The following is a 56,908-nucleotide window of genomic DNA, read 5'->3' on the forward strand; positions in this document are numbered from 1 at the left end:
CGTGACCGTCACCGTCTCCCGGCCGTACCGGCCCGCGGACGCGCCGGACGAGCCGGTGGTCGCGATCGAGGTCGCGGACGACGGCCCGGGGCTGTCCGAGGCCGACCTCGCCGTCGCCGTACAGCGGTTCTGGCGGGCTCCGGCGCATCAGAACGTCGACGGCACCGGCCTCGGCCTGGCCATCGCGAGCGCGCTGGCCGAGGCGTCCGGCGGCGGGCTGCTGCTCCTTCCCGTACGCCCGCACGGGCTGCGCGCGCGGGTGGTGCTGCCGGCGGCGGTCAGCTCTGCTTGGCCGTCCGGTAGTAGCGGACCGCCCCCGGGTGCAGCGGCAGCGGACTCGTCGATATCGCCGCGCGGAGGTTGAGGTGCAGGGCCTCCGGGTGCGCGACGGCCAGGGCGTCCTTCTGCTCGAACAGCATGCGGGTCAGCGCGTACGCGCGGTCGGCCGGCATCGCGGCGTTGACCACCAGGTAGTTGGGGACGCCGACCGTACGCACCGGCCCGGTCAGCCCGTACGCCGAGGCGGGGATGGAGCGCTCCTCGTAGAAGGCCTGGTAGTGCTCGCCGAGCCGCTCGGCGTAGTCGCCGAGGTCGATCAGCCGGATCGGCGTCGTACGGGCCAGCTCGGCGATCGTGCCGGTCGGCAGGCCGCCGGAGAAGAAGAAGGCGTCGACGCTTCCGTCTCTCAGCGCGGTCGCCGAGTCCTCGAGCTGCAGCCGCCGTACGCGGACGTCCCGGCCGGCTCCGGCGGCGGTGAGGAGGCGGGTCGCGATCAGCTCGGTCCCCGAACCGGCCGCCCCGATCGCGACCACCCGCCCGCGCAGGTCGGCCGGCCTGCGGATGCCACTGCCCGCGGGAACCACGAGGTGGGTGTAATTCTCGTACAGGCGGGCCAGCGCGACGACGGGCTCACGCCGGTCGAACGGCGGTTTTCCCGCGAAGGCGAGGGCGGCGGAGTCGGCGAGGGCGAAGGCGACGTCGGCCTTGCCGTCCGCGACGAGGCGGAGGTTCTCGACGGAGGCGGCGGTGGAGAGCACGGTGGGCTCGGCACCGGGAAGATGCCCGCGCGCGGCACGGGCGAGCCCCTGGCCGTAGGCGTAGTAGACGGCGCCCTGCCCACCGGTGGCGATGACGAGCCGCCAGGGGCGCACCACCCGCTCGCCGCACGCCGCCACGGTTAACAACGCGACGACGAGGACTGTGACCCACCTCACAGCGTCAGCTTACGGGAGCGGCCGGACCCGCGTTCGGCGATGGCGCCGTCCAGGCGGACGTCGCGCCACTGACGCGGTCCTCGCGTCTCCTACGGCCCCCCGTCGTCCCGTCGACGGGACGACGGGGCCTTTGGCGAGCCGGGTGCGCCGGCCGGGGCGTGAAGCATGTGACTCGGCTCACTGCTCGCAGGTCACGAGGCCGTCAGTTGTCAGCACACTACGATTTTTCATGAATCGGCGTGATTTTTGCATTGGCTGGGTGCACGCTTCCTGAGCGTGCCGGCGCCGGCCCCTCCCTCCGCCGCACGGACCCATCATGGATCTCCATAAGGAGTGAGAGTGGCGAAGTCATTCATGGCCGCGCTCGGCGCGGCCGGACTCGCGGGGGCGTTCGTTCTCTTCGCCGGTGAGCCGGGCAGTGCCGCGGCTCGCGCGGCCTGTTCCACCAGTGCGGTCTCCGATTTCAACGGGGATGGATACTCCGACGCGGCCGTCGGCGAGCCGGGCCGTTCGGTCGCCGGCGCCGCCCAGGCCGGCGTCGTCCACGTCCGGTACGGCGCGTCCGGGGGACGCGTCGGCTCGGGCACGGAGGCGACGCTCAGCCAGAACGACACCGGGGAGACGGCCGAGAGCGGGGACCGGTTCGGCAGCGTCCTCAAGGTCGGGTACGTCGACTCCGACAGCTGCGCCGACCTCGTCGTCGGCGTTCCCGGGGAGGACGTCGGCGCGCTGACCGACGCGGGCGTCGTCCAGGTGATCTACGGATCGGCGGACGGGCTCGGCCAGGGGCAGCCGACGCGCGTCATCCGGCCCGGCGCGGACGGCGTGCCCGGGACCTCGGCGGCGCAGGACGGCTTCGGCTCCGCGGTCGACGTGTCCGGCAGCAGCGCGGTGATCCACGCGCTGGTCGTGGGCAGCCCGGGTACGGACGTGGGCGCGGCCTCCGACGCCGGGCAGGTCACGTACGTGCCGGCGACGGGCCAGGCGGTCGCCCTGACCCAGGACACCGCGGGCGTGCCCGGCACGGCCGAGTCCGGTGACCGCTTCGGCGCGGCCGTGACGCTGGGCTCGCTCCACGGCGCGGACTCCGCCGTCGCGGCCGGCGCCCCGGGCGAGGCCATCGGCACGCTCGCGAACGCCGGCTCGGTCACGGCGATCACCGGCCTGTCGGACGTCACCGTGACCGGCTACGCCATCAGCCAGGACAGCGACGGCATCGCCGGCGCCGCCGAGGCCGGCGACCGGTTCGGCGCGAGCCTGTCGTGGACGCGTCCGTCCACGGGCATCCCGACGCTGGCCGTCGGCGTGCCGGGCGAGGACCTCGGCACGGTCGCCGACGCGGGGATGGTGCACGTTCTCGACGGCAACGCCCTCACCGACCTGACCTCGATCACACAGGACACCGCCGGGGTGGCCGACACCGCCGAGGCGGGAGACGGCTTCGGCAGCGTCGTCGCGCTGGCCCGCGACAGCGGATCGGGCGTACGGCTCGCGGTCGGGGTCCCGGCCGAGGACCACGGCACGGACGCGGGCGCCGTCCAGGAGTTCGCGATCAGCGGCCAGACCGTCACCGCGAACGCCCTCGTCGACCGCGAGAGCCTCGGCGGCACGTCGACGGCGAACGGCCGCTTCGGCGCGTCGGTCTCCTACGCCGGCCCGTCCCTGCGCCCGACGTGGCTGATCGGCGCACCCGGTGAGGCCGTGGTCTACGCGGACTACACCCGCCTCGGCCCGGCGGACGTCCCGCCGCCCACCCCGACGCTGCAGACGTGGACGTCGACCGAGTCGGGCGCGGGCTTCGGCACCGCCGTCGCCGGAGCGGTCTCCTAGGCACACCGCACCCCTGGCAAGCGGCGGCCAGGCGAACCCCGCGAGGGGCGCGCCTGGCCGCCGCACGTCACCTATGGACGGCGCCGGCCCGTGTTCCCCCGCAGGCCGGCGCCGTCCGCCTTGACGTCCACCCTCGCCATCTCATATCAAATATTCAACAACCGAAAGAGGGCGGGCCTGATGGCGGACACGCTACGGATCGACGACGAGGACCGCGTACGGACGCTGACGTTCGACCGGCCCGAGGCGGCCAACGCCTTCGACGAGTCCCTCTACCTCGCGGTCGCGACCGCCCTGGCGGACTCCGCCGCCGACGACCGGGTCTCGGTGGTCCTGCTGACCGGCGCGGGCCGTACCTTCACCGCCGGCACCGACCTGAAGGAGATGGCCGACCTCGCCCGCCGGTACGCCGGCGGCGCTCCCATGGGCGCGTCCGGTACCGGTTTCTCCGCCCTCATGGACGTGCTGATCACTTTCCCCAAGCCGCTCCTGGCCGCCGTCAACGGCCCCGGCGTCGGCCTCGGGCTGACCCTGCTGGCGCACTGCGACCTGGTGATCATGGCCGAGCACGCCCGGCTGCTGGCCCCGTTCGCCTCGATGGGGGTGCCGCCGGAGGCCGCGAGCAGCTATCTGCTCCCGCTGCGCATGGGCTACCAGCGCGCCGCGCTCGCGCTGTTCAGCGGCCGGTGGATCACGGCCGGGGAGGCGGTCGCGTCCGGCCTGGCTCTCCAGGCGTGCCCCGCCGCCGACCTGATGGCGACCGCCCACGGCCTGGCACGCGAGATCGCCGCCCAATCGCCGGCGGCGCTCACGGCCGCCAAACGCCTGCTCACCGAGGCCCACCGGGACGGCGTACGCGCGGCGCGCGAACGCGAGAGCGCCGCCTTCGCCGACCTGCTCCGGCAGGACGGCACGCCGGACGCCATCCTGTCCCGGCTGGACTGACCGCCTACGAGCCGCCGTCCTCCAGCAGGCGTTTGATCACCTTGCCGGTCTCGTTGTACGGCAGTGACGACCGGAACTCCACGTACGCGGGGACCTTGAACGCGGCCAGGGCCGCCGCGACCCAGGCGCGTACGTCCTCCTCGGACGGCCGGGCGCCGTCTCTCGGCACGACGACCGCCTTGACCTCCTGGCCGAGGACCGTGTGCGGCACGCCGATGACGCACGCGTCGGCGATGTCAGGGTGTTCGACCAGGCGGTACTCGATCTCGATGGGGTAGACGTTCTCCCCGCCACGAATGATGAGGTCGCGCATGCGGCTCTCCAGATAGAGCACTCCGTCCACGATCCGGCCGTAGTCGCCGGTGCGGTACCAGCGGTCCCCGGTCAGGACCCGCGCGGTCGCCTCCGGGTCGCGCCAGTAGCCGCGGAACACCCCGGCGCCGCTGATGTGGATCTCGCCGACCTCGTCTTCGGGCAGCGGGCGGCCGTCGGCGTCGCGTACCTGCACCTGGACCGTGGGCGCCGCGGCGCCGACCGAGGCGGGGTGGACGTCGGCGTGGACGCCGTTGAGGAACGTCCCGGTGCCGGTCGTCTCGGTCGCGCCGTACCCGTTGGTGACCTGGGTGCCGGGCATCTTCTCCTCGATCAGCCGCAGCAGTTCGGGGGCGAAGGTGGCGCCGCCGCTGCCGATCGTGGTCACCTGCTCCGTCGCGTATGACGTGAAGCGCGGGTGGGCGAGCATGCGCCAGAAGTGGGCCGGCACGCCGCTCCACTGGGTGAGCCGGTGCTCGTCCGTCAGGCGCAGCGCCCGCTCCTCGTCCCAGCGCCCCGCGGGCGGGAAGACGATCTTGAGCCCGTACGTGGGGCCGTTGGCGAGGACGACGCAGGCGCCGGAGACGTGGAACAGCGGGTTGGCGCACATCGTCGCGCGCTGTACGCCCGGCGGCGCCTGGCGCCGGTCCGGGCCGCCGGTGAGGGTGACGGCCGCGCCGCCGAGGCCGCCGAACAGGCCGAAGTGCACGAAGTTGCGATGCGTCAGCGTCGCGCCCTTCGGACGGCCGGTCGTACCGCTGGTGAACATGATGGCCGCCGGGTCGTCCTCGTCGATCGCGACGTCCGGCAGCTCGGCGGGAGACGTCCGCGCGGCGGCGGCGCTCAGGTCGCCGAAGTCCGTCACCGTGGCCGACGTCTCCCGAAGCCGCTCCAGGGGCCGGCCCGCGCCGAACACCACCCGGGGTTCGGTCAGGGCGATGCCGTACTCCAGCTCGGCAGGGGCCCACCAGCCGTTGAGTCCGACCATGACGGCGCCCAGCGCGAGGGTCGCCCAGAAGGTCAGGACGTAGTCGACGCCGTTGGGCGCCGCGACCGCCACCCGATCGCCCTTCCCGACTCCGTACCGCTCACCGAGCACCTCGGCGCACGCGGCGACGCGGCGGAGCGTCCCGGCGAAGGTGAGCGTTTCGGCCGGGTCGCCGGCGAAGACGAGGTACGGGGCGTCGGGCATGTCCCGCGCGGCCTTCCGCAGCAGGCCGGGTACGTGCGGCGCCCGCTGGACGAAGACCTCGGCGGGCGCCCCGAGCACCGGCTCGACCCGGCGCTCGAACGGTGCGCCCGGTCCGGTGAGCACCGCGCGCAGCTCCTCGCTCAACGACGCGTCCCCGCTCCAGCGGAGCGTCGGGACCTCCGCGGTCTCCTCGATCACCACGACCTCCTGAGAGTGGGTCCGTACGGGAGAGCGAGCACATCCTCGATCACCACGACCCCCCGAAGGCGGGTCCGTACCGGAGAGCGGGACTCACTCCCGCCGCCGGGCCAGGAGTTCGCGGAACGGCACGTCGCGGTCGGCGGACCGTTCGCGCGGCAGGCCGAGGATCCGTTCGGCGATGGCGTTGCGCTGGATCGCGTCCGTGCCGCCCCCGATCCGCAGGCCCTGCGCGCTCAGCAGGAGCTGCTGCCACTCCCCGCCGGCCGGGGCCTCGTCGCCGAGCAGCGCGCCGTCCGCTCCCTCGATGGCCAGGCCCAGCTCCGCCGCCTCGTGGGCCCGGCGGGCGGCCAGCAGCTTCATGATCGACGCCTCCGGGCCCGGCGGCGTGCCCCGGCCGAGGGCGGCGCGCATCCGCAGGCCCAGGAACCCCAGGATCCCGTCCAGCGTGATCACCTGCGCCAGCCGCTGCCGGATCACCGGGTCCTCCAGCCGCCCGCGCGACCGCGCCAGCTCGGCCAGCGCCGCGCCCCTCGCCCCGCCGCCGCTGCCTCCGATCATCGCGCGCTCGGTGGCCAGTGTCGTGTGCGCGACCGCCCATCCCGCGTCCGGCTCGCCGACCACGTTCGCGCCGGGGACGCGGACCCCGTCGAGGAACACCTCGTTGAAGTGGTACGAGCCGTTCATCTGCCGCAGCGGCCGTACCTCGATCCCCGGCGTCCGCATGTCGAGCAGGAAGAAGGTGATGCCGCGGTGCTTGGGCACGTCCGGGTCGGTGCGGGCCAGCAGGATCGCCCAGTCGGCCACCCGCGCGCTGGAGGTCCACACCTTCTGCCCGTCGACGACCCAGCCGTCGCCGTCGCGCACCGCGCGGGTGCGCAGGGCCGCGAGATCGGAACCGGCCTCCGGCTCGCTGTAGAGCTGGCACCAGACGTGCTCGCCGCGCAGCAGCGGCGGCAGGTGCTCGCGGCGCTGCTCCGGGGTGCCGTGCCGCATCAGGGTGGGGGCGACCATCGACAGGCCGATCAGCAGCGGCCCGGAGGAGGCGCCGGACGCCGCCGCCTCTCCGGCGAAGATCGCCTCCTCGGCGGGGGTGCCGCCCAGGCCGCCGTACGCCACGGGCCAGGAGATCCCGGCCCAGCCGCCCTCGCAGAGCCGCGCCTGCCAGGCCTGCGCCGCGCGTACGTTGGCGAGCTCGGTCTTCTCGTACTCCTCCGCCGAGGCCGCCGCCTCGAAGTGCGGCCGCGGCCGCACCGTCCCGGCGAACCCCGGAGCGTTGTCCGCGAGCCAGGCCCGCGCCCGGGCGCGGAACGCCGCCTGCTCGGCGGTGTCCTGGATTTCCACCGTGACTCCTTAAGAGGTTCTCAGCGCAGTCCGGGCGCCCGGGTGCCGAAGAGATCGGTGCCGATCCGTACGCCGAGCGTCGTCGCGTCCCAGCGCCGCTGCCCGCTGGAGATGGTGGCGGCCTCGTGCCAGCCCTTCATCAGGTGGATCTCGTCGTGGATCGCCCGGATGACCTGGCCGGTGACGTGCTGCGACTGGTCACTGGCCAGCCAGGCGACCAGCGGCGAGCTGCCCGCCGGGTCCATCGGGTGGTACTCGTCCTCGCCCAGGTCGTCCGGCTCGAACGCCGTGAGGTCCGGGCCCATCGTCGCGGTGAGGCGGGTCAGGCCGCCCGGGCCGATCGCGTTGACCGTCACGCCGAGCCGGTGGAGTTCGAGGCTGGTGGTGAGGGTCAGCCCGACGATCGCGGCCTTGGCGGTGGCGTAGTTGCTCTGCCCGAAGTTGCCGGCGAGCCCGGCGCCGGACGTGGTGTTGATGACCCGGCCGGTGAACCGCTCGCCCGCCTTGGCGCGGCCGCGCCAGTGCCGGGCCGCCAGGTGCGTCATCAGCCAGGTGCCCCGTACGTGCACCCGCATCACCAGGTCGAAGTCCTCCGGGGTCATGTTCCAGATGACCTTGTCGCGGGCGATGCCGGCGTTGTTGACCACGACGTCGAGCCGCCCGAACGTCCCGACCGTACGGTCGACCAGCGCCTGTGCCTGTTCCTCGTCGGCGACGTCGCCGTGGTCGGCGATCGCGGTGCCACCACGCTTGGCGATGAGGCCGGCGACCTCGTCGGCGTCCCGACCGGCGCCCTCTCCCCGTACCGTCGTCCCGAGATCGTTGACGACGACCTTCGCGCCGTGGCCGGCCAGCTCGAGCGCGTGTCCCCGCCCGATCCCGTGACCGGCGCCGGTCACGATGACGACCTTGTCCTCGAGCAGAAGGGTCACGGCTGCCTCCTCGGGTCGAGCTTGAGCACCCGGCGGGCGTTCTCGTGCAGGAACCGGGGCCACACGTGGTCGCGGAACGGGACGCCCGGCAGCTCGGCGAAGATGCGCTCCAGCGACAGGCCCATCGGGAAGTAGCCCCCGTAGATGATCCTGTCGGCGCCCCGGGTGTTCGCGTAGTCGACGATGGCCTTCGGGTAGTGCTTGGGCGCGAAGGCGCTGGTGGAGTAGTACAGGTTGGGCCACTTGACCATCAGCGCGACGGCCAGGTCGACCCACGGCCGGCAGCCGTGGCGGGTGACGAAGACGAGCTCGGGAAAGTCGTACATCACCTCGTCGATGCGCTCGACGCGCTGCGGGTCCATCTTCAGCCGCGGTCCGGGGACTCCGGCGCACACGAAGATCGGGAGGTCCAGCTCCACGCACTTGGCGTAGATCGGGTACATCTTCCTGTCATCGATCGGGACCTGCGGGAACGTTCCCGCCGGGAACGCGGTGACCGCGCGGATGCCGAGCTCCTCGTAGTCCCGGACGATCTTGCGTACGCCGTCCATGCCCGTGTTGGGATCCACGGCGCAGGCGCCGGCGAACCGTTCGGGGAACTTCGCGAGCGCCCGCCGGGAGACCTCGTCGTCGACCCCGATGAGGCCGATCTCGACGTGGTGGCGGTCCATCTCCCGCAGCGTGACGCCGATCGGGTCGTCTCCCGGCGGTTCCTTCGGCGCGTCCGTGAACACGTGCTCCGCCGGAAACGCCATTGCACGCGAGGCCGCGTCCTTCGTCTGCCGCCGGATGAAGTCGTACTGCTCCGAACCCTCACGAGGGAAGGCGATCATCGTGTCGATGACGGGCGTACCGGCCGTGAACGTCATGCGCTCCCTCACTCACGGGCGTTGTCGTACCATGACTTTCATAATATATATAATCTCATTCGCTTCCTGACGCATCCCCGGAGGTGCGCGGTGCCCGCCGAACCCCCGGACGCCCAGGCCCGGTCCGACGACCCGCGAGCCGACCTCCGCTGGGGGACGACCGGGGCCCTGCTCGCCGAGGTCGCCGCGCGGATCCCCGGCGCCGAGGCGGTCGTCGACGGCGACCTGCGCCTGACGTACGCGGAGCTGAACGCCCGGGTGACCGACGCGGCGCGCGCGTTCCTGGCGGCCGGGCTGGTCACGGGCGAGCGCGTCGCGATCTGGGCGCCCAACTCCGCCCAGTGGATCGTCGCCGCGCTCGGCCTGCAGCGCGCCGGCGGCGTGCTCGTGCCGCTCAACACCCGCTTCAAGGGCGCCGAGGCGGCGTTCGTCCTGCGCAAGAGCCGCGCCCGCGTCCTGTGCACGGTGACCGGATTCCTCGGCCGCGACTATCCCGCGGAACTCGCCGCCGCCGGAGAGCTGCCGGGCCTGCGGAGCGTCGTCGTGCTCACCGGCGCGTCCCGCGACGGCCTGACCTCCTGGGACGACTTCGTCGGCGACGGCCGCGCGGTCACCGACGCCGAGGTCGAGCGGCGTGCCGCCGAGGTCGGGCCCGAGGACCTGTCCGACATGCTGTTCACCTCGGGGACGACGGGTGATCCCAAGGGCGCGATGTGCGCACACGGGCAGACGCTGCGGGCGTACGCCGTGTGGGGACGGGTCGTCGGGCTGCGCCAGGGCGACCGCTACCTGATCGTCAACCCGTTCTTCCACGGCTTCGGCTACAAGGCGGGCTGGCTCGTCTCGATCATGGTGGGAGCGACGATCCTCCCGGCGCGGACGCTGGACGTGCCGTACGTCCTCGACCTGGTGCGCCGCGAGCGGGTGACGGTGCTGCCCGGGACGCCGGCCCTGTACCAGACCATGCTCGAACACCCGGACTTTCGCGCGGAGGGCGTCGCCAGCCTGCGGCTGGCGGTCACCGGTGCGGCGAACGTGCCGCCGACGCTGCTCTACCGGATCCGCGACGAACTCGGCTTCGAGCACATCGTGACCGGCTACGGCCTGACCGAGTCGTGCGCCATCGTGTCGATGTGCCGCTACGACGATCCGCTGGAGATCGTGGCGACCACCGCCGGGCGCCCGCTGCCCGGCCTGGAGGTGACCATCGTGGGCAGGGACGGCCGTCCCGTGCCCGCCGGGAGCGAGGGCGAGGTGCTCGTCCGCGGGTACACGGTCATGAGGGGCTACTTCGGCGAGGAGTACGCCACCGCGGCCACGATCGACGCCGGCGGCCGGCTGCACACCGGCGACATCGGCGTGATCGATGAGTCCGGGCGGCTCAGGATCACCGACCGGATCAAGGACATGTACATCGTCGGCGGGTTCAACGCCTATCCCGCCGAGATCGAGAGCATCATGAGCCGGCATCCGGCCGTGGCCCAGTGCGCCGTGGTCGGGGTGCCGGACGAGCGGCTGGGCGAGGTCGGGGCCGCGTTCGTCGTGCCTCGTACGGGCGAGCGGCTTGACGGGGCCGACCTCATCGTCTGGAGTCGGGAGAACATGGCCAACTACAAGGTCCCGCGCCAGGTGCACGTCGTCTCCGCGCTGCCGGTCAACGCGGCCGGCAAGGTGCTCAAGACGGTGCTGCGCGAGCGGCTCGCCGCCGTGGAGGAGATGCCGTGAGCTCCCTGTCCGGCCCGATCGAGGGCGACCCGAAGCTGATCTCCACGTTCTTCGACCTGGGCGCCCTCGGCTACGTCGCCGAGGAGTACTTCCTGTCCGGCGACGCCCGCTCGTACGAGACCGCCGGAGAGACCGGCGACGACGGCCGCTGGCAGGCACGCGAGAGCGGACGCGCGCCGTTCACGACGCGGATGGTGGTGTACCGGCCGGCCGATCCGGCGGCGTTCAACGGCTCGGTCGTGCTGGAGTGGCTCAACGTCACCGCCGGCGCCGACGCGCCGGCCGGCTGGCTGACGACGCACCGGCACCTGCTCCGCGCGGGCTTCGCCTGGATCGGCGTGTCGGTACAGCGCGTGAGCGTCGAGGGCGGCGGCATCCTCACCACCGGCTCCGCGCGCGACGACGCCCATCCTCCGATCGTGCTCCCGGCGCTCAAGCAGAGCGACGCCGGCAGGTACGCCGCCCTCGCCCACCCCGGCGACGCCTTCGCCCTCGACATCTTCACCCAGGCCGGAGCGGCCGCGCGGCGGCCGGGCGGGTCCGGGGTGCTGGGCCCGCTGACGGCCTCGCGCGTGCTGGCCATGGGGCAGTCTCAGTCGGCCGCGTACCTCGTGACCTACGTGAACGCGATCGCACCGATCGCGGACGGCTTCGACGGCTATCTGATCCACGGCCGGCCCGGACGGCCCGCGCACCTGGCGGGGTGGCGCCACGAGGCACTCGCGGGCGGGGTCAGGGTCCGTACGGACGGCGCGGCCCCGATCCTCGTCCTGCAGAGCGAGACCGACGTGTTCGGCGTCCTCGCCTCGCTCGGCTCACGGCAGCCCGACGACGACCGGCTGAGGCTGTGGGAGGTCGCGGGCGCGGCGCACGCGGACACCTACACGATGGCCGGCGCCTTCTCCGACTCCGGCGGGCTCTCCGCCGGGGAACTCGCGACGCTGCTCGCGCCCAAGACGGCACCGCTGGGCGTCGCCTACGAGGCGCCGATCAACTCCGGGCCGCAGCAGCACTACGTCGCGCAGGCCGCCCTCGCCGCACTCGACCGGTGGGCGCGCGAGGGCGCGCCGCCGCCGGTCGCGGACCGGCTGTTCCGCGACCCGGACGACCCGTCCGCGCCCCGCCTGGACCGCCACGGCATCGCGACGGGCGGGGTGCGCACGCCGTGGGTCGACGTGCCGGTGGCGGTCCTGTCGGGACTGGGCCAGGAACGGTCGCCCCGGCCGGCCATGCTGTTCGGCTCGACCCACCCGTTCGACGCGGCGACGCTCGCGGCGCTGTATCCGTCGGGGCCGGCCGACTACTGCGCGGCGTTCCAGGCGTCCGCGGAGCGTACGGTCGCGGCCGGCTTCCTGCTCGCCGAGGACCTGGAGGAGATCGTCGCACTCGCCGCGGCCTCGTTCCCCGGCTAGATCGTTGATGGGGAGTATGTGCGGGTCGGTCAGTGGTCGTAGGCGATCAGTGATCGTTTGACGGGTGCGTCGATGAGCCGGTTTCGACTCGTCACGGGCGGGCGTGGACGCCGACGCCCCCGGAGACGACGAGGTCCTCGCCGGTGATGTAGCCGGCGGCGGGTGAGGCGAGGAAGGCCACGGCCTCGGCGATGTCGGCGGGGGCGCCGGCGCGGCCGAGCGGGACGTCCCGGGCCCAGGCGTCGATCATCTCCGGGGAGACGCCCAGCCTGCCGTAGGCAGGAGTGTCGATCAGCCCCGGGCTGACGGCGTTGACGCGAATGCGGCGGGGGGCGAGTTCGAGCGCGAGGGACCGCATGAGGGGCGGCAGGGCGCCCTTGGCCGCCGTCATCGCGGCGCCGAGTCCCTCGCCGGCGCCCACGGTGAACACGACCGAGGCACCCTCGTTGAGGAGCGGAAGCGCCTTCTGCAGGGTGAAGAAGGCGCCCTTGACGTTGACGTCGAACAGGGCGTCGAAGGCGGTCTCGTCGGTCGACTCGATCGGGCCGGGCCGGGAGACGCCCGCGTTGAGGAAGAGCAGGTCGAGGGAGCCGAGTCGCCGGCGTACCTGCTCCATCGCCTGGTCGAGGTCCGGCAGGGACCGTGCGTCGGCCCGGACGGCCACGACGTCTTCGGGAAGCCCGGCGCCGGCGAGGCCGGTGAGGCCGGTGAGGCCGGTGAGGCCGGTGACCATGACGCGGTGGCCGCGGGAGTGGAGCAGTTCGGCGGTCGCCTTGCCGATGCCGCTGGTTCCACCGGTGATGAGAGCTGTGGGTGCGGACATGATGCGTTCCTCTTCCGTGCGCCTGGTAGATCAAGAATTCCGGCAGCATATGACCATCTGGCAGTGGCTGCCAAGCTGCCGATGAGTGCCAGCCTGGCAGTGCTGCGTTAGCCTGGGCGCGTGAAACGGGAAGCCGAGACGGGTGCACCGGCCACGCTGTGGGACCGGACACGGCGGCTGGCCTCCCAGGAGATCCTCGAGACGGCTCTGCGCCTGTTCACCGAACAGGGCTACGACGAGACGACCATCGCCCAGATCGCCCGAGAGGCCGGCGTGTCCCAGCGCACCCTCTTCCGCTACTTCGGCGCCAAGGAGGACCTTCTCGGCGGCGGCCAGGACCGGTTCGCGCAGGTCCTGACGGACACGATCGGCGGACTGCCGGCCGAGACCGGCGTCTGGGAGGCCCTGCGGGCGGGGATCACCGCCGTACTGGACCTGCATGACGGCCGCGACCAGGCCCTGGAGCGGTTCCGCCTCCTGCACGGCACCGCCTCACTGCGTGCCGGCTGGCTCGAGAAGCGGCTGCGTTTCCAGGATGACCTGCTGCCGCTCGTCAAGGCCCGCATGGACGGTGCCGCCGGCAGCGTGGACGCGCGGGCCCGCGCGGTGATCGCGACGGCGTTCGCGTGCTTGGACGCCGCGTCGATGACGTGGGTCGCCGACGACGGCCGGGGCGACATCATGGACCTGTACGACGAGTGCCTGGCCGCGGTGCGCGGCTGACAGGTCATCAGTGTTCTGTCCCGCGAGGTTGGGGATGTGGCTGACATCACGCCCGGGGTGGGACTTGTAACACGAGCCGTTGTCGGTCAGTACGCGCTCAACGGTGATCCCTTGTCTCGTGAAGGGCTTGGCCCGTAGCCGGCGCCAGAGCGGGTCTTACGTCCTGCTGGGCGGGCCCGCGTCTTGTGGCCGCCGCCGTCAGCGATGTTGCCGAGTTTCTTGATGTCCACGTGCACCAGGTCGCCGGGCCTGTCGTGTTCGTAGCGGCGGATCACCCGCCCGGTCGCCCGGTCCATCAAGGTCAGCCGGTTGAGGCGGTAGCGGACCAGGACCCGGTGGACGGGTTCAACCCCACCAGGCCGGCGATCCACACCGGTCCCCACCACCGCAACACCCGCACCTCGATGACGCGCCGCTCAGTCCGGGTCAGGGTCCGCTGCGGGCTGGTGCACGGACGGCTGGACCGGTCGCCCATCACTGCCTCGCCCAAGGCACGGCAGCGGCCGGCCCACCACCAAGCCGTTGTGGCCGAGACCTGGAACCGTTCAGCGGCCCGCCGCAACGGTTAGCCGCCGAGCGCGCCGGCGGCGCGTAGTCGTTCGATCCGGGTCTCGTCGTAGCCCAGCACCTCGCGGAGGATCTCCTCGCCGTGTTCGCCGGCCGACGGGGCCGGGCGGGCCGCGATCGGCGGCGGCTCCCCCACCACCCGTACGGGGAACGGGAGCTGGTCCGCTCGCAGGCGGTCCGCGGTGCCCCACGGCAGGCGGTCGGCGAACTGCGGGTCGGAGCCGACGTCGGCCGGGGTGTTGACCGGCCCGATCGGGACGTCGTACGCCAGGCCGAACTCCACCCACTCGGCGGACGTACGGCGGGCGAAGATCGCGCTCAGCTCGCGGCGGAGTTCGAGGTCGCCGCGGGCGTGGTCGGCGAGCTCGGTGCCGGGACGGCCCTCGAACAGGTCCTCCCGGCCGACCGCGGCGCAGAAGTTCCGCCAGAACGCGCGCTCGGAGGCCATGAAGAGGATGTGGCCGTCCTTCGACCCGTAGAACTGGTAGCGGACGCCGTCCGCCATGCCGGCCGTGCCGGGCGGGCGGCGCTCGTAGCCGTCCGCCGGGTTCCCGGTCACCTCCTCCGGCGGGCGCTCGTACGCCCGGTGGCCCTCGCTGCGCAGCCAGTCGAACGCCGCCGCCGCGTCGGACTGCGCCACCTCCAGGTGGCAGCCCGCTCCGGTCGTGCGCGCCCGCAGCACCCCGGCGAGGATCGCGGCGGTGCCGAACAGCGGTCCGGCGTTGATGCCGATCGAGGTGTGGTCGGGGATGGAGGGCAGCCCCTCCGGCCCGGGGACCGGCGCGACCGTGCCCGCCCACGCGTCGTAGGCGATACCGTGACTGGGCAGGTCGCGGTACGGCCCGGTCATGCCGTACCCGGAGATGCTGAACAGCACGACCGCCGGGTTCACCTGGCGGAGCCGCTCGTACCCGAGCCCGCGGCGTTCGAGCCCGCCGGGACGCATCGCCTCCACGACGACGGCGGCCTTCTCCACCAGCGCCAGGAACGTCTCCCGCCCGCCGTCGGTGCGAAGGTCGAGGACGATGCTCCGCTTGCCCCGGCTGACGTGAAGGTGCAGGAGCGACTCGCCCTCGACGATGGGCCAGCTCATCGAGCGGATGTAGTCGCCCCGCGGCGGCTCGACCTTGATGACGTCGGCGCCCAGGTCGGCGAGCGGGGTCGAGACGGCGCCCGGCCCGAGCATCGAGCACTCGACGACGCGCAGCCCTTCCAGCAGCCGCGGTCCCAGCGCGTCGCCCTGCGTCACGCGGCCCTCCTTCGCTGAATTGTTTATTATATTAAAACTACAATCTTCGGATGCCAGCAAGGGAGCCCCGGTGGAGGACCGCGACACATCGGTGGACGGGCCGCAGGCACAGGTCGCCGGAGCCGGAGTAGGTCCCGACGCGGTGGAGGACGAGTCGCAGGCACAGGCCGCAGGGGTAGAAGAGGACCCCAATGCGCCGGCGGAGGGGACGCCGGCACAGGCACCTGGAGCCGGAGAGAACCTCGATGCGCCGGAGGACAGGCCGCAGCCACCTGGAGCCGAAGTGGACCCCAATGCGTCAGAGGACGGATCGCCGGCACAGGCCGCCGGGGCCGGGGCAGGCCCCAACGCGGCGGAGGACGGGGCGCGGGTACGGGCGACTGGAGCCGGAGTGGAGCCCTATCCGTCGGTGGAGGGGCTGCGGGCCGACACGACCGGGGCGGTGCTGCGGCTGACGCTCGACCGGCCGCGCCGCCGCAACGCGCTGGACGACACCTCGATGGCCGCGCTGATCCGCCACCTGGAGACCGCGAACACCGACGAGAACCTGCGCGCGGTGCTGCTGACCGGGACGGGCGGCGACTTCTGCAGCGGGTTCGACATCGTCGGCCGCAACGCGGCCGGCAAAGGCGACGCCCGGCCGCGTACGGGAAGCATCCAGCGCCGGATGCCCTCCCAGGCCAACCGGCTGATCCCGCTCCTGCTCGAACTCCAGCTGCCCGTCGTCTGCGCGGTCCGCGGCTGGGCCGTGGGCATCGGCGCCCAGCTCGCGCTGGCCTCCGACTTCACCGTCGCCGCGCGCGACGCCGTGTTCTGGTACCCCTTCCTGCGACGCGGCTTCACCCCCGACTCCGGGGCGACCTGGCTGCTCCCCCGCGTCGTCGGGCCGGTACGGGCCCGCGAGCTGCTGATGCTCGACCGCAAGTTCAGCGGTACGGAGGCCGCCACGTGGGGCGCCGTACACGCGGCGGTGGAGGACGAGGACGTCACGAAGACGGCCGAGACGCTGACCGCCGAACTCGCGGCGTCGGCCACGGTCGCGATCGGGCTCACCAAGTCCCTGCTCAACGCGGCTCCGGGCGGCGACCTGCGCCACCACCTGGCCGACGAGGCGTACGCGATGGAGCTCAGCTCCCGCAGCCCCGACTTCCGCGAGGGCATGCGCGCCTTCGCCGAACACCGCCCACCCGACTTCGGCGGGCGCTGAACGGCTCAGTCGTCTTTCCAGCGGGCCGGTCGCTTCTCGGCGAACGCCGCCGGGCCCTCGGTCTGGTCCGGATGACCCCACAGTGAGACCAGCTCGGCTGCGCCCGCCCGGCAGGCGTCCGTCAGGCCCTGCTCCAGCGCCCCCCACAGCGCCCGCTTGGTCGCGCGCAGCGCCGCCGGGGAGTTGCGGGCGATCTTCTCCGCGAGCTCCTGCGCCGCGTCGTGCAGGCGTTCCGGCGGGTCGACGACCTCGCTCACCATGCCGAGTTCGTACGCCCGCGCCGCGGACAGGCGCTCGTGCCGTCCGACCAATGCCATCCGCAGTACGGCCTCGGCCGGCACCTTGCGCATCAGCCCGATCGTCTCGATCGCGCTGACCTGGCCGACCGAGACGTGCGGATCGGTGAAGGAGGCGTCGGAGGCGGCGAGCACGATGTCGGCGTCGGCGACGAAGTGCAGCCCGCCGCCCGCGCAGACGCCGTTCACCGCGGCGATCACGGGCTTGTCGATCCCCAGGTGCCAGGACGTGAAACCGAGGTCGAACTCCTCCACCGACCTGCGGTACCGCTCCATGCCCTGGCCGTCGGTCGCCAGCTCGACGACGTCGGCCCCGGTCTGGAACGCCGGGCCGCGCCCGGCGTTGACGATGACCCGTACGCCCGGGTCGTCCGCCAGCTCGGTCCAGGCGAGCCGCAGCTCGTCGCGCATCGCGGCGTTCATGGCGTTGCGGCGGTCCGGCCGGTCGAAGACCAGCCAGCCGACGTGCCCGCGCCGCGAGACCTCCAGTGTCCGGTAGCTCATCCCGGCTCCGTTCCGTCCAGGGGCCAGGCCGCCGCGAGCTCGCCCCGTAGCACCTTGCCCACCTCCGTCCGCGGGAGGTCCGCCACCAGGCGCACGGCCACCGGGACCTTGTAGCCGGCCAGCGACGCGCGGGCGAACGCCCGCAACGACGCCTCGGCCGGGGCCGTCCCGGCGACCGGCTGGACCCACGCCACCGGCACCTCGCCGAGACGCTCGTCCGGTACACCCGCGACGCACACGTCGGCGACCTCCGGATGCTCCCGCAGCACCTCTTCGACCTCCTGCGGGACGATCTTCAGGCCACCGCGGTTGATCATGTCCGAGACCCGGCCCTCGACCCACAGGAAGCCGTCCGCGTCCAGGCGGCCGAGGTCGCCGGTACGCAGGAAGCCGTTCGCCATCCGGTCCTCGGCGCCCTCCATGACGAACGGCGAGCGGACCCAGATCTCACCGGTCGTACCGGCGGAGACCTCCGCGCCGTCGCCGTCCAGGATCCGCACCGCGACGCCCGGGTGCGGCCGGCCCACCGCCCCGAGCTTGGCGTCGCCGAACTCCCGCACGTCGGCCGCGGTCCAGCCGACGACCTCGCTGCCCAGCTCGGTCTGCCCGTAGGAGTTCAGCACGTCGACGCCGAACCGCTCATGGAACCGGCGGGCCTGGCGCGGCGTGAGCGGTGCGGTGATCGAGCGGACGAACCTCAGCGGTGACAGGTCGGTGAGCCGGGGGTCCTCGGCCAGCATGGTCATCATGGCGGGGGCCAGCACGGTCGACCGGATGCCGAACCTCCTGACCAGCTCGGCGTAGTCCACCGGGTCGAACCGGTCGAGCAGCACCGCCGGCGCCCCGAGCCGGAACGCGAACAGCGTGTTCCAGATCCCCGCCCACAGCGCGAGCGAGGTGGGGATGAGGTTCGGCATCGGCGGCCGGGCGGCGGCCGTACGGCCGCGCAACCGGGCGATGACCGTGTCGATGCCGTCGCGTACGCCGTCGTGCCGCAGGACCACCGGCTTGGCCGACCCCGTCGTGCCCGAGGTCCGTACGACCAGGGCCGCGCCGGGCGGGTACGGCTCGCCGGACCAGGCGGCGTTCGCGGACGCCCGTACCCAGGACCGCGGAGCGCGTTCCACCAGCCGGCCGAGGTGCGCCGGAACCCGGCCGGCCTGGCCGGCGCCGGTCACGACCACGGCGGGGTCGGCCGCCCCCAGCGCCGAGCGGATCTCCGGGTCGGCCAGCCGCGCGTTGACCGGGACGTACACCCCGCCCGCGAGCCAGGTCGCGAACATCGCGACCACGGCGGCGGCGCCCTCGTCGACGACGCAGGCCACCGGTGCGCGGCGTACCGGCCCGAGCCGTGCGGCCAGGGTACGGGCGGACCGGCGCAGCTCCCCCAGCGTGAGCGCGCCGTCCCTCCCGTGCACCACCGGTGTCTCGGCGCTCCCCGGATGCGAGGTCAGGAACGTCTCCAGGCCCTGCTGCTCGGGCACGGTCCCGCTCCTCACCGCTCGCCGAGATGCCGCGCGAGGCTCTCGATGTGCTCGTCCGGTCCGCCGAGCAGCTCGGCGCTGGTCCAGGCGCGCTTGAAGTGCAGGTGCGCGTCGTGTTCCCAGGTGAAACCGATGCCGCCGTGCAGCTGGATCGTCTCGGCGGCCACCGCGACGTACGCCTCGGAGCAGTAGGCCTGCGCGATCGCCGCGACGACGGCCAGGCCGGGCAGGTCGGCGATGACCCGCGCGGCCGGCTCGGCGGCGGCCTGCGCGGCGGCGCCGGCCGCCGAGCGTGCCGACTCCACCTTGATCAGCATGTCCGCGGTCTTCTGCTTGACCGCCTGGAAGCTCCCGACCGGGCGGCCGAACTGGACCCGCGACCGGGCGTACTCCACGGTGGTGTCCAGGCAGCGCCCGGCGCCCCCGGCCTGCTCGCCGGCCAGCAGCGCGCGGGCGACGTCGAGGGCGCGGGCGAGCGCGGCGGAGGCGTCCGGGGGGCCGATCCTGCTCGCCGGCGCGCCGGCGAACTCCAGCCGCGCCTGCCGCCGGGTCGGGTCGAGCGTGACGAGCGCCCGCGCGGTCAGCCCGGGAGCCCCGGCCTCCACCGCGAACACCCCGAGGGTGTCGCCGGCCAGCGCGGGCACCAGGACCACGTCCGCCGACGCCCCGTCGACCACGAAGTCGCAGGTCCCGTGCAGCGCCCACGCTCCGCGGTCCTCGGCCGCGCGGACCAGGGCGCCGCCCGGCAGGCCGCGGCCGGTCGCGTCGGCGGTGACGACGGTGGCGACGAGCGACCCGTCGCACAGGCCGGGCAGGAGCCTGCGCCGGGCGGGCTCGTCCTCCAGCGCCAGCAGCAGCGGCGCGGCCAGGCCCGCCGTCGCGAGCAGCGGCGCGCAGAGCAGCGACCGGCCGGCCTCCTCGAAGACCACGCCGAGCTCCACCGGGGTGAAACCGCCGCCGCCGTACGCCTCGGGGATCGCCAGCCCGGCCAGGCCCAGCTCGCCGCACAGCCGGCGCCACGCCGGGCCGTCCCACCCGCGTTCGGTCTCCATCCGCCGCCGGACCTCGGACGGCGGCGACAGGTCCTCCAGCGCCTCGCGTACGCTCCGCCGCAGGAGGCCGAGCTCGTCCGGAGTCGTCTCCGGGCTCATGCGCGCCGCTCCGCGAACCGGTCGATCGTCACGGCGAAGGCGTCTTCCAGGGTGTCGGCGGGCGGGTCGGGCAGGCGTACGGGCCCGTGCTCGCGGCTGGGCAGCAGCATCGTCGCGCTCGCCGGGGAGGTGATCTCGCCGCGCTGGTTGCGCGTGCGCAGGTCGACGTCGACCGCGGGCCGGCCGCCCTCGGCGAGGTAGCGGCGGGTGACCTCGCCCTCGACCCACTGGACGTCGCCCACGTAGTTGAACCGGCGGAACTCCACCCGCAGCCGCCACAGCCAGGCGTCGTCGCCCATCCAGTCGGTGCAGGCGTGGACCAGCCAGGTCTCGCGCATCCGGCCGTAGTCGAACGTGGCCGGGTTGCCGGACCGGCGGGCGAAGGCGGGGTCCCAGTGGACGCGCTGCATGACGTCGGGCACGCCGAGCTCGTCGCGGTGGTAGAAGCGCGGGATGCGCAGCCGGTTGCGGTACGCCAGCCGGAGCGGCGCGACGTCGTACATGCCCATGCCCATGCCGACGTGCCAGCAGACCATGTCGGTGACGGTCAGCGGGCCCTTCACCAGCGGGCCGACCGCGTCGCCGGCGCGTACGTCCTCCCACCATCGCGGGTCGGCGCCGCGCGGGCGCTCCGCGGCGTACCCGGCGTCGAGCTCGGCGATCGCGGCCTCGTCCCACGGCTCGATCGCGACGGAGTCGTACTTCTTGCGCTCGCGCGCCTTCTCCCGCTCGGTGCGGTACATCATGCGGTACTGCGCGCCGAGCAGCGCGCCGTCGCCGGTGCGGAACGCCTGGGCGGTCCACTCCTGGACGCCGCGCCCGCCGAACTGACCGGGCTTGTCCACGACGCCCACGAGCGCGGTACGCCGGAAGATCCGGTGTCCCGGGCCGAGCGGGGACCACCACTCCCGCTCGCTGGCCCCGTAGAAGGCGTGCACTCCACGGAGCGGGTCGCCGCGCAGGTCCGCCTGGGCGGCGCGCTCGTCCTCGCTGAGCACGTCCTCGCCGATGAGGCTGTCGCCGCCGACCAGGGGCGGCGGCGCGACCGAGCCCTTCCAGCGCGTGCCGGCGGCGTACTCCGGGTCGCACCACAGCGGGTTGTCGTCGCCGTAGGACCGGGCGACGTGCCGGAAGGCGTCCTCGCCGGGCCGCCGGTAGTGCGGCGGTGCCGGATATGCCTGGGGTACGCCGATCCGCGACCGCAGCCGTGCGATCCCGCTGTCCGTGATCATGCCGTCGGTCGCCACGCCGTCCATCCCGTACCCGGAAGCAAGAATGTATTTTTAATATAACATTAGATTTGGAAGCGACATGGGTGAGGAGGCGGTCGCGGTGTCGCTGCTGACGGAGGTCCACGGGCCGGTCGGCTGGCTCGTGTTCAACCGGCCCGAGGCCGGCAACGCCATGACCGCCGCGATGATGGAGGCACTGCCCCGGGCCTGGTCGTGGCTCGCCGGCGCGCCGGAGGTACGGGCGATCGTGGTCACCGGCGCCGGGCGCGCCTTCCAGACCGGGCTGGACGTCGTCCAGCTCAGCCGCGAGCCGTCGGCCCTCACGGCGATGTCGCGCCGTACGCGCCGGGCCGACCTACGGCTCACCGGCTGGCACCTGGGCGTCGAGAAACCGATCATCACCGCGGTGAACGGCGTCTGCGCGGGCGGCGGCCTGCACTTCGTGGCCGACTCCGACATCGTCATCGCCTCATCGGCGGCCTCGTTCCTGGACCCGCACGTCAGCGTGGGCCAGGTCAGCGCGTTCGAGACGATCGGGCTGGCGCGGCGGGCCGCGTTCGGCGCCGCCGCCCGGATGGCGCTGACCGGCGCGCACGAGCGCCTTGGCGCCGCCGACGCGTACCGGCTGGGCTGGGTGAGCGAGGTCGTGGAGCCCGCGGAGCTGCGGCCGGCGGCCCAGCGGCTGGGCGAGCTGATCGCCCGCGACGAGCCGTCCGCCGTCGCCGCCAGGAAGAAGGCGCTCTGGCGGGCGCTGGAGACCGGACTGACCGAGGCACGAGGAGGGCGGGCGTGAAGCCACTGGCCGAGTGCTCCACCGCGCCGGAGGCCGCCGAGGCGGTGCGCCGCTGGATCGCCGCGGAGGTGCCGGAGCCCTGGCGCGCGGCCGCCGAGCGCGGCGGGCCGGGCGCCGTACGGGAGGTGCGCACGCGTGAGGAGTACCGCGCCTGGTACCCGGCGTTCGCCCGCAGCGGCCTCGTCGTCCCCCAGTGGCCGGTCGCGTACGGCGGGCTGGGCTGGGCGCCGGAGCCGGCGCGGGCGGCCGAACGCGTGCTGGCGCCGTACCACCTGCCCCGGCTCAACCCGCTCGGCCTGAACCTCGCCGCGCCCGCCCTCTTCCAGCACGGCACGCACGAGCAGCGCCTGCGGTTCCTGCCTCGTATCGCCGCGAACGAGGAGGTCTGGTGCCAGCTCTTCAGCGAGCCGGGCGCCGGAAGCGACCTCGCCTCGCTGGCCACCCGCGCCGAGCCGGAGCGGCGGGACGACGGCACGGTCGTCTGGCGGATCACCGGGCAGAAGGTGTGGACCACGTGGGCGCACCTGGCCGACTTCGGCGTGCTGCTCGCGCGGACCGACCCGGACGTGCCCAAGCGCAAGGGCATCACCTACTTCCTCATCGACATGCGCCAGCCGGGCGTCGACGTACGACCGCTGCGCCACCTCGGCGGCGAGGTCGACTTCAACGAGGTGTTCCTGGACGGCGCCCTCGTACCGGACTCCCAGCGCGTCGGGGAGACGGGCGGGGGCTGGACGGTGGCCCGCGCCACGCTGAGCGGCGAGCGGCAGATGGTCTCCGGCGCCGGGTCGGGCGGCGTCGACCGCATCGGCGGTTCCGGGACGCGGCGGCTGATCCGGCTCGCCCAGGAGCGCGCCGGGCAGGGCCTCCCGCACGGCTGGGACGACGTCCACCTGCGGCACCGGCTCGTACGGCTCTGGTGCGAGGAGCAGATCAGGGCCTGGACCAACGCCCGGGTCCGCGCCGGCCTGCGCGGCGGCCACCCGCCGGGCCCGGAGAGCTCCATCGGCAAGGTGCACGGATCCGAGCTCAACCAGCGGATCCAGGCGGTGGCCGCACAGTTGCTCGGGCTGTCGGGCACCGCGTGGGCCGGCGATCCCGGGGAGTACGCGGCGTCGATGCCTCCCGAGCTGCGCGGCATGCTGCGCAGCCGCGCCAACACCATCGAGGGCGGGACGACCGAGGTCAACAAGAACATCCTGGCCGAGCGGGTGCTCGGGCTCCCCAAGGAGCCCGACCCCTGGGAGGGCCGCCCCTGGCGCGAGGTCCCGCGCGGCTGAAACGTCGGGTCAGATGCGGACGATGTGGCCGCCGTCGACGGCGAGGATGTGCCCGGTCATCCAGCTCGCCTCGTCCGACAGCAGGAACAGCAGCGCTCCCACGTGGTCCTGGGGTGTGCCGAACCGCTTGAGGGCCAGCCCCTGGATCATCGGGTCGACGAACTCCTCCGGCACGATCGCGCGCGTCGCGGCCGTGTCGGTCGGGCCGGGGGCGATCGCGTTGACCCGGATGTTCATCCAGCCGAGCTCGGCGGCCAGGTTGACGGTCAGGCTGTTCACCGCGGCCTTGGCGATGGAGTAGAAGCCGCCGGCCATCCAGGCGGCGGTGGAGGACTGGTTCACGATGGCCCCGCCGCCGCGCTTCCTCATCGCGGCGTGGACCGCGCGAGTGCAGTGCAGCGCCCCGTTCATGTTGACGGACATGAACCGCTGGTAGTAGCCGAGGTCGACCTTCATCAGCGACTCGATCTGCATCCCGCCGTAGATCGCCGCGTTGTTGACCAGGTAGTCGATGCCGCCGAACGCGGTCACCGCCGCGTCGGCCATGGCCAGCGCGCTCTCGGGGTCGGCGACGTCGGTCACCACCGCCACCGCCGTGCCGCCGGACGCCTCGATCTCCTTGGCGACCCGCAGCGCCTGTGACTCGTTGAGGTCGGCGACGACGACCTTGGCCCCTTCACCGGCCAGGCCCTTGGCGTAGGCCTCCCCGATGCCCTGCCCCGCGCCCGTGACGATGGCCACTTTGTCGTCGAAGCGCATGGGCGTCTCCTCCGGGCGGCATTGATGGTTCCGAAAATATGGACATAATATACATCATCAAGTTTTCAAATCTGTTTCGGCCAGCGGCCCCTCCCGTGTCGACCCGGCCGCGGCGAACCGGCCGGGAGGCTGCATGACGGACGCCGGGCACGACGAACGGATGCTCATCGACGGCCGCCTCGTGCCGGCGCTGGACGGTGGCACCTTCGAGAACCGCGATCCGGCCACGGAGGAGGTCATCGGCGTCGCGCCCGACGGGGGCGCCGCCGACATGGACGCCGCGATCCGCGCGGCGCGGCGCGCCTTCGACGAGACCGCGTGGGCCGCCTCCCCCGCGTTCCGGGTGCGCTGCCTGCGCCAGCTTCAGGAGGCGCTGGTCGAACACGCCGAGCGGCTGCGGCCGGTCGTCGTCGCCGAGACCGGCACACCGGTGACGCTCACCCACGGCGCCCAGCTCGACCTGCCGGTGGAGGGCCTCGGCTGGGTCGCGGACCTCGCCGAGCGGTACCCCTGGACGACCGACCTCGGGATCGCCGCGCCGTACGGCATCCGCTCCCGCCGCCACCTCCGGCGCGAGCCGGTCGGCGTGGTGGGGGCGATCACCCCGTGGAACTTCCCGATGCAGATCAACCTCGCCAAGGTCGGGCCGGCCCTCGCGGCGGGCAACACCGTGGTGCTCAAACCCGCGCCGGACACGCCGTGGACCGCCACCATGCTCGGGCGGCTCGCGGCCGAGGAGACGGACCTGCCCGCGGGCGTCCTCAACGTGGTCACCTCCTCCGGCCCCGCGGCCGGGCGGCAGCTCACCGAGGACGAACGGGTCGACATGATCTCCTTCACCGGTTCGACCGCGGTCGGCCGGGAGGTCATGCGCGCGGGCGCGGGCAACCTGAAGAAGGTCTTCCTCGAGCTGGGCGGCAAGTCCGCGCTCCTCGCGCTCGACGACGCGGACATGCGCGCGGTGGCGGGGAACGCCGCCTTCCAGATCACCACGCACGCCGGGCAGGGCTGCGCGATCCTCACCCGCCTGGTGCTCCCCCGCGAACGCTACGACGAGGGCCTGGGCCTGCTGGTCGAGACGCTGCGCGGCTGGCCGTACGGCGACCCCTCCGATCCGGCCACGCTCATGGGCCCGCTGATCAGCGAACGGCAGCGGCGGCGCGTGCTGGACCACGTCGAGCGGGCCGTCGCCGGAGGCGCGCGGGTCGCGCTCGGCGGCGGCGTCCCCGCCCACCTGCCGAAGGGGCACTACGTGGAGCCCACCGTGCTCGCGGACGTCGACCCGGACTCCCCGGCCGCCCAGGAGGAGATCTTCGGCCCCGTCATCGTCGTCATCCCGCACGACGGCGACGACGACGCGGTGCGGATCGCCAACAACTCGCGGTACGGGCTGTCCGGGATGGTGATCAGCGCCTCCGGAGAACGCGCCCGCGCCGTCGCGGACCGGGTGCGCACCGGGACGATCTCGGTCAACGGCGGCCTCTTCTACTCCCCCGACGTGCCCTTCGGCGGCTACCGGCAGAGCGGGGTCGGCCGGGAGAGCGGCGTGGCCGGCTTCGAGGAGTATCTAGAGATCAAGGCCGTCGCGACGGCCGCGCGGGGCGACGATGAGTGACCGGACGCTGGCCGGCTGCCGGGTCCTCGTCGTGGGCGCCTCCGCGGGGATCGGCCGGGCGATGGCGATCCGCGCGGTCAAGGAGGGCGCGGACGTGCTCATGGCCGCGCGCCGGGCCGACCGCCTGGAGGAGGCGTGCGCCGAGGCGGGCGGCGGGCACGCCGTGCCGGCCGACATCCGCGCGGACGCCGACTGCGACCGGCTCATGGAGGCCGTACGCGACCGGCTCGGCCGCATCGACGTGCTCGTGTCCTGCGTCGGCGTCGCCCCCATGCGCCTGCTGGCGGACACGACGGCCGCCGACTGGCACCGGGTCTTCGACACGAACGTCGTCGCCACGCACCGGCTCCTGCGCGCGTGCCTGCCCAGCCTCGCGCCGCGGGCGATGGTCCTGTGCCTGTCCTCGGAGAGCGTGCGCCAGCCGCGTACGGCCCTGGCCGCGTACGCGACGAGCAAGGCGGCCCTGGAGCGGCTGATCGAGGGATGGCGCGCCGAGCATCCGGAGCTGCGCCTCACCCGGGTGACCGTCGGGGCCACCTTCCCCACCGAGTTCGGCGACGGCTTCGAGGCCGGGCTGTTGACCCGCGCCCTGAACGACTGGAGCGCGCGCGGCCTCGCGCAGGCGGAGTTCATGGCCCCGGAGGAGGTGGCCGACGTGCTCAACGGGGTGATCGCCGCCGCGTGCAGGTACCCCGGGGTCTGCGTCGACGACCTCACCGTACGGTCGCCCTCCCCCGTCGTGGGGACCTTCGGCGGCGCGATCGACGAGGCACTCAACGACTGACGCCGTACTACGCGAGGAGTCCCCCCGATGGTGGAGTACAACCCGTTCGTACGGGAGACCGTGCACAACCCCTTCCCGACCTACCGGCGGCTGCGCGACGAGGCCCCCGTTTACCACAACGAGGAGGTCGGCTTCTGGGCGCTGTCGCGCTACGAGGACGTGATCGCCGCGCACCTCGACACCGACGCCTTCTCCAGCGCCCACGGCGTGACGATCGAGGGCGCCGACCTCGGCGCGCCGTTCCTGATCGTCAAGGACCCGCCCGAGCACACGCTGCACCGCAAGATCGTCGGCCGCATGTTCACACCCCGCCGGATCGGCCTGCTGGAGCCGTTCATCCGGCGGACCGCGGCGTCGCTGCTCGACCGGTTCCGCGACGCCGACCGCTTCGACCTCGTCCAGGACTTCTCCTTCCGGTTCCCGCTGGACGTCATCAGCGAGCTGATCGGCATCCCGGAGGCGCTGCGCGAGCCGATCCACGACCTGAGCGACCGGATCGCCGCGCGGTCGGAGGACATGACCACCTCCCCGGACGTCTACCAGGCGAGCGCCGAACTCTGGAGCCTGCTCGCGGGCCTGGTGAAGGACCGGCGGCGCAACCCCGGCGACGACGTCATCACGCTGCTGATGAACACGGCGGTCGAGGACGAGCACGGCGACACCCGCACCCTGGACGACGCGGAGCTGGCCTCGCGCTTCCTCGAACTCGCCTTCGCCGGTCACGAGACCGTCGCCAAGCTCATCCCGAACGCCGTCATCGCGCTGAGCTGGTACCCCGGCCAGCGGCGTGAGCTCGCCGCCGACCCGTCCCTCCTCCCGAACGCGGTCGAGGAGATGCTCCGCTGGGATCCGCCGTCGCACTACCAGGGGCGCTGGACGCTCCGCGACGTGGAGCTGCACGGCACCGTCATCCCCGCGGACCAGCGGGTCATCCTCATCACCGGCTCGGCCGTGCACGACGAGCGCAAGTACCCCGAGCCCGAGCTGTTCGACATCCACCGGTCCATCGACCGGCACGTCAGCTTCGGCTTCGGCCGTCACCTGTGCCTCGGCGCGTCGCTGGCCCGGCTGGAGACGCGCGTCGCGATCGAGGAACTGCTGAAGAGGTTCCCCGACTTCACCTTCGACCCGGCGGGGGTCGAACGGCACTACTCCGGCAATGTCCGCGGGCTGTCCAGGCTGCCCCTCGTGGTGGAGCGATCCGCGACACCCGTCTGAAAGGAACGACCGGCGATGCCCGACCATCCCGTCAACGAGGCCATCAACCTGATCAGCGGACAGTTCTGGGGCGCCGACCCGCACGAGGAGCTGCGCTGGATGCGCGAGAACGCGCCCGTCTACCGCGACGAGCACGGCGACGGCGTCTGGGGCGTCTCCAAGTACGCGGACGTACGGCGGCTCTCCCGCATGCCGGAGGTGTTCTCCAGCGCGCACGGCATCCGGGCGGACTCCGGTCCCATGCCGATGATGATCGACATGGACGACCCGCTGCACAAGCAGCGGCGCAAGCTCCTCAACAGCGGGTTCACCCCGCGGCGCGTCGCCGCCCAGGAGGCGTACCTGCGCCGGGTCTGCGACGAGATCATCGACGAAGTGTGCGAGGCCGGCGAGTGCGACTTCGTCAACGACGTGGCCGCGATGCTGCCGCTGGTCGTGATCAGCGACGCCCTCGGCGTCGCGCCCGAGGACCGCCAGACCCTGCTGACCTGGTCCGATGACATGGTGCGCGGGCTCACCGGGGGCGACGACCCCGGCCTGCTCGTCCGGGCGATGGAGGCCTTCACCGGCTTCACCGACTACGCCGGGCGTGCCATCCGCGACCGGCGCGGATGCCCCATGGACGACCTGCTCAGCGTGCTCGTCCACGCCGAGGTCGACGGCGACCGGCTCGACCACGACTCGCTCGTCCAGGAGTCCCTGCTCCTGCTGATCGCCGGGGACGAGACCACCCGCCACGTCATCTCGGGCGGGATGTACCAGCTCTGCGCGCACCCGGACCAGCGCCGGGCGCTCATCGAGGACCCCGGCGGCATCCCCACCGCCGTGGAGGAGATGCTCCGCTGGGTCTCCCCCATCAAGAACATGAACCGCACCGCGGTCCGCGACTTCGAGCTGCGCGGGCAGCGGATCCGGGAGGGTGACAACGTGCTCCTGCTCTATCCGTCGGCCAACCGCGACGCGGACGTCTTCCCCGACCCGTTCCGGTTCGACGTGGCACGGCGGCCCAACGACCACATCGCCTTCGGCAACGGCACGCACTTCTGCCTCGGCAACAGCCTGGCCCGGCTGGAGCTGGCGGTCATGTTCGAGCGGCTGCTCACGCGGCTGCCCGACATCGAACCGGTCGAGGACGCCGAACCGGCCTCCCGCCCGGCCAACTTCGTCTGCGGCTATGAGACCTTCACGGTCCGGTTCACCCCCGCGCCCCGGGTCACGCGATGACGGTCCTGCGGGAGCTGGGCTTCTACGGCCTGGCCGGGCACTCCGCCACCCCGCGTGACCTGATCACGGAGATACGCGACGGCGAGCGGCTCGGCCTGGGCGCGGTCTTCCTGTCCGAGCGGTTCACCACCAAGGAGGCCGCGACGCTGTCGGGCGTGGCCGGCGCGGTGAGCGAGCGGATGGGCATCGCGACCGCCGCCACCAACCACAACACCCGGCATCCGCTGCTGACCGCCACGTACGCGACGACGATGCACCGGCTCACCGGCGGCCGGTTCGCCCTGGGCCTGGGCCGGGGCTTCGACCTGCTGTTCGACGTGATGGGGGTGCCCCGGGTCACGCAGGCGCAGCTCGCGGACTTCATCGGCATCATGCGGCGGCTCTGGCACGGGGAGGCGGTCGCCGGGCACGACGGCCCGGCCGGCCGGTTCCCCTTCCTCCTCCAGGACCCCGGCTTCGACGAGGACATCCCGATCCTGCTGACCGCGATGGGCGAGCGGACCCTGGAGTTCGCCGGAAGCGTGGCCGACGGCGTGGTCCTGCACACCTTCTTCACCGACGAGACGCTGCGCCGCTCGGTCGCCGCGGTCCGGCGGGGCGCGGAGGCGGCCGGGCGCGATCCGGCGGAGGTACGGATCTGGGCCGTCCTGGCGACGGTCGGCGACCACATCGGCGAGGAGCCGCGGCTGCGCAAGGTGGTCGGCCGGATGGCCACCTACCTGCAGGGGTACGGCGACCTGCTGGTCCGGGTCAACGGCTGGGACCCCGCGGCGCTCGCCCGCTTCCGCGCCGACGACCTCGTCTCCGGCTTCCCCGGCGCCTTCGACGCGATCGCCACCACCGAGCAGCTGGAGCGGGTGGCGGGGCTCATCCCCGCCGAGTGGCTGGCCGCCTCGGCGACCGGCTCCGCGGCACGGTGCGCCGAGCGGATCGTCGACCAGCTCAAGGCGGGCGCCGACGGCGTGATCCTGCACGGGGCGACCCCCGCGGAGCTCGCGCCGGTGGTCGTGGCGTACCGGGAGAGACGCCCGGACCCCGGCGGCGACGACACGGACCTCAACCCGGGCAGGCCGGTCCGATGAGCGTCGTCGACGGCCCCGGGGACCTCACCCCCGAGTGGCTGACCGGGGCGCTCGGCGCGACGGTCGGCTCGGTCTCCTGGGAACCGGTCGGCTCGGGCCAGATCGGCGCCTGCTACCGGCTCGACATCGAGGGCGACGGCGTGCCCGCCCGGCTGATCGCCAAGCTGGCCGCCCCCGACGTCGCCGCCCGCGCCTTCCTCGCGCCGGTCTACCGCAACGAGGTCTGCTTCTACCGCGAGCTCGCCGGCACCGTCGCCGTACGGACGCCGGCCTGCCACTACAGCGCCCTGGCCGAGGACGCCACCACGTTCGTCCTGCTGCTGGAGGACCTCTCCCCCGCCGTACAGGGCGACCAGCTCGCCGGGTGCACGCCGGAGCAGGGCCTGGCCGCCGTGGTCAACCTGGCCGGGCTGCACGGCCCGCGGTGGTGCGACCCGGCGCTGCGCGAGCTGCCCTGGATGAACGTCGTGGGCCCGGAGGACGCGGTCACGCTCGGCGAGGTCTTCCGGCCCGCGGTCGACACGTTCGTCGAGCGGTTCACCGGGCGGCTCGGCGAGGAGGACGTCCGGACCCTGTACGACGTCGCGGACCGGATGGCGGCGTGGGTGGTGGGCCGCCCCGAGCGGTTCGGCCTGGTCCACGGCGACTACCGCCTGGACAACCTGCTCTTCGACCCGGACGGGAAGTCCGCCGCGGCCGTCGACTGGCAGACGCTCAGCCTCGGCCACCCCGTACGCGACCTGGCGTACTTCGTCGGCACGAGCATGGATCCCCCCGAGCGCCGCCGGCACGAGCGCGCCCTGGTCGAGGCGTACCACGCGGCGCTCCTCGCGCACGGCGTCGCGGACTACACGGGCGAGGAGTGCTTCGAGGACTACCGCTTCGCGGCCGCGCAGGGACCGTTGATCACCGTGCTCGGCTGCGCGTACGGTGCCCGGACCGAGCGGGGCGACCGGATGTTCCTGGCGATGGCCGCGCGGTCGTGCGCCGCGATCCGCGACCTCGGCACGCTCGACCTCGTCTGATGGGGGACCGCATGACCGGTTACAAGACCCTGACCTTCGACGTGGAGGACGGCGTCGCCTGGGTGACGCTCGACCGGCCGGAGGTGCACAACGCCTTCGACCTGCGCATGATGCGCGAGATCAACGAGTGCTGGCACGCCCTGCGCGACGATGACGACGTGCGGGTCGTGGTGCTCACCGGCGCCGGCGACAAGGCGTTCTGCACCGGGCTCGACCGTACGGCGGCGGCGGTCGGCGACCCGGACCGGCCGCGGGACATCGGCCAGCGCGGCGCGACGCCCCTGCACCTGAACGACCCCGGCGACCTGCTGCCGCCCAAGACCGCCGGGCGGCTGTGGAAGCCGGTGATCGCGGCCGTCAACGGCATGGCCTGCGGCGGGGCCTTCTACCTGCTGGGCGAGGTGGAGTTCATCATCGCCGCCGAGCACGCGACCTTCTTCGACCCCCACACGACGTACGGGATGGCCGCGGTGTTCGAGCCGATGATGATGCTGCAGCGGATGCCGCTCGGCGAGGTCATGCGCATGTCCCTCATGGGATCGCACGAACGGCTGAGCGCGCGCCGCGCGTACGAGGTCGGCCTGGTCCAGGAGGTGGTGCCGGGCGGGGAACTGCGCGAGGCCGCGCGGCGGGCCGCCGCCGTCATCGCCGCCCGGCCGCCGCTGGCCGTCCAGGCGACCGTACGCGCGATCTGGTACGCGCAGGAGCTGGGCTACCGGCAGGCGCTCGACGTCGGCAAGACGCTGGTGCCGCTCGGCACCGACGAGGACTCGCTGGCCGCCGGGCAGCGCGTGTTCGCCTCGGGCGAGCGGATCGACTGGCGGCTGCGCTGACGCTCAGGGTTCGCAGATGATGACCGGGATCTCCCGGTCGGTCCAGGACTGGTAGGCGTCGAAGTCGGCGTACATCGCGACCAGGCGCGGCCACAGCTTCGCGCGTTCGTCCGCGGTGGCGACGCGCGCCCGCATCCGCCGTACGTCCCTGCGGACCTGGACGGTGACCTCCGGGTCGGCCTGGAGGTTCAGGAACCACAGCGGGTGGCGCGGCAGGCCGCCCTGCGAGGCGACCAGGACCACCCGGTCGCCGTCGGGCAGGAAGAGCAGCGGCAGGGTGCGCGCGAGCCCGGTCCTGCGGCCCTTCGTGGTCACCAGGCAGATCGGCACGCCACGGGGGAAGGCCGACCCCACGCGCCACTTGCCGCCGATCCGCCCGCCCGTCGTGCGGTAGGCCGTGACGTTGAGCCGCGAGGCCACCTTCATGACCTTGGGCACGATCGGCGAGTCCAGTCCGCGAGGGCGTTCGGGCATGGGTCATCCTGTCCACTCGAAGTCGGGCATGCGGGGCAGCCGCCCCTCGCTGAGGGCCGCGGCCTGTTCGGCCAGGCCCGGTTCGTACGCCGGGTGGGTCAGCACCAGGAAGCGCTTCTCGCGTACCGCTTCGACGACCCGGGCCGCCACCTCGTCCGGCGGGATCCCGCCGGCGACCGTGGCGGCGATCATCTCGGCCATGAACGCGGAGTCCTCCCCGGGCTCGGTCCGCAGGGACGCGGGACGCCTCCGCTCGGACAGGTGGATGCCCGTGACCACGCCGCCGGGGCACAGCGCGGAGACGCGCAGCCTCGTGCCCTCCAGCGCCAGCTCCTGGGCGAGGGTGAGGCTCGCCGCGAACGCCGCCCACTTCGACACGGTGTACGGCGCGGCGCCCGGCCCGGCGAACAGCCCGGCCACCGAGCAGGTGTTGACGATGTGCCCCTCGGTGTCCTGGCCGATCATCCGGGGGACGAACGCCCGTACGCCGTGCAGGATCCCCCAGAGGTTGACCCGCAGCGTCCACTCGAAGTCGGCCGGCGGCCGGGTCCACAGCCGCCCGCCCATGTAGACGCCGGCGTTGTTGCACAGCAGGTGCACCCCGCCGAGCTCGGCGAAGGCCCGGTCGGCCAGCTCGTTCACCGAGGCCTCGTCTCCGACGTCGGTGACCTGGGTGAGCACGCGCGTGCCGTGCTCGCGGGTCTTTCGGCCGGTCGCCTCAAGGGAGTCCTCGTCGACGTCGGCGAGCGCCAGGTCCATGCCTTCCCGGGCGAACCGCAGCGCGAGTGCGCGCCCGATGCCGCCGCCCGCACCGGTCACCACGACGGTCCTGCCCTCGAACTCGCGCATGCCGCCACCTCTGGCCGTATCGGATCCCTCCGGTGTTCAATCAAGTATAAATTATTCGTCTGCCGGGAGGAACCGATGACGGACCTGAGCGGAACCGGGGCACTGGTCACCGGAGGCGGCAGCGGCATCGGGCTGGCCTGCGCGGCCCGGCTGGCGGCCGACGGCGCGGTCGTGACGATCTGCGGCCGTACGGAGGAGCGGTTGCGCGCGGCGGTCGCGCGCCTGGGCGGGAAGGCCGCCTACGTCGTCGCCGACGTGACCGACGAGGCCGAGATCGCGGCGGCGGTGGGCGAGGCCGCGCGACGGGCGCCGCTGCGCGCGGTGGTCGCGTCGGCCGGCGGCTCGACCTCCATCGGCCCGATCGGCCGGCTCGACACCGCGGCCTGGCGCGCGACGCTGGAGCTCAACGCCACCGGGACCATGCTGACGATCAAGCACGCCGCACCGGCGATGGCCCGTACCGGCGGCGGGTGCGTGGTCGTGATCTCCTCGATCGCCGCGACGCGGACGCACCGCTGGTTCGGCGCGTACGGGGTCTCCAAGGCCGCCGCCGACCACCTGGTGGCCCTGGCGGCGGACGAACTCGGCGGTGCGGGCGTCCGGGTCAATGGCGTGCGCGCGGGCCTGGTGCGCACGGAGATGGTGGCCGGCATCACCGACCCCGGTCCGGTGCTGGACGACTATCTGGAGTGCATGCCGCTCGCGAGGGTGGGCGAGCCGGAGGACGTCGCGGAGGCCGTACGGTTCCTGGCCGGCCCGGAGTCCTCCTGGATCACGGGCCAGCTCCTGAACGTGGACGGCGGCCACCACCTGCGACGCGGCCCGGACTACTCGTCACTGTTCGAACCGGCCTTCGGCGCCGCGGCCCTCCGCGGCCTCCCCCCGGAAGACTGACCGCCCCGCCCGGCACACCGCCCCGCGCCGCGCCGGCCCGCCCAGGCCGACGCTCGCCCTACGACCGCGGCGAGAACGCCCGGACGGCAGCGGGCTCCGCAGGCGGCCGGCCTCTGAGCGTCGGCCCCGCCTCACGTTCGGCCGGCCGGCGGGCGAACGCGCTCTCGCCTCACCGGCCGTGGCCCGACGCCGGATGCGTCTCTTTCGTCGCCGGATCCGGCCTCGGCGTTGACCCGGTGAGCTGGCGATGTTATTTCTGAAGTGATTTCGGAAATTCGTCTCAAATTGGAGGCCGCGGTGGCCACCCCCGACGTCGACGAGCCTCGCGCCGCACCCGCGGATCCCGTTCAGCCCCTCGGGCCGCTCGCCCCCGTACAAGCCGCTCCCCCGCCCGGCCGCACGCTCCCCGGGCTGCCCATGCCGCGCGACAGCGCCCTGCTGACCGACCCCTCCCGCCGGCCCCGGATCATCCGCGAACCACGAGGGCGGTTCCCGTTCCCCGTGCCCAACGGCTGGTTCATCGTGTCCGCCGCGGACGACCTGCAGATCGGCGAGGTGCACCCGCTCTATTACTTCGAGCGCGAACTCGTGCTCTTCCGCGGCGCCGACGGCCGACCGTACGTCCTCGACGCGCACTGCCCCCACCTGGGGGCGCACCTCGCGGTGGGCGGGCAGGTCGAGGACGCCTGCATCCGCTGCCCCTTCCACGGCTGGACCTTCGACGGCGGCAGCGGCCGGTGCGTCGACGTGCCCTACGACGACACCGACCACATCCCCCAGCGCGCCACGATCCGGTCCTACCCCACCGTCGAGCGCAACCGGATGGTCTGGGTCTGGCACCACCTGGAAGGCGCGCCGCCGTTCTACGACGTGCCCGAGGTGCCCGAGTTCGACGACCCCGGATGGTCGCCGATCGTGGCGCGGGACTTCGAGATCGCCACCTGCTGCCAGGAGATGGCCGAGAACAACGTCGACCGCGCCCACTTCCGGTACGTCCACGGCACGGACGCGATCCCCGAGGAGGAGTTCCACGTGGACGGCGCCTACAAGCGCGCGGTCGGCGCCGGAGGCGACTTCGTCCGGGAGGGCTTCGGGCTCGGGCTCGGCGTCCTGCGGCTGAAGGGCTGGACGACCTTCGTCTCGAGTACGACCCCCATCGACCGGGACCACGTCCACGTCCGGTGGATCTTCACTTCGCCGCGTGAGCTCGGGGACGGCGCCGCCGAGAACGCCGCGGAGACCTTCTGCGCCGGCGTCAGCCAGGACATCCCCATCTGGGAGAACAAGGTCTACCGCGACCATCCCGTACTGCGCCCGATGGAGAAGGACATCAGCGAGCACCGCCGCTGGTCCCGCCAGTTCTACTCCGAGGAGACGACGCGATGAGCCGTACGCGCTGGGTCCGCGAGCCCACGGCCGGGACCGGCCTGACCAACTCGGTGCCCCCCCTGCCCGCTCTGGAGGTCGTCTACCTCACCGACCCCGAGACCCTCGCGGAGGTGCTGCCGCCGCCGCTGAGCGCGCCGCCCGAGCCGAGGGTGCACGTACGGATCACCGACATCGACCTGACCTTCGGCGAGTACCGGCACAAGGAGCTCGTGGGCTACTTCGCGGTGGACGCGGTCCTCGACGGCGAGCCCGGCGAGTATCCCCTGCTGATCCCGATCGACATGGAACCCGCGATCGCCGTCAGCCGTGAGCGGTTCGGCGAGCCGAAGAAGCTCGCCGAGATCAGCCTCGACCGCTACGGCGACCGCGTCGCGGGGCGCGTCACCCGGCAGGGCGTGACGTTCATCGAGATCACCGGCCGCGTCGCCGGGACTCTGCCGACCCCCGAGCCGTACCCCGCCCGGCAGTTCTGGTTCAAGTTCATGCCGGCCGCCGAGGGGCCCGGTTTCGACGGCGACCCGCTGCTCGTACGGCTGGAGCAGACGCGCCGCCCCGAGTCGGTGGAGCGCGTCGAGGGCGAGCTGACGCTGCGGGAGCTGGCCTCCTGCCCGGTCGTCGACCTCCCCGTACGGGAGACGGTGTCGATCCAGTGGGTCCGGCGCTCCAGCGAGAACACCCCCAAGGTCGTCGGCCCGGTCGACCCCGTCGCCTTCGCGCCGTTCGCCGCCGCCCGCTATCACTGACGCACGTACGAAGGAGGTTCGCCATGAGCGAGCGCTATGTCCTGATCTCCACCGACAGCCACGCGGGGCCGCCCGCCGAGCAGTACCGGGACTACATCGAGAGCAGGTACCGGCCGGCGTTCGACGAGGCGCAGACCGAGGCGGAGGCGATGCGGCAGCTCGCCGAGACCGACGACACCCGGCGCTTCCTGGACGAGTGGGACAAGGAGATCGGCGAGCACGGCGGGATGCGCGGCGCCTGGGACCCGGTCGTACGCGACAAGGAGATGGACCACGACGGCGTGGCCGCCGAGGTCGTCTTCCCGGACGCGGACTCGGCGGGCGTGGGCGGCGTCGCCAAGACCCCGTTCACCGCCGGGCTCGGCTCGACCGGCGACGACGACCCGGAGCTGACCCTGGCCGGGGCGTGGGCGCACAACCGCTGGCTCGTCGACTTCTGCGCGAACAGCCCGGAGCGCCGGGCCGGGGTCGCGCTCGTGCCGATGCACGACGTGTCCGCCGCCGTGAGGCTCATCGAGTGGAGCGCCGAACACGACCTGCGGGGCGGCATCATGATCCCGACCAAGTGGGGACGGCTGCCCTCCTACAACGACCCGGTGTACGACCCGGTGTGGGCGGCCGCGGCGGCCACGGGCCTGCCCCTGCACACCCACTCCGGCGTCGGCCCCGACCCGGACGACTACGGCTACACGCCCGGCCTGATCGCCATCTACACCACCGAGGCGTACTGGTGGGCGGCGCGCCCGCTGTGGGCGCTCATCCTCGGCGGCGTCTTCGAGCGCCATCCCTCGCTGAAGTACGTCATCGCCGAGAACGGCGCGTGGTGGACGCCCGACATCATCAGCCGCATGGACTCCAAGTGGGAGGGCGACCACGCCACCCGCAAGTTCGGGCCGGCCGCGTTCCGCTCCGGCCTGACCATGCGCCCCAGCGAGTACTTCGACCGCAACTGCTGGATGGCCGCCTCGGTGATGGGTGACGTCGAGGTCGAGCGGCGGCACCTGATCGGCGTCGGCAACCTGCTGTGGGGAAGCGACTACCCGCACCCGGAGGGCACCTGGCCGCACACGCGTACGTGGCTCGCCGAACGCTTCCGCGACGTCCCCCAGGAGGACGTCCGCCGCATCCTCGGCCTGACCGCGGCGGGGGTGTACGGGTTCGACCTGGACAGCCTCGCGCCGCACGTCGCGCGGATCGGGCCGACCGTGACCGACATCCACGGCACATGACCGAGCGCAGCGAGGGAATCGAAGGCACGGTCCGCCCGGTCGCTGCCCCGACGAAGGAGGGCGCATGACCGGCCGGCTCACCGGCTTCGCCGGGCGCACCGCCGTCGTCACCGGCGGCGCGTCCGGCATCGGCCGCGCCCTTGCCGCGGAGTTCGCCCGCGAGGGCGCCACGGTGGTCATCGCGGACGTCGAGCGCGAGGCCCTGGCCCGTACGTGCGACGAGCTGTCCGGCGCCACCGGCGCCACGGTCGCCGGCGTGCCGGCCGACGTCAGCGACCCGGCCTCGGTCGAGGCCCTGGCCGAGACGGTGTACGCGCGGTTCGGCGCGGCGCACGTGCTCGTCAACAACGCCGGCGTCGGGGCGCCCTCGGCCAAGGTGTGGGAGACCACGCCGAACGACTGGCGCTGGGTCCACGGCGTCAACGTGTTCGGCGTCGCCCACGGCCTGCAGTCGTTCGTGCCGCGCATGCTGGCGGGCGGCGAGCCCGGTCACATCGTCAACACCTCCTCCGGTGACGGGGCCGTCAACCCGATGCCGGGCGCGTCGGTGTACGCCGCGAGCAAGGCGGCCGTGGCGACGCTGACCGAGTGCCTCGCCGCGCAGCTCGCCGAGAGCGGGGCGCCGATCGGGGTCTCGCTGTTCCTGCCGGCCGGCGGCCTGCTGGACACCGGCCTGTGGACCGCCGACCGCAACCGCCCGGAGCGGCTCGCCCGCGAGCGCCCGCGCCCGACGCCGGCCGTCACGGTGGCCGGGCTGCGGGCGACGGCGGCCGAGAAGGGCTGGGACCTGCCCGTACAGCCGCTCGACGAGCTGGCCCGCGCGGTGCTCGACGGCATCCTCCAGGGCACCTACTGCATCACGGTGGGGCTGGACGAGGCGGTCGCCACCCTGCACGAGCGCGCCGGCCGGCTGGCGCAGGGCCGCAGCCCCACGGTGACCGACGCCCATGGCATCCTGGCCTGAAACGCCGTCCCCGTGAGGAGAGCCGTGGCCGAGGGCCGAGGATCGCCCCGTTCCGTCCCCGGCCGCGCCGCCGGCCGGGGGCGCGGGCCCGGCCGTCCTCCGCGCATCGACCGGGCGGCGATCGCGCGGGCCGCCGGCGAGATCCCGCTGGAGGAGCTCACGCTCCGGTCGGTGGCCGAGCGGCTGGGCGTCAGCGTGCCGGGGCTCTACCACTACGTGAGCGGGCGCGATGACCTGCTCCGGCTGGCGGCGGAGCAGTCGGCGCTGCGGATGACCCTGCCGACCGACCGCGGCCAGCACTGGGCGGTGTGGTTCTACGAGTGGGCCGACTACATCCACCGGGCGTTCGTCGGCGACGCGGAGTTCCTCAAGCAGTACATCGACGGAGCGGTCGGCGTGGACGTCCAGGCCGGCCACGTCGACGCGGCGCTCGGGCTGTGCGTACGGCAGGGGTTCTCCGAGCGTGAGGCGCTCGAGGCCTATGACCTGGTCTCCGAGTGCGCCCTGGGCGCCGCGATCTCCGAGATCCGGGACCGGAGGGCGTGGGAGGACGACCGGCCGATCGACGTCGAGATCCGGCGGCTGGTCGCCCGGAGGGGAGCGGAGCTTCCGCGGCTGAGCCGGCTCGTCGAGCAGTCGGTGTCGTTCCGGCCGCCGTCGTTCGCCGGGCGCATCCACACGGTCCTCGCCGGCATCGCGGTGCGCCGCGGCGACTCCTGGACCGAGATCGCCGAACTGCTGCGCACCGCCACGGGACACGAGGACCCCGGCTGACCCTCGCACGTCCACTCCCGCTCACTGGGACAGAGCGTGTTCCAGGTCACATTCTTTCCCTAGATTATCTTTTATCAAATAGTCATTAGGGGTCCGCCGCGGTCTCCGGGTGACTCGGTGCCTCCGACGTGACCTCCCGTGCCGAGCCGTCTTCGGCCACGGGAGACGACGTCGCCCCGAGCCTGATCGCCGCCGGCTCCCGAGGAGGCAGCTGTGCGGCGTGTCATCGGCCTTACCCTCATCGGATTCGGCGCCTTCCTCCTGGCCGGCGGCGTTCTCATCCGCTACTACGTGGCCCCCCGCGTCATCCAGGCGCCGACGGACACCTACCAGGTGACGACCCTCCAGGCCCAGAACGCCGCCTACTTCGACGCCGCGAGCCTGCGGATCCGTACGGGCGCCACCGTCACCGCGACCAACACGGTCCGCGGGGACCCGCGCGCGAGCCACGGCGGCACCGCGGTCTGGGACTCCTTCACCGCGATCGAGGATCCCGCGAACAACGTGAGCCTGGACGTCCAGCGGCAACGGCTCGCCTTCGACCGGCGCGACGCCCGGCTCACCAACTGCTGCGGCGTCTCCGTCCAGGGCGATCCCAAGGTGCGGCAGTCGGGCATCGGACTGTTCTGGCCGGTCGACGTGAAGAAGCGGACGTACCAGCTGTTCGACCTCCCGACCAGGCGCACGTGGCCGATCGCCTACGACGGCGAGGAGCGGGTCAACGGGGTACGGGCGTACCGTTTCGTCCAGCACGTTCCCGACACCCGGGTCGTGGGCGCGGTGCCCCCTCTCCCCGGTGAGCTGCTCGGCCTCGGCGCGAAGTCCGGGACCGTGACCGCCGACCGCTACTACCAGGCCGACGTGACCTACTGGATCGACCCGCGCACCGGAGCGCCGCTGAACCAGCGGGAGAAGGTGCTCTCCACGCTGCGCTCGCGTACGGGCGGCGGCCGGCTCGTCGTCGCCGACCTGGACCTGCGCATGGTCGCCAGGTCCCAGCGGCAGCTGCTCGACAAGGCCGACGACGGCGCCCGCTCCATCAGCGTCGTGACCTTCGTGATCCCCCTGGTGTGCGTGCTCGTCGGGCTGGTGTCCATCGCCTGCGGGGCGCTGACCCGCGCCCAGGGAAGGCGCGCCGACCGGGCGAGGCCGGCCGCCGCCGAGCCCGTACCGGCGGAGTGAGCGTGCCGGAGGGTTCGGCGGCGATGGCGGAGCTGTTCGCCGCGGTCCTGGACACGCATGCCGACGGGGCGGCGCTCGTCGAGACCGGCCGGACCCTGACCTTCGGCCGGTGGTGGGAGGAGTCCGGGCGGGTCGCGAGCGGCCTGGCCGAGCTCGGCGCCGGCCCCGGCGACGTGGTGGCCCTCCACCTGCCCTCGGGCTTCGACTTCGCCTGCTGCCACCTCGGCGCGCTGCGCCTGGGCGCGGTGGTCTCCGGCGTCAACCCGCGGCTCGGCCGCACCGAGGTCGGCCACATCCTCGGCCGCGCCCGCCCCGCCGTCCTCATCACCGGCACGCCGGAGGCGGTGCCGTTCGACGGGACGGCCCGTACGCCCGCGGAGCTGGCCGGCCCGCCCGGCGCGGTCCCGTCGGTCGAGGGGGTCCGCGCCGTCCCATGCGACGCGCCCGCCGTCATCGTCTGGACCACCGGCACGACCGGCCTGCCGAAGGGCGCCTGGTTCGACCACCGGGCGCTCCGGTTCATCGCCGAGAACCTAGGGCCGCTCAGCGCCCCGTACGACCGCAAGCTGATGCCGGTCCCGTTCGCGCACGCGGGTTACCTGACCCGGATCTACGACCAGCTCATCCACCGCTCCGCGCTCGTGCTCACCCCTCCGGTCTGGACGGCCGAGGCGATGCTCGACGTCCTCGTACGGGAGCGGGTGACCGTGGGCCAGGGCGTGCCGGCCCAGTGGGAGAAGCTCATCCGCCTCGACCGTCTCGCCGACGCCGACCTGTCGCGGCTGCGCCTGGTCGCCACCGGCGCGAGCCGGGTACCGGCGTCCCTGGTCACCGCGATGCGCGAGCGCCTGGGGTGCCCGGTCGTCGTACGGTACGCCAGCACCGAACTGCCGCTGGCGTTCGGCACGGGGGTCGGCGATCCGCCGGAGATCGTGGCGACGACGGTGGGCCGGCCGCTGGCCGGCGTGGAGGCCGAGATCCGCTCCCCCGCGGGCGAGCCGGTCGCCCCGGGGACGACCGGTCGCGTCGCCCTGCGCTCGCCGGGCGCGATGCGCGGCTACTGGCACGACCCCGGACGCACCGCCCGGACGCTGTCACCGGACGGCTGGATCACGACGAACGACCTGGGCTCCCTGGACGCGGCGGGCAACCTGACCGTCGTGGGCCGCGCCGACGACGTCTACATCCGCGGCGGCTACAACATCCACCCCGCCGAGGTGGAGGCGGCGCTGCTGGCCCATCCGGGGGTGGCCCGCGCCGCCGTCGTGGGCACCCCTGCCCCGGTGATCGGCGAGATCGGCGTGGCCTTCGTCGTACCGGCGTCCGCCTCCTGCCCGGCCGCCGACGAACTGCGTGCCTGGTGCGGCGAACGCATCGCCGACTACAAGCGGCCCGACGTCGTGGTCTTCGTCGACGACCTGCCGGTCAACGCGACCTTCAAGGTCGACGTGACGAGACTCCGCGCCCTCGCCGCGCGGGCGGTGGCGCGCGCCGGTTAGGGCGCGGCGACGAGATCGCGGACGCGGGGGATCACCTGGGTGCCGTACAGCTCGATGGCCGTCATGAGCTTCTCGTGCGGAAGGCCGCCGATGCCGTACTTGAGGTCGAACCGGGTGGCGCCGAGCACGGAGAGGCCGGCCGCGATCTTGCGTGCGACGGTCTCCGGGGAGCCGACGTACAGGGCGCCGTGCGGTCCGATCTCACGTTGGAAGGACGCCTCGGTCGGCACGGCGAAACCGCGGATGGCGCTGTAGTGGCGCAGCACCTTCAGGTAGTAGGGCCAGAACTCCTCGCGGGCCTGTTCGTCCGTGGCGGCGACGTGGCCGGGCGCGTGGACGCCCACCGGCCGCTCCTGGTGGCCGAAGCGCTGCAGGGCCTGCCGGTACAGCTGAGAGAACGGCGCGAAGCGCGCCGGATCGCCGCCGATGATGGCCAGCATCAGCGACATGCCGTGCCGGGCGGCGCGGACCACCGACTGCGGGCTGCCGCCGACGCCGACCCAGACCGGGAACGCCCCGGACTCCGGATAGGGCACGACGTCCTGCTCGTACAGGGCCCCGCGGGTCTTGCCCTGCCAGGTGACCGGTCCGCCCTTGACCAGTTCGGCGAACAGCTCGGTCTTCTCCTCGAAGAGCTGCTCGTAGTCGGCGAGGTCGTGGCCGAACAGCGGGAAGGAGTCCACGCTCGCCCCCCGGCCGAGGATCACCTCGGCCCGGCCGCCGGAGACGGCGTCGAGGGTGGAGTAGCGCTGGAACACCCGTACCGGGTCGTCGGAGCTCAGCACGGTGACGGCCGAGCCCAGCCGGATCCGGGAGGTACGGGCGGCGATCGCGGCGAGCACCACGTCACCGGCCGGCATGGGCATGTCGGGAGTGTGGTGCTCGCCGATCCCGAAGAAGTCCGCACCGGCCTGATCGGCGAGGACGCCCTGTTCGACCACATTGCGGATCGACTGGGCGTGCGAGAGCGGGCGGCCCTCGGCGTCGTCGGTGGCGTCGCCGAAGGTGTCCAGCCCGAGTACGAGCGGAAACGCGGTCGTGGTCATGTCTCTCCTGTGATCTGTCGCCGGAGACCGTTCAGGCGGCCTCGGCGGTACGAACGGCCTGCTCGAAATCGGCTCGGCCCAGGGCCGCCCCGAACACCGGTCCGCCCGGTCCGAGGAGGCGGCCGGACCTCAGGCCCGCCAGCCGTACGGCGTCGTAGCCGATGCGCTCGATGACCGCGGCGACCCGCGCGACCGCGTCCGCGTCGTCGCCGGCGACCCCGAGCGCGCGCCGGTCCGGCGCGCCGGGCGGCCTGCGGTCGGCGTCGAGCTCGTGGTAGCCGAGGTGGTTGAAGGTCTTGACGACCGTCGCCCCGGCCAGCCGTCGCGCGACGATCTCGCTGCTGCCGTACCGGCGGTCCTCGAACATCGGCTGAACACCGTCGACGGGCGGCCAGTAGTTCATCGTGTCGACGACGAGCCGGCCGGCCACCAGGGCCGGGTCGAACGCCGCGAACCTGTGCAGCGGGATCGCGAGCACCACGAGGTCGGCGCCCCGTACCGCGTCGGCCGCCCACTGGGGCGCGGCGCCGGGCGCGAGCACCCCGGTGATGAGCGCGATCTTCTCCGGGTCGCCGGAGGCCGCGATCGACACCTCGTATCCGGCCTCGATCGCCACCCGCGCGATCACGGGGCCCACATGCCCGGCCCCCAGCACCGTGATCTTCACGGGTTCCCCGCTCATGCCGCTTCTCCCTGTCATCCGCCGACAGCGAGCATAAACGGACTTTACCCCGCTTCGTATTCCGGCCGTAGAGTGGACCTCGTGGACCGGCCCGTCATCAGCAGGGGAACGCCCCTCACCGAGCGCGCCGACGCCGCGCGCAACCGGCTGCTTCTGCTGGCCACGACCCGCGAGATGCTCGCCGAGCACGGCGCCGACAGGCTGACGATGGACGACCTGGCCGAACGCGCCGGCCTGGGCAAGGGGACGGTGTACCGCCGCTTCCGCACCCGCGCGGGGATCTTCCAGGCGCTGCTGGACGACGACGAGCGCGCCTTTCAGGAACAGGTGCTCGGCGGGCCGCCACCGCTGGGCCCCGGCGCCACGCCGCTGGACCGCCTCATCGCCTACGGACAGGCCCGGATCGGCTTCCTGATCGAGCACCGCGACATCGCCCGCGCCGCCCTGGACGGCAACCGGCCGGTACCCGCCGGATCGCAGACCCCGATCTCCCAGACGCACATCCGGATGCTGCTCGGGCAGCTGGACCTCGGCGCCCCCGATCCGGACATCCTGGCCGTCCAGCTCACCGGCGCCCTGGACGGCCCGCTTCTGCTCTACCTGTCGTCCGACCTCACCGAGCCCGCCGCCGAGACCGGGGAACGCGTGGCCCGCAGCTGGCAGGACCTCGTCCGGCGCATCTGCCGGCCCTGAGACGGGAAGCCGCCAAGGCTCGGCGGCGTTGCCGAGACGTGCCCTCAAGCTCCGTTGACCTCCGGCCGGCCGACACCGACACGCGCGTCCGGCCGGTCGGGGTGGTCGTGATCGGCGCGGGGCAGGCCGGTCTCTCGGCCGCGTACCACCTGCGGCGCCGGGGCTTCGTGTCGGCGACCGGCCTCGACGACGGCGCGAACCGGGGATTCGTGGTCCTGGACGGCGAGGCGGGTCCCGGCGGCGCGTGGCGGCATCGCTGGCGTTCCCTGCGGATGGCGACCGTGAACGGCATCTACGACCTGCCGGGCATGGCGCGGCCGCAGCCGGACCCCTGTGAGCCGAGCGCCGACGCGCTGCCGAGGTACTTCGCCGGCTACGAGGCGAGACACGAGCTACCGGTGCTGCGGCCGGTCCAGGTCCACGCCGTGGAACGCGTCGACGACGATCCGCGCGGCCGGCTGCTCGTACGGACGAGCGACGGCTCATGGTCGGCACGCGCGGTCGTCAACGCGACCGGGACCTGGACGAAGCCGTTCTGGCCGTACTACCCGGGGCGTTTCGCGTTCGCCGGGCGGCAGCTGCACGTGGCCGACTACGTGTCGGCCGGGGAGTTCACCGGCCGGCACGTACTGGTCGTCGGCGGCGGCATCTCGGCCGTGCAGCTACTCGACGAGATCTCCCAGGTCGCCACGACGACGTGGTTCACCCGGCGCGCGCCGGTCTGGAACGACGGGCCGTTCGACCGGGAGGAGCTCGGCCGCGCCGCCGTGGCGCGCGTGGAGGAACGGGTACGCCAGGGGCTGCCGCCGGGCAGTGTCGTGTCCGTCACCGGCCTGGTGTGGACGCCGGCGCTGCGTGCCGCCGCGGCCCGCGGCGCGCTGGAGCGCCGTCCGATGTTCACCCGGATCGAACGCGACGGGGTGAGGCTCGCCGACGGCGGCTTCCAGCCGGCGGACGCGATCCTGTGGGCGACGGGCTTCCGCGCGGCGCTGGACCACCTCGCCCCGCTGGGGCTGCGCGCACCCGGCGGCGGCGTCATCATGGACAGGACGACGGTCGCCGCCGAGCCGCGCGTGCACCTGATCGGTTACGGACCGTCCGCGTCCACCGTCGGCGCCAACCGTGCCGGCCGTGACGCGGCGAACGGCCTGGCCACCCTGCTCGCCGTGGGCGAGGATCGGCAATGATCGCCCAGGCCGTCAGGCGGAGAGCGCGTCGGCGAGCCGGCGGGCGTGTTCGTCCGGGCCGCCGAAGCACGTCTCCAGGACCCAGGCGCGCTTCAGGTACAGGTGGGCCAGGACCTCCCAGGTGAAACCCATCCCCCCGTGCACCTGCACGCAGGAACGGCCGCCCGACGTCGCGGCGTCGTCGGCGAGGACCTTCGCCGCCGAGACCGCCTCGTCCGGGTCGCCGGCCGCCGGGTCGTCCACCGTCAGCGCCGCCACCAGGACCGCCGCGCGGGCCAGGTCCACCCGTACGAGCGAGTCGGCCAGCAGGTGCTTGACCGCCTGGAACGAGCCGATCGCCCGGCCGAACTGCGCACGTTCTCTCGCGTAGCCGGCGGCCAGGTCGAGGCCGCCCTGCGCCACCCCCACCTGCAACGCGGCGGTGAGGGCCGTGCCGTGGAGCCGCCAGCGGGCGGCCGCGGCGGCCGGGCCGATCCGCCGGCCCCGCGCCTCACCGGTCAACGGGCCGGTCACGTGCCAGACCGGGCTCAGCGGGTCGAGGGGCGTCGCGACCGGCACCGCCTCCAGCCGTTCGGCCGGCAGCAGGAACAGGCCGTCGTCGGTCACGATCACGACGTGGGACGCCAGGCCGAGGTGCTCCACGACCGGCACGGGATCGGCGGTGTCGAGCGTCGTGACGACCGCGCCGCCGTCCGCTGCCCCGGACACCGGGTCGTCCGGCAGGGCGGCCGTCAGGAGGGTCGCCACGAGCGGGCCGGGCACGAGCGAGCGCCCGAGCTCCTCCAGGACGACGGCCGCGTCGGCCAGACCGCGTCCCACGCCGCCGGCCGCCTCGGGAACGGTCAGCGCGAAGACGCCCAGCTTCGCCAGGTCCCGCCAGCCGTCGCCCACGGACGCGGGGGCCTCCGCCGCCGCGCGCAGCCGGTCGGCGCTCCAGGCCCGCGCCAGGTGGTCCCGGAGGCCCGCCCGCAGGTCGCGCTGGTCGGCGTCGAGCGTCAGGTCCATCGCGGCTCCTTCGGCATGCCGAGGACGCGCTCGGCGAGGATGTTCCGCTGGATCTGGGAGGTCCCGGCGGCGATCGTGTACGAGAGCGTGTTCACCCGGTCCTCGACGATCCGGCCGGCGAACGTCCCGGGCAGGTCGCTCATCGCCAGCGAGGCTCGGCCGAGCACGTGCGCGCCCAGGTCCGCGATCCGCTGGCGGCTCTCGGTGAACCGCAGCTTGAACACCGAGGCGCCCCGTACCGGGACCATGCCCGCCGACGCCTCGGAGACGTTCTTGCGGACGAGCGCCCACAGGCCGGTCAGCTCGGCGCTGAGCCGGCCGACGTCGCGGCGCAGCGCGGCGTCGTCCCAGAGGGTCCGGCCGTCCGGCCCGCGGGTCGTCCGCGCAAGGGCCGCGATCTCCTTCAGCAGCGCCATCGAGTCGACCACCTCGCCGATGAAGGCGGTGCCGCGCTCGAAGGAGAAGGTCACCATGGCCACCCGCCACCCGTCGTTCTCGGCGCCGACCCGCGCGGACACCGGCACCCGTACGCCGTCCAGGACCAGCTCGGCGAACTCGTCGCTGCCGACGGCCGTACGGAGCGGCCGGATCTCCACCCCCGGCGTGTCCATCGGCAGGATCAGCCACGTGATCCCCTTGTGCCTGGGCGCCTCGGGGTCGGTACGGACCAGCAGCTCGCAGTAGTCGGCCACGGTCGCGTGCGAGGTCCACAGCTTCCTGCCGTTGAGAACATAGTGGTCTCCCTCGCGTACGGCGGTCGTGCGCAGGGCGGCGAGGTCGGAGCCCGCGTCGGGCTCGGAGAACCCCTGGCACCACACCTCCTCCCCGCGCAGGATCCGGGGCAGGTGACGGGAGCGCTGCTCGCCGGTGCCCTCGGCGATCAGGGTGGGCCCGGCGTGCAGCAGGCCGACGAAGCCGGCGCCGACGTACGGTGCCCGTGCCCGAGCGGTCTCCTCCAGGAAGATCAGCTGTTCGACGGGCGAGGCGCCCGCGCCGCCGAACTCGGCCGGCCAGTCGATCCCGGCGTAACCGGCGTCGAAGACGGTCCGCTGCCACCCCAGGTCGTAGCGGCGGCGGGCGGGCCAGTCGTCACGGCCCGGCTTGGGCGGCAGGGCGGGCAGCGTCTCGGCGAGCCAGGCCCGCAGCCGGTCGCGGAAGGCGAGTTCGCGGGCGGTCAAGCGCAGGTCCACATCGACTCCCGGCGTCCGGTGAACGCGCGGCCGGCGCGCGTTCGCAGAATAGGCCCGTCACCAGCCGCGAAACTCGGGTTCGCGGCGCTCGACGAACGCGCGGACGCCCTCCTGGCCGTCCGCGCTGGTCATGTTGATCTCCGCCGCCTGCGCCTCCTCGACGAGGGCGGTGGAGCGGTCGACGTCCAGCGACCGGTTGATCAGCCGCTTGCCCAGGCCGAGCGCCACCGTGGGACCCGCGGCCAGCCGCGCCGCCCACTCGGACGCCGTCGCGCGCAGCTCGGACGCGGGGACCACCCGGTTGACCAGGCCCATGCGGTACGCCTCCGCCGCCGGCAGGTCCTCGCCGAAGAAGACCAGTTCCTTGGCGCGCTGCGGGCCGACCAGGCGGGCGAGGAGGTACGCGCCGCCGCCGTCGACGACCAGGCCGCGCCGCACGAAGACCTCGATGAACCTCACCGGCTCGGCGGCCAGCACGAGGTCGCACGCGTACGCCAGGTGGCAGCCGATGCCGGCCGCGGTGCCGTTGACCACGGCGATCACCGGCTTCTCGCAGTCGAGGACGGCCGCGACGAGCCGCTGCGCCCCGCCCGCGATCGCCCGTGCCACCGAACCGGCCGGCCGCTCGGGCACGCCCTCCGGCGCGGGCGTGGCGCTCAGGTCGGCCCCCGTGCAGAAGTGCCGGTCGCCGGCCCCGGTGAGGAGGACCACCCGGATCCGCGGGTCGCCGCTCGCCCGGCCGAGCAGGCCGATGATGCGTTCGCGCTGGTCGCCGGTGATCGCGTTGCCGGATCTCGGGCGGTCGAGGGTCAGCCACGCGACGCCGTCCGAGGAGACCTCCCACCGGAGGTCGCCGGACTCCTCGGCCACCGGACACCACCGCCCTTCAATTGATTTAATATATAACATCAAATAGCGCGCACGGCGAAGGGTGAGACGCGTGAACGAGAAGGTCTACATCCACGAGTTCATCTCCATCACCCGCCAGAACCGCGCCCGCTACATGCACCACATGGCCGCGAACTGGAGCCCGATCGCGCAGGAGGCACGGCAGCAGCTCTGCTACGGCGTCTGGGGCGTCGTCGGCTCCACCGGGCACTGGCCCCAGGTCGTGAACATCTGGGAGGAGGACGGCTTCGACGGGCTGGCCGCCTCCTTCCGCCTCGAACTCGGCAACGCGCGGCTCCAGGACCCCGCCCTGGAGAAGTGGTGGGCGGCGGCGGCGGACCTGCGGTCGGGCGGCTTCGACCGCCTGATCGTCCCCCACCCGGACACGCTGACCATCGAGGAGCTGTGCGCCGAGCAGGCCGGCGGCGAGGTCTACGCTCACGAGCTGGTCAAGGTCACACCCGGCACCGCCCGCCGGTTCCTCGACACGGCGCTGGACGGGGCGCGCGGGGTCCTCGGCCGCGCGGGCTGGCGGCTCGCCGGGGCGTGGTCGACCGCGATGCGAGACGACGACGAGTGCGTCCTGCTCTGGAGCATCCCGACCTGGGAGGCCTGGGCGGCGGTCGAGCGCGAGGCGGCCGGCGGGCGCGGCCCGATGCCCGGCGACGCGGCGCTCGTCCGCGGGCGCGAGCGCATCCTGCTCGTCGACTCCCCGCTGTCGCCGCTGCGCACCGGCCGCCAGCCCTCGCGCGATGACCGTACCGACTGGGTGGACTGAACCCCCCTCAGCGCGTGCCGAGGACGGAGACGAAGCTCACCATCTCGCCCGGGTAGCCGCCCAGGTTCTGGGTCAGCGCGAGGGACCGCGACCCGTACGTGGAGATCCGGCGCTCCGGCGGCGCCTCGCCACGGAGCTGCAGCCACGCCTCGAACACCATGCGCAGTCCCGAGGCCCCGGTCGGGTGCCCGAAGGACTTCAGGCCACCGTCGGGGTTGACCGGCAGCTCGCCCTCCCGGTCGAAGTCGCCCGCCAGCACCCGCTTCCAGGCGGTCCCGCGGTCGGCCAGGCCCAGGTCCTCCATCAGCACCAGCTCGGTCGGCGTGAAACAGTCGTGTACCTCGGCCATCGCGAGCTCGTCGCGGGGCGAGACGACGCCCGCCTGCCGGTACGCGTCGGCGGCGGACGCGGCGACCTCGGGAAACGTCGTGTAGTCATACTCCGGGTCGGTCAGGCCCGACCCGTCGCCCGCCACCAGGGACAGCGCCTTGATCAGCAGCGGCCGGTCCGTGTACCGGTGCGCCTCCTCGGCCCGTACGACGACGGCCGCCGCCGCCCCGTCCGCGACGCCCGCGCAGTCATAGACCGAGAGCCCGCCCGCCACCGGCGGCATCGCGCTGAGCCGCTCGACGGACATCTCCTTGCGGAACTGCGCCCGGGGGTTGCGCGCCCCGTTGGCGTGGTTCTTGGCCGCGATCCGGGACAGCACGGCGCGCATGTCCTCCTCGCTCACCCCGAAGCGGCGGCCGTAGGCCGGGGCGACCATCGAGAACATCGCGGCGGCGGTCAGCGTGCGCTGCGTCCCGTCGCCGGGGATCGGGAACGCGTTGAGCCCCTGGTAGCCCGAGTCCTTCACCTTCTCGACGCCGACCGCCATCGCGACGTCGTACGCGCCGCTCGCCACGGCGTACGCGGCCTGGCGCAGTGCCTCCGAGCCGGTGGCGCAGAAGTTCTCCACCCGGGTGACGGGCCGGTCCCGCAGCCGCAGCGGGCGGGACAGGGTCAGGCCGCTCATCCCGGACTGCGCCGTACCGAGCCAGTAGGCGTCGACCCGCTCCCGGTCCACCCCGGCCGAGCCGTACGCCTCGTGCACCGCCGCGACGAGGAGTTCGTCGACGCCCTTGTCCCAGTGCTCGCCGAACCTCGTGCAGCCCATGCCCACGATCGCGACGCGGTCCTTGATCCCGTTCGAGGTCACCTCACCGCTCCTCTCCCGGTGCGCGGACCGGCCGGGCCTTCCAGAAGTAGTTGTGCACGCCCTCGGCGGTGAACAGCCGGCGGAACGTCATCTCGACCCGGCCGCCCACCCGCACCTCGTCCTCCTCGACGTCGGTCAGCTCGACCGGCAGCCGCCCGCCGCCGTCGAAGTCCACGACCGCGAACACCACCGGCGGGCTCGGGGAGTAGGCGAGCCGGTCCACGGTGAAGGCCGCGATCGTCCCGGTGGCGTCGGCCATCGGGCGGTGGACCTCGTCCAGCGGCGACGGCGGCAGCCGTACGGTCCGGCCCTCCTGCGACCCGACGAGGCCGTACTTCCAGTCGCGGCCCCGCGCGGCGGCCGACGCGGAGGGCCGCGCGGGCGCCGGCCGCCGTGGCGGCTCGACCCGCAGCTGCCCCCGCCACCGCAGGTAGGTGCCGTAGCCCACCGGTCCGCCCGCCTCCGCCTGGGCGCGCACCCGCTCGGCCGCGGGCGGCGCGTGGTCCGCGAGTGCGCCGGTCGTACGGAAGACGGCCGCGTCCGCGCCGTCGGCGAGCGTGAGCAGGACGACGATCCGGTCCGCCCCGCCGCTCTCCAGTGCCGCGGCCAGCAGGAGCGCGGGCTGGGCGGCCCCGACGTTGCCGACGGTCGCGTCGAGCCGGTCCGCGATCCGGGCGGGCGGGACGCCGGAGCGCGCGGCGACGGCGCCCGCCGCCCGTCCGTGGAGCCCGGCCACGATGAGGGTGCCCACGTCCTCCGGGCCGAGGCCGGCCGCGCCCAGCGCGAGCGTGAGCGCCTCGATGCCGAGCCCGGTGTACCGGCCGGCGCCGAACCGCTCCTCCCACAGGTGCGAGGCCGCCTCCCCCGGGGCGCGCCACCGGTCGAGGAACTCCTCGGTGAGCGAGGTCCAGCCCAGCGACTCCGCGAGCAGCGGCCCGTCCGCGTCCGACCCCACGAGCAGCGCCGCCGCGCCGTCGCCGCCGGCCGCCTCGTCGGCGCCGCCCGGCGCTCCGGTACGCCGGTCGGCGGCCACGACGAGGGACGGCTCGGCGGCGGCGAGCCCCGCGCGCAGCGCGCCGGAGGCCGAGCGGACCGCCCCGGCCAGGTCGTACGCGGCGACACTCGGGTCGAGGCGCAGCGCGGCGTGCAGCGCGGCGGCGTTCGTGCGGTCCGCGTACGCGGGGTCGGTCGTGGCGAACCACAGGGCGCCCGGCGGGCATGCGGCCCCGCGCAGCGCGCGCCGCGCCGCCGCCACGCCCATGGTCGTGGTGTCCTCGTCGTAGGAGGCGACGGTACGGAATCCCGTGCCGCCCCCGGCGCCGGCGACGGGCCCGATCCCGGCGCGGTCGAGCCGCCCGTACGGCAGATAGCTCCCCCACCCCAGGATTCCGCGCATACATCTCATCGTAGTTGTAAATTGCATAAAAGATATAACCTACGATTGGACTCCAGTCATGACGTTCGACACGGCGGACGCCCCGGCCGGGCCGCTCGACGGCGTCCGTGTCCTGGCGCTCGAGCAGATGCAGGCCCTCCCCTACGCGACCCAGCTGCTCGGCCGGCTCGGCGCCGACGTCGTCAAGGTCGAGCCGCCGAAGGGCGGCGACTCGGGGCGCGCCTCGCTGCCCGCCATGACGGACCCGGCGGGCCGCCGCGTCGGGGCCACGTTCCTGCGCAACAACCTGGGCAAACGCAGCATCTGCGTGGACCTGAAGGACCCGCGGGGCCGCGACCTGGTGCTCCGCCTCGCGCCCCGGTTCGACGTGATCGCCGAGAACTCCCGGCCCGGCACGATGGCCCGGCTCGGCGTCGGCTACGACGACGTCGCCGCGGTCCACCCGGCCGGTGTCTACGTCTCGGTGTCCGGGTTCGGCGGCCTCGACGCGGGTCCGTACCAGGAGTGGCCCGCCTTCGCCCCGATCGTCGAGGCCATGTCCGGCATCTACGAGATGAAGCGCACCGGCGATCGGGCGCCGTCCGTCGCCCCGGTCGGCGCGCTCGGCGACATCGGCGCGGCGCTGTTCGCCACCGTCGGCATCCTCGCCGCGCTCCGCCACCGGGAGCACACCGGCCGGGGCCAGTACGTCGACATCGCGATGTTCGACGCGATGATCGCCATGACGGACATCGTCACCAACTTCTGGTCCATGGGCCTGCGGAACGGCGACCTCGGCCCGCTGATCATGCACGGCTTCCGCGCCGAGGACGGCTGGTTCGTCCTGCAGGTCGCCCGCGAGGCGCACTTCGCCCGGCTCGCCGGCCTGATCGGGCGCCCGGAGTGGCGGACCGACCCACGCCTGGCCACGCGGCAGGGCTGGGTCGACCATCTCGAAACGGTCATCCGGCCCGCCGTGGAGGGCTGGGCGGCCGGGCTGACCAAGGTCGAGGCCTGCCGGGCGCTCGGCGCGGCCGGCATCGCCGCCGGCCCGTGCCTGTCCGACGAGGAGGTCGTCGCGGACCCGCACGTGGCCGCGCGGAACATGCTCGTCGAGGTGCCGCGCACCGACGGCGTACCGCAACCGGTCCTGGTCCCGGGCAACCCGGTGAAGATGAGCGCGGCGCCTTCCGCGCGCCGCGCCGGCGGGGCGCGCGAGGAGCACCGGCCGCCCTGGCTCGGGGAGCACACCGCGGCGGTCCTGACCGCCGAGCTCGGCCTGTCCCCCGGCGAGATCGACGCGCTGACGGCCGACGGCGTGATCGCCTGAAGGCCCGGACGATAGGATTCGAGGCGGCCCCCAGGGAGAGAAACTCGTCCTCGATGACCGAACGCAGTCTGCGCGAGCAACGCCGCGAACGCCGGCGGGCGCTGAGCAAGGACCAGATCCTCGACGCGGCCGAGCGGGTCTTCGCCCGTAAGGGCTTTCACGAGGCGGCGCTACGCGAGATCGCCGAGCTGGCGGAGTTCTCGGTCGGCGCCGTCTACGGCTTCTTCCCCGGCAAGGACGACATCTACCGGGAGATCTTCCTGCGCCGGGCCGCGGAGTTCCTGCCGGGCATGCGCGGGGTGCTGTCGACCGACGCGCCGCCGCGGCGGCAGCTGCTCGACCTCGCCGACTGGCAGGTCGGTTTCTTCCGCCGCTTTCCGGAGTTCGGCCGGCTGGTGCTGCGCGGCGGCTCGATCGCGCCGCCGCTGTCCGAGCCGCACGGCGACAGTCAGATCCTGCACAACTTCCAGACCGCCCAGCAGATGCAGGCCGACCTGTTCGAGCGCGGCCGGCGGGCGGGTGAGCTCCGCGCCGGAGACCCCCCGCTGCTGTCGCGGATGTTCTCCGGGCTGGTCAGCGCGTTCCAGGCCGTGGAGCTGTCCGCGGACGCGCCGGCGGGCGACCTCGCGCGGCTCCACGAGGTGATCGAGGCCGCGTTCGTCGTGGCTGGAGAGTAGGCGCCCTCACTCCGTGACCCGGGCCGCGCGCCGGGCCATGCGGAGGATGCCCTCCCGGTCGAGCACCTTGAACTCCCCGGTGGCCTCGACGGTGACCCGGCCGCGCTGGGTGAGCGTGCCGACCGTCCGCACCCGGCCGTTCTCGAACTCGGCGACCTCGCCCTCGAACCGGCACGGCTCGTGCAGAGCGGTCGGCCGCCGGTAGGTGATCTCCAGCCGTACGGTCGGGCCCGCGTAGCCCCCGGCGACGTTGGCCGCCGCCAGCACCAGGTCGAAGGAGGCCGCCAGCACGCCGCCGTGCACGCAGCCGGGCGGCCCCTCGTACGGCGCGGTGAACGTCCCCTCCAGGATCGACTTGGGCGGTTCGAGGGAGGCGGTCAGCGGCACGGCGAGCGGGTTGTGCCGCCCGACGACGACGTCGTAGGGCATGTGGCGCGCCAGGTCGCGCGGCACCAGGCCGTCCCGTTCGGCGCCGAACGTCCGGGTCTCCGGGATGTCCGACCCGTGCCGTTCCAGCGCGTCGGAGATCGCGTTCAACCCATGGGCCGCGGCCATCGTCGCCTCCGGGGAGGCCGTCGTGGTGCCGCACAGCTCGATCAGCCGGCGCACGGCGTCGGCGAGCGCGGCCGACTCCCCCTCCCGCCCGGCCAGGGCGGGATGGGCGAGGGGCGCCTCATCGCCGTTCCCGTCGGTGGACGGGCCGGGAACGCCGATCGGGATATCGCTCACCTGGTGTCCTCACGTCAGAGCCTGCCGCCCGTACGGAACTCCGGCGGCACCCAGGACGGCTCGCGCTTCTCGGCGAACGCGCGGGTCCCCTCGGTCATCTCCGGCCCGAACAGCAGGGAGTCGAACGTCATCCGGTCGACGCGGTCGTAGTTGTCGTTGATGATCCTCTTGAGGTGCAGCCTCGCCTGCGGGGCGGTACGGCAGATCTGCACGGCCGCCTCCTCCGCACGCTCCAGCACCTCATCATCCGGTACGACCCGAGAGAAGATACCCCAGCGCTCGGCCTCGTCCGCGGCCACCACCCGGCCGGTCAGCAGCATGTCGCGCGCCCGTGCGATCCCGATCTGGGCGGGCAGGTAGGCCGCGTAGCCGGTGTCGGCGATGCCCCGCAGCAGCTCAGGCGCCCGTACGGTCACGCTCCGCCCGGCCACGGCCACGTCCGACAGCATGGCGATCAGCAGGCCGCCGCCCTGCGCGAGCCCGTTGACCGCCGACACGACCGGTTTGGGGGAACGCCGGATCGCCTCGAACGGCGTGCAGTCGTTGCCGAGCAGGTCGGGGAAGTCCAGCCAGCGGTCCGGCTCGTTCCCGCGCAGCTCGCCGCCGGGCACGAACACGTCGCCCGTACCGGTGATGAGCAGGGCACTGAGGCCGGGGTCGCGGTTGACCAGGTCGACGGCGCGTCGGACGCCGAAGTACATCGCGCTGGTCAGCGCGTTGCGCGAGTCGGGCCGGTCGACGACGCACCAGGCCAGCGGGCCCTTGCGCTCGAACCGGAGGTACGGCGTGCCGAGGTCGTCGCCCGAAAGGCCCGCGGTCTCCCGCTCCGGCGTGCCCATCACCGGCGCTCGAAGGTCACGCCGGCGGCCTCACGGTCCCAGGTCGCCGGGGTGACGCCCTCGCCCTTGAGGATGTTCTTCGTCGTTCGGCCGGTCTCGCTGAGCGGCAGTTCGGCGCGGAACTCCAGGTAGCGCGGCACCGCGTAGTAGGGCAGCCGCTCGATCGCCCAGCGGCACAGCCGCTCCTCGGTCAGGGAGGCCGTCTCCCGGATGACGACGGTCGCCTTCACGTCGTCCTCTCCCACGTCGCTCGCCACCGCGTGCACGCACACGTCCTTCACGTCGGGGTGTTCGTGGAACACCTTCTCCAGTTCCCAGCTCGAGATGTTCTCGCCGCGCCGCCGCATGTAGTCGGCCTTGCGGTCGACGAAGTAGAGGTAGCCGTCCTCGTCCACGCGCCCGATGTCGCCGGTGTGGAACCACAGGTTCCGCCAGGCCGCCACGGTCGCCTCGGGCCGCCCCCAGTAGCCCTCGAACATGGCGTACGGCAGGCGCGGGCGGCAGACGATCTCGCCCTCGGCGCCGGGCGGCACCTCCCGGTCGTCGTCGTCGAAGATCTTGACGATGAACGTCTCGGCGTTGACCAGGCCCGCCGAGCCCGGCCGTCCCGGGCTGCCCGGCGGGAGCCAGGAGATGAGCGAGGCCTCCGTGGTGCCGTAGGCGTTGCTGAACGTGCCGACGCCGAAGCGCCGGTGGTAGATCGCGTCGATCTCGGGCGGGATCGGCGCGCCGGTGACCAGCCGCAGCGTCGTGTTGGCCTCCGGCCCGCCCGCGCCCCTGGCCTGGGGATGGTCGTCGGCGCGGGCGACGAGCACGGCCGGGGAGCCGAGCAGCGAGGCGATGGTCGCGCCGGTGCGGTCGATCTCCGGCCAGAAGCCCGAGACCGAGAAGCGCCGCGACAGCGCGGCCCGGCCGCCGCTGAGCAGCGTGCCGGTGAGCATGCAGGAGATGGCGTTGAAGTGGAACAGCGGCAGCGGGCTCCACACCACGTCCTCGCTGGTCCGCCCCCACGACGCGATGATCTGGCGGGCGATCGTCAGGTGGTAGTTGTGGCTGAGTGCGCACCCCTTGGACGGGCCGGTCGTGCCGCCGGTGTAGACGATCGTGCCCAGGTCGGAGGGCCGGACCGGCGCCGGAGGGCGGCCGTCGCCGGCCGCCGTCAGGTCGTCCCAGGAGTGGACGGCCGCCGTGACGCGGACCCCGGCGGGGTCGCCGACGACGACCAGGTGGCGCACGCTCTCGATGGAGTCGAGGACCTCCGCGGGGCGTGCGGCCAGGTCCCGCTGGACGATGACGACCGCGGTGCCGGCGTCGGAGAGCTGGTGCCGCAGCAGCGGCCCCTTCAGCGCGGTGTTGACCGGCACCGCGATCGCCCCGAGCCGGTGGATCGCGAACCAGGACAGCACGGCCGCGGGACCGTTCTCCAGGATGGTCGCGACGGTGGACCCGTGCCGTACGCCCAGCTCCGCCAG

53 protein-coding genes and 1 pseudogene (2 of these 54 cut by a window edge) are annotated in these 56,908 nt (G+C 73.5%); 29 read left to right on the forward strand and 25 right to left on the reverse strand.

Going from position 1 to position 56,908, the window contains the following annotated elements:
• On the forward strand, positions 1–364 hold the final stretch of the coding sequence (locus QWU11_RS33535; RefSeq protein ID WP_290118508.1) for a HAMP domain-containing sensor histidine kinase. The gene continues 1,103 nt to the left of window position 1, outside the view; 364 of the gene's 1,467 nt are visible here — the last part of the coding sequence; its start codon lies off the left edge, out of view; its stop codon occupies positions 362–364.
• Here the strand turns inward: QWU11_RS33535 and QWU11_RS33540 are convergent.
• Positions 279–1,214: a TAXI family TRAP transporter solute-binding subunit gene (locus QWU11_RS33540; RefSeq protein WP_290118509.1), complete on the reverse strand. Its 936-nt coding sequence runs from the start codon at positions 1,212–1,214 to the stop codon at positions 279–281. The two genes, QWU11_RS33535 and QWU11_RS33540, sit on opposite strands and share 86 nt — an antisense overlap.
• A gap of 339 nt (positions 1,215–1,553) precedes the next feature.
• Here QWU11_RS33540 and QWU11_RS33545 point away from each other — a divergent pair, with 339 nt between their 5' ends.
• Together QWU11_RS33545 and QWU11_RS33550 are read left to right on the forward strand one after the other, a co-directional pair.
• A complete protein-coding gene (locus QWU11_RS33545; RefSeq protein ID WP_290118510.1) occupies positions 1,554–3,044 on the forward strand; it encodes a hypothetical protein in 1,491 nt (496 codons plus the stop codon).
• 180 nt (positions 3,045–3,224) lie between these two features.
• The gene (locus QWU11_RS33550; protein WP_290118511.1) at positions 3,225–3,989 is read left to right on the forward strand and encodes an enoyl-CoA hydratase-related protein; all 765 of its coding nucleotides are present in this window, start codon (positions 3,225–3,227) and stop codon (positions 3,987–3,989) included.
• A gap of 4 nt (positions 3,990–3,993) precedes the next feature.
• On the opposite strand, the gene QWU11_RS33555 is transcribed toward QWU11_RS33550, so the two are convergent.
• The 4 genes from QWU11_RS33555 to QWU11_RS33570 form a co-directional block, all read right to left on the reverse strand.
• Positions 3,994–5,691, reverse strand: a complete 1,698-nt coding sequence (locus QWU11_RS33555) for a class I adenylate-forming enzyme family protein (protein WP_290118512.1) — start codon at positions 5,689–5,691, stop codon at positions 3,994–3,996.
• 93 nt (positions 5,692–5,784) lie between these two features.
• The gene (locus QWU11_RS33560) at positions 5,785–7,035 is read right to left on the reverse strand and encodes an acyl-CoA dehydrogenase family protein (RefSeq protein WP_290118513.1); all 1,251 of its coding nucleotides are present in this window, start codon (positions 7,033–7,035) and stop codon (positions 5,785–5,787) included.
• Between the two features lie 20 nt (positions 7,036–7,055).
• On the reverse strand, positions 7,056–7,967 hold the full coding sequence (locus QWU11_RS33565) for an SDR family NAD(P)-dependent oxidoreductase (RefSeq protein ID WP_290118514.1): 912 nt from the start codon (positions 7,965–7,967) through the stop codon (positions 7,056–7,058).
• Positions 7,964–8,836: an amidohydrolase family protein gene (locus QWU11_RS33570; RefSeq protein WP_290118515.1), complete on the reverse strand. Its 873-nt coding sequence runs from the start codon at positions 8,834–8,836 to the stop codon at positions 7,964–7,966. Before QWU11_RS33570 ends, QWU11_RS33565 begins: the two co-directional genes overlap by 4 nt.
• 90 nt (positions 8,837–8,926) lie before the next feature.
• Here QWU11_RS33570 and QWU11_RS33575 point away from each other — a divergent pair, with 90 nt between their 5' ends.
• Both QWU11_RS33575 and QWU11_RS33580 read left to right on the forward strand, forming a co-directional pair.
• Positions 8,927–10,561 (forward strand): FadD3 family acyl-CoA ligase, encoded by a 1,635-nt coding sequence (locus QWU11_RS33575; RefSeq protein WP_290118516.1) that lies wholly within the window; start codon positions 8,927–8,929, stop codon positions 10,559–10,561.
• Positions 10,558–11,973 (forward strand): alpha/beta hydrolase domain-containing protein, encoded by a 1,416-nt coding sequence (locus tag QWU11_RS33580; protein ID WP_290118517.1) that lies wholly within the window; start codon positions 10,558–10,560, stop codon positions 11,971–11,973. Before QWU11_RS33575 ends, QWU11_RS33580 begins: the two co-directional genes overlap by 4 nt.
• Before the next feature lie 91 nt (positions 11,974–12,064).
• Here QWU11_RS33580 and QWU11_RS33585 read toward each other — a convergent pair whose 3' ends face one another.
• The gene (locus tag QWU11_RS33585; RefSeq protein WP_290118518.1) at positions 12,065–12,796 is read right to left on the reverse strand and encodes an SDR family oxidoreductase; all 732 of its coding nucleotides are present in this window, start codon (positions 12,794–12,796) and stop codon (positions 12,065–12,067) included.
• Positions 12,797–12,916: 120 nt separating this feature from the next.
• Here QWU11_RS33585 and QWU11_RS33590 point away from each other — a divergent pair, with 120 nt between their 5' ends.
• Positions 12,917–13,519 (forward strand): TetR/AcrR family transcriptional regulator, encoded by a 603-nt coding sequence (locus QWU11_RS33590; protein ID WP_290118519.1) that lies wholly within the window; start codon positions 12,917–12,919, stop codon positions 13,517–13,519.
• 57 nt (positions 13,520–13,576) lie between these two features.
• Here QWU11_RS33590 and QWU11_RS33595 read toward each other — a convergent pair.
• Together QWU11_RS33595 and QWU11_RS33600 are read right to left on the reverse strand one after the other, a co-directional pair.
• Positions 13,577–14,084: pseudogene (locus QWU11_RS33595) on the reverse strand (leucine zipper domain-containing protein); the annotation flags it as partial.
• Entirely contained in the window at positions 14,085–15,335 is a 1,251-nt protein-coding gene (locus tag QWU11_RS33600; RefSeq protein ID WP_290118520.1) for a CoA transferase, read from the reverse strand.
• 391 nt (positions 15,336–15,726) lie between these two features.
• Here QWU11_RS33600 and QWU11_RS33605 point away from each other — a divergent pair, with 391 nt between their 5' ends.
• Positions 15,727–16,542 carry an enoyl-CoA hydratase-related protein gene (locus QWU11_RS33605; protein ID WP_290118521.1) on the forward strand — a complete coding sequence of 272 codons (816 nt, stop codon included), beginning with the start codon at positions 15,727–15,729 and terminating at the stop codon, positions 16,540–16,542.
• 5 nt (positions 16,543–16,547) lie between these two features.
• Here the strand turns inward: QWU11_RS33605 and QWU11_RS33610 are convergent, their stop codons facing one another.
• From QWU11_RS33610 to QWU11_RS33625, 4 genes are read right to left on the reverse strand one after another with little or no spacing between them, the layout of a single operon-like run.
• A complete protein-coding gene (locus tag QWU11_RS33610; RefSeq protein ID WP_290118522.1) occupies positions 16,548–17,342 on the reverse strand; it encodes an enoyl-CoA hydratase/isomerase family protein in 795 nt (264 codons plus the stop codon).
• Positions 17,339–18,826 (reverse strand): long-chain fatty acid--CoA ligase, encoded by a 1,488-nt coding sequence (locus QWU11_RS33615; protein WP_290118523.1) that lies wholly within the window; start codon positions 18,824–18,826, stop codon positions 17,339–17,341. The genes QWU11_RS33610 and QWU11_RS33615 overlap by 4 nt, the downstream gene beginning before the upstream one ends.
• An 11-nt stretch (positions 18,827–18,837) precedes the next feature.
• On the reverse strand, positions 18,838–19,977 hold the full coding sequence (locus QWU11_RS33620) for an acyl-CoA dehydrogenase family protein (RefSeq protein WP_290118524.1): 1,140 nt from the start codon (positions 19,975–19,977) through the stop codon (positions 18,838–18,840).
• Entirely contained in the window at positions 19,974–21,224 is a 1,251-nt protein-coding gene (locus QWU11_RS33625; protein ID WP_290118525.1) for a hypothetical protein, read from the reverse strand. The genes QWU11_RS33620 and QWU11_RS33625 overlap by 4 nt, the downstream gene beginning before the upstream one ends.
• 64 nt (positions 21,225–21,288) lie before the next feature.
• Between QWU11_RS33625 and QWU11_RS33630 the strand changes: the two genes are divergently transcribed.
• Positions 21,289–22,002, forward strand: coding sequence for an enoyl-CoA hydratase/isomerase family protein (locus tag QWU11_RS33630; protein WP_290118526.1), 714 nt, complete (start codon positions 21,289–21,291; stop codon positions 22,000–22,002).
• The gene (locus tag QWU11_RS33635; RefSeq protein ID WP_290118527.1) at positions 21,999–23,282 is read left to right on the forward strand and encodes an acyl-CoA dehydrogenase family protein; all 1,284 of its coding nucleotides are present in this window, start codon (positions 21,999–22,001) and stop codon (positions 23,280–23,282) included. The genes QWU11_RS33630 and QWU11_RS33635 overlap by 4 nt, the downstream gene beginning before the upstream one ends.
• A gap of 9 nt (positions 23,283–23,291) precedes the next feature.
• On the opposite strand, the gene QWU11_RS33640 is transcribed toward QWU11_RS33635, so the two are convergent.
• Entirely contained in the window at positions 23,292–24,041 is a 750-nt protein-coding gene (locus QWU11_RS33640; protein WP_290118528.1) for an SDR family oxidoreductase, read from the reverse strand.
• A 133-nt stretch (positions 24,042–24,174) separates the two neighbouring features.
• Between QWU11_RS33640 and QWU11_RS33645 the strand changes: the two genes are divergently transcribed.
• Genes QWU11_RS33645 through QWU11_RS33675 form a run of 7 tightly spaced genes read left to right on the forward strand, consistent with a single transcriptional unit; the run spans position 24,175 to position 31,822 of the window.
• Positions 24,175–25,656 carry an aldehyde dehydrogenase gene (locus QWU11_RS33645; RefSeq protein WP_290118529.1) on the forward strand — a complete coding sequence of 494 codons (1,482 nt, stop codon included), beginning with the start codon at positions 24,175–24,177 and terminating at the stop codon, positions 25,654–25,656.
• Positions 25,649–26,440, forward strand: coding sequence for an SDR family oxidoreductase (locus QWU11_RS33650; RefSeq protein ID WP_290118530.1), 792 nt, complete (start codon positions 25,649–25,651; stop codon positions 26,438–26,440). Before QWU11_RS33645 ends, QWU11_RS33650 begins: the two co-directional genes overlap by 8 nt.
• 27 nt (positions 26,441–26,467) lie before the next feature.
• Positions 26,468–27,658 carry a cytochrome P450 gene (locus tag QWU11_RS33655; protein WP_290118531.1) on the forward strand — a complete coding sequence of 397 codons (1,191 nt, stop codon included), beginning with the start codon at positions 26,468–26,470 and terminating at the stop codon, positions 27,656–27,658.
• A 15-nt stretch (positions 27,659–27,673) separates the two neighbouring features.
• The gene (locus tag QWU11_RS33660) at positions 27,674–28,882 is read left to right on the forward strand and encodes a cytochrome P450 (RefSeq protein WP_290118532.1); all 1,209 of its coding nucleotides are present in this window, start codon (positions 27,674–27,676) and stop codon (positions 28,880–28,882) included.
• Positions 28,879–29,964 (forward strand): TIGR03857 family LLM class F420-dependent oxidoreductase, encoded by a 1,086-nt coding sequence (locus QWU11_RS33665; RefSeq protein ID WP_290118533.1) that lies wholly within the window; start codon positions 28,879–28,881, stop codon positions 29,962–29,964. The genes QWU11_RS33660 and QWU11_RS33665 overlap by 4 nt, the downstream gene beginning before the upstream one ends.
• Positions 29,961–30,989, forward strand: coding sequence for a phosphotransferase (locus QWU11_RS33670; RefSeq protein ID WP_290118534.1), 1,029 nt, complete (start codon positions 29,961–29,963; stop codon positions 30,987–30,989). Before QWU11_RS33665 ends, QWU11_RS33670 begins: the two co-directional genes overlap by 4 nt.
• 11 nt (positions 30,990–31,000) lie before the next feature.
• Positions 31,001–31,822, forward strand: coding sequence for an enoyl-CoA hydratase/isomerase family protein (locus QWU11_RS33675; protein WP_290118535.1), 822 nt, complete (start codon positions 31,001–31,003; stop codon positions 31,820–31,822).
• Between the two features lie 3 nt (positions 31,823–31,825).
• On the opposite strand, the gene QWU11_RS33680 is transcribed toward QWU11_RS33675, so the two are convergent.
• The gene (locus QWU11_RS33680) at positions 31,826–32,296 is read right to left on the reverse strand and encodes a nitroreductase family deazaflavin-dependent oxidoreductase (protein WP_290118536.1); all 471 of its coding nucleotides are present in this window, start codon (positions 32,294–32,296) and stop codon (positions 31,826–31,828) included.
• A gap of 3 nt (positions 32,297–32,299) precedes the next feature.
• Positions 32,300–33,145 carry an SDR family NAD(P)-dependent oxidoreductase gene (locus tag QWU11_RS33685; protein WP_290118537.1) on the reverse strand — a complete coding sequence of 282 codons (846 nt, stop codon included), beginning with the start codon at positions 33,143–33,145 and terminating at the stop codon, positions 32,300–32,302.
• Between the two features lie 75 nt (positions 33,146–33,220).
• Here QWU11_RS33685 and QWU11_RS33690 point away from each other — a divergent pair, with 75 nt between their 5' ends.
• From QWU11_RS33690 to QWU11_RS33725, 8 genes are all read left to right on the forward strand, one after another.
• Positions 33,221–34,039, forward strand: a complete 819-nt coding sequence (locus tag QWU11_RS33690) for an SDR family oxidoreductase (protein ID WP_290118538.1) — start codon at positions 33,221–33,223, stop codon at positions 34,037–34,039.
• A gap of 297 nt (positions 34,040–34,336) precedes the next feature.
• On the forward strand, positions 34,337–35,425 hold the full coding sequence (locus QWU11_RS33695; protein WP_290118539.1) for a Rieske 2Fe-2S domain-containing protein: 1,089 nt from the start codon (positions 34,337–34,339) through the stop codon (positions 35,423–35,425).
• Entirely contained in the window at positions 35,422–36,171 is a 750-nt protein-coding gene (locus tag QWU11_RS33700; RefSeq protein ID WP_290118540.1) for an acetoacetate decarboxylase family protein, read from the forward strand. Before QWU11_RS33695 ends, QWU11_RS33700 begins: the two co-directional genes overlap by 4 nt.
• A 23-nt stretch (positions 36,172–36,194) precedes the next feature.
• Entirely contained in the window at positions 36,195–37,400 is a 1,206-nt protein-coding gene (locus tag QWU11_RS33705; RefSeq protein ID WP_290118541.1) for an amidohydrolase family protein, read from the forward strand.
• A gap of 64 nt (positions 37,401–37,464) precedes the next feature.
• Entirely contained in the window at positions 37,465–38,364 is a 900-nt protein-coding gene (locus tag QWU11_RS33710; RefSeq protein ID WP_290118542.1) for an SDR family NAD(P)-dependent oxidoreductase, read from the forward strand.
• A 24-nt stretch (positions 38,365–38,388) separates the two neighbouring features.
• Positions 38,389–39,138 (forward strand): TetR family transcriptional regulator, encoded by a 750-nt coding sequence (locus QWU11_RS33715; protein WP_290118543.1) that lies wholly within the window; start codon positions 38,389–38,391, stop codon positions 39,136–39,138.
• Positions 39,139–39,351: 213 nt separating this feature from the next.
• On the forward strand, positions 39,352–40,320 hold the full coding sequence (locus QWU11_RS33720) for a DUF3068 domain-containing protein (RefSeq protein ID WP_290118544.1): 969 nt from the start codon (positions 39,352–39,354) through the stop codon (positions 40,318–40,320).
• A gap of 2 nt (positions 40,321–40,322) precedes the next feature.
• Positions 40,323–41,819 carry a class I adenylate-forming enzyme family protein gene (locus QWU11_RS33725; RefSeq protein ID WP_290118545.1) on the forward strand — a complete coding sequence of 499 codons (1,497 nt, stop codon included), beginning with the start codon at positions 40,323–40,325 and terminating at the stop codon, positions 41,817–41,819.
• On the opposite strand, the gene QWU11_RS33730 is transcribed toward QWU11_RS33725, so the two are convergent.
• On the reverse strand, positions 41,816–42,865 hold the full coding sequence (locus QWU11_RS33730; protein ID WP_290118546.1) for an LLM class flavin-dependent oxidoreductase: 1,050 nt from the start codon (positions 42,863–42,865) through the stop codon (positions 41,816–41,818). The genes QWU11_RS33725 and QWU11_RS33730 overlap by 4 nt on opposite strands.
• A gap of 31 nt (positions 42,866–42,896) precedes the next feature.
• Entirely contained in the window at positions 42,897–43,547 is a 651-nt protein-coding gene (locus tag QWU11_RS33735; protein WP_290118547.1) for an NAD(P)-binding domain-containing protein, read from the reverse strand.
• Positions 43,548–43,628: 81 nt separating this feature from the next.
• Between QWU11_RS33735 and QWU11_RS33740 the strand changes: the two genes are divergently transcribed.
• Together QWU11_RS33740 and QWU11_RS33745 are read left to right on the forward strand one after the other, a co-directional pair.
• Positions 43,629–44,240 (forward strand): TetR/AcrR family transcriptional regulator, encoded by a 612-nt coding sequence (locus QWU11_RS33740; RefSeq protein WP_290118548.1) that lies wholly within the window; start codon positions 43,629–43,631, stop codon positions 44,238–44,240.
• A 38-nt stretch (positions 44,241–44,278) separates the two neighbouring features.
• Positions 44,279–45,427: an NAD(P)-binding domain-containing protein gene (locus tag QWU11_RS33745; protein ID WP_290118549.1), complete on the forward strand. Its 1,149-nt coding sequence runs from the start codon at positions 44,279–44,281 to the stop codon at positions 45,425–45,427.
• A gap of 12 nt (positions 45,428–45,439) precedes the next feature.
• Here the strand turns inward: QWU11_RS33745 and QWU11_RS33750 are convergent, their stop codons facing one another.
• From QWU11_RS33750 to QWU11_RS33760, 3 genes are read right to left on the reverse strand one after another with little or no spacing between them, the layout of a single operon-like run.
• Positions 45,440–46,432 carry an acyl-CoA dehydrogenase family protein gene (locus QWU11_RS33750; protein ID WP_290118550.1) on the reverse strand — a complete coding sequence of 331 codons (993 nt, stop codon included), beginning with the start codon at positions 46,430–46,432 and terminating at the stop codon, positions 45,440–45,442.
• Positions 46,423–47,622 (reverse strand): acyl-CoA dehydrogenase family protein, encoded by a 1,200-nt coding sequence (locus QWU11_RS33755; RefSeq protein ID WP_290118551.1) that lies wholly within the window; start codon positions 47,620–47,622, stop codon positions 46,423–46,425. The genes QWU11_RS33750 and QWU11_RS33755 overlap by 10 nt, the downstream gene beginning before the upstream one ends.
• 57 nt (positions 47,623–47,679) lie before the next feature.
• Positions 47,680–48,492, reverse strand: coding sequence for an enoyl-CoA hydratase-related protein (locus QWU11_RS33760; protein ID WP_290118552.1), 813 nt, complete (start codon positions 48,490–48,492; stop codon positions 47,680–47,682).
• A 70-nt stretch (positions 48,493–48,562) separates the two neighbouring features.
• Here QWU11_RS33760 and QWU11_RS33765 point away from each other — a divergent pair, with 70 nt between their 5' ends.
• On the forward strand, positions 48,563–49,288 hold the full coding sequence (locus tag QWU11_RS33765; RefSeq protein ID WP_290118553.1) for a hypothetical protein: 726 nt from the start codon (positions 48,563–48,565) through the stop codon (positions 49,286–49,288).
• Between the two features lie 7 nt (positions 49,289–49,295).
• On the opposite strand, the gene QWU11_RS33770 is transcribed toward QWU11_RS33765, so the two are convergent.
• Positions 49,296–50,486, reverse strand: coding sequence for an acetyl-CoA acetyltransferase (locus QWU11_RS33770; RefSeq protein ID WP_290118554.1), 1,191 nt, complete (start codon positions 50,484–50,486; stop codon positions 49,296–49,298).
• 1 nt (position 50,487) lies between these two features.
• Positions 50,488–51,882 (reverse strand): OB-fold domain-containing protein, encoded by a 1,395-nt coding sequence (locus QWU11_RS33775; protein ID WP_290118555.1) that lies wholly within the window; start codon positions 51,880–51,882, stop codon positions 50,488–50,490.
• A gap of 58 nt (positions 51,883–51,940) precedes the next feature.
• Here QWU11_RS33775 and QWU11_RS33780 point away from each other — a divergent pair, with 58 nt between their 5' ends.
• Entirely contained in the window at positions 51,941–53,191 is a 1,251-nt protein-coding gene (locus tag QWU11_RS33780) for a CoA transferase (protein WP_290118556.1), read from the forward strand.
• Positions 53,192–53,244: 53 nt separating this feature from the next.
• The gene (locus QWU11_RS33785) at positions 53,245–53,868 is read left to right on the forward strand and encodes a TetR/AcrR family transcriptional regulator (RefSeq protein WP_290118557.1); all 624 of its coding nucleotides are present in this window, start codon (positions 53,245–53,247) and stop codon (positions 53,866–53,868) included.
• Positions 53,869–53,874: 6 nt separating this feature from the next.
• Here QWU11_RS33785 and QWU11_RS33790 read toward each other — a convergent pair whose 3' ends face one another.
• The 3 genes in view from QWU11_RS33790 to QWU11_RS33800 are tightly spaced (at most 14 nt apart) and all read right to left on the reverse strand, a layout consistent with a single transcriptional unit that may run on beyond the window.
• Positions 53,875–54,597 (reverse strand): hotdog domain-containing protein, encoded by a 723-nt coding sequence (locus tag QWU11_RS33790; RefSeq protein WP_290118558.1) that lies wholly within the window; start codon positions 54,595–54,597, stop codon positions 53,875–53,877.
• A gap of 14 nt (positions 54,598–54,611) precedes the next feature.
• A complete protein-coding gene (locus tag QWU11_RS33795; protein WP_290118613.1) occupies positions 54,612–55,436 on the reverse strand; it encodes an enoyl-CoA hydratase/isomerase family protein in 825 nt (274 codons plus the stop codon).
• Positions 55,436–56,908 carry the 3' portion of an AMP-binding protein gene (locus tag QWU11_RS33800; RefSeq protein ID WP_290118559.1) on the reverse strand. Its footprint extends 153 nt past the window's final position, so the window shows 1,473 of its 1,626 coding nt (coding positions 154–1,626); the start codon falls outside the window, past its right edge; it ends in the stop codon at positions 55,436–55,438. The genes QWU11_RS33795 and QWU11_RS33800 overlap by 1 nt, the downstream gene beginning before the upstream one ends.

It is taken from the genome of Actinomadura sp. DC4 (genome assembly GCF_030406325.1).
Taxonomy (GTDB): domain Bacteria; phylum Actinomycetota; class Actinomycetes; order Streptosporangiales; family Streptosporangiaceae; genus Actinoallomurus.

Coding starts and splice junctions, on each gene's coding strand:
- QWU11_RS33550 (WP_290118511.1), top strand. CDS start 3,225: ATGGCGGACACGCTACGGATCGACGACGAGGACCGCGTACGGACGCTG.
- QWU11_RS33570 (WP_290118515.1), bottom strand. CDS start 8,836: ATGACGTTCACGGCCGGTACGCCCGTCATCGACACGATGATCGCCTTC.
- QWU11_RS33585 (WP_290118518.1), bottom strand. CDS start 12,796: ATGTCCGCACCCACAGCTCTCATCACCGGTGGAACCAGCGGCATCGGC.
- QWU11_RS33610 (WP_290118522.1), bottom strand. CDS start 17,342: ATGAGCTACCGGACACTGGAGGTCTCGCGGCGCGGGCACGTCGGCTGG.
- QWU11_RS33620 (WP_290118524.1), bottom strand. CDS start 19,977: ATGAGCCCGGAGACGACTCCGGACGAGCTCGGCCTCCTGCGGCGGAGC.
- QWU11_RS33630 (WP_290118526.1), top strand. CDS start 21,289: ATGGGTGAGGAGGCGGTCGCGGTGTCGCTGCTGACGGAGGTCCACGGG.
- QWU11_RS33640 (WP_290118528.1), bottom strand. CDS start 24,041: ATGCGCTTCGACGACAAAGTGGCCATCGTCACGGGCGCGGGGCAGGGC.
- QWU11_RS33645 (WP_290118529.1), top strand. CDS start 24,175: ATGACGGACGCCGGGCACGACGAACGGATGCTCATCGACGGCCGCCTC.
- QWU11_RS33650 (WP_290118530.1), top strand. CDS start 25,649: ATGAGTGACCGGACGCTGGCCGGCTGCCGGGTCCTCGTCGTGGGCGCC.
- QWU11_RS33655 (WP_290118531.1), top strand. CDS start 26,468: ATGGTGGAGTACAACCCGTTCGTACGGGAGACCGTGCACAACCCCTTC.
- QWU11_RS33660 (WP_290118532.1), top strand. CDS start 27,674: ATGCCCGACCATCCCGTCAACGAGGCCATCAACCTGATCAGCGGACAG.
- QWU11_RS33665 (WP_290118533.1), top strand. CDS start 28,879: ATGACGGTCCTGCGGGAGCTGGGCTTCTACGGCCTGGCCGGGCACTCC.
- QWU11_RS33670 (WP_290118534.1), top strand. CDS start 29,961: ATGAGCGTCGTCGACGGCCCCGGGGACCTCACCCCCGAGTGGCTGACC.
- QWU11_RS33675 (WP_290118535.1), top strand. CDS start 31,001: ATGACCGGTTACAAGACCCTGACCTTCGACGTGGAGGACGGCGTCGCC.
- QWU11_RS33680 (WP_290118536.1), bottom strand. CDS start 32,296: ATGCCCGAACGCCCTCGCGGACTGGACTCGCCGATCGTGCCCAAGGTC.
- QWU11_RS33685 (WP_290118537.1), bottom strand. CDS start 33,145: ATGCGCGAGTTCGAGGGCAGGACCGTCGTGGTGACCGGTGCGGGCGGC.
- QWU11_RS33690 (WP_290118538.1), top strand. CDS start 33,221: ATGACGGACCTGAGCGGAACCGGGGCACTGGTCACCGGAGGCGGCAGC.
- QWU11_RS33700 (WP_290118540.1), top strand. CDS start 35,422: ATGAGCCGTACGCGCTGGGTCCGCGAGCCCACGGCCGGGACCGGCCTG.
- QWU11_RS33705 (WP_290118541.1), top strand. CDS start 36,195: ATGAGCGAGCGCTATGTCCTGATCTCCACCGACAGCCACGCGGGGCCG.
- QWU11_RS33710 (WP_290118542.1), top strand. CDS start 37,465: ATGACCGGCCGGCTCACCGGCTTCGCCGGGCGCACCGCCGTCGTCACC.
- QWU11_RS33730 (WP_290118546.1), bottom strand. CDS start 42,865: ATGACCACGACCGCGTTTCCGCTCGTACTCGGGCTGGACACCTTCGGC.
- QWU11_RS33735 (WP_290118547.1), bottom strand. CDS start 43,547: ATGAGCGGGGAACCCGTGAAGATCACGGTGCTGGGGGCCGGGCATGTG.
- QWU11_RS33750 (WP_290118550.1), bottom strand. CDS start 46,432: ATGGACCTGACGCTCGACGCCGACCAGCGCGACCTGCGGGCGGGCCTC.
- QWU11_RS33775 (WP_290118555.1), bottom strand. CDS start 51,882: ATGCGCGGAATCCTGGGGTGGGGGAGCTATCTGCCGTACGGGCGGCTC.
- QWU11_RS33780 (WP_290118556.1), top strand. CDS start 51,941: ATGACGTTCGACACGGCGGACGCCCCGGCCGGGCCGCTCGACGGCGTC.
- QWU11_RS33785 (WP_290118557.1), top strand. CDS start 53,245: ATGACCGAACGCAGTCTGCGCGAGCAACGCCGCGAACGCCGGCGGGCG.
- QWU11_RS33795 (WP_290118613.1), bottom strand. CDS start 55,436: ATGGGCACGCCGGAGCGGGAGACCGCGGGCCTTTCGGGCGACGACCTC.